The sequence below is a fragment of the Enterococcus sp. AZ163 genome, assembly GCF_050498925.1.
Taxonomy (GTDB): Bacteria; Bacillota; Bacilli; order Lactobacillales; family Enterococcaceae; genus Enterococcus_A; species Enterococcus_A ferrettii.
This window is the reverse complement of sequence record NZ_JBIPAO010000001.1, coordinates 2,125,001-2,182,671: the sequence shown is the minus strand read 5'-3', so window position 1 is coordinate 2,182,671 and position 57,671 is coordinate 2,125,001. Positions and strand designations below refer to the sequence as shown.

Annotated in this window: 54 protein-coding genes, 1 tRNA gene and 1 other annotated feature (1 of these 56 cut by a window edge); of the genes, 17 read left to right on the top strand and 38 right to left on the bottom strand. The window is 38.5% G+C overall.

Annotation, left to right across the window (positions count from 1 at the left end; genetic code table 11):
- From IGI46_RS10310 to IGI46_RS10300, 3 genes are all read right to left on the bottom strand, one after another.
- Positions 1-18 carry the 5' end (the start) of a DarT ssDNA thymidine ADP-ribosyltransferase family protein gene (locus IGI46_RS10310; RefSeq protein WP_207702258.1) on the bottom strand. It extends 990 nt beyond the left edge of the window, so only the first 18 of its 1,008 coding nucleotides appear in the window; the start codon lies at positions 16-18; the stop codon falls past the left edge of the window.
- The gene (locus tag IGI46_RS10305; RefSeq protein ID WP_207702257.1) at positions 5-937 is read right to left on the bottom strand and encodes a macro domain-containing protein; all 933 of its coding nucleotides are present in this window, start codon (positions 935-937) and stop codon (positions 5-7) included. The genes IGI46_RS10310 and IGI46_RS10305 overlap by 14 nt, the downstream gene beginning before the upstream one ends.
- Positions 938-1,222: 285 nt before the next feature.
- Positions 1,223-1,293 (bottom strand) — tRNA-Gly (locus tag IGI46_RS10300).
- Positions 1,294-1,492: 199 nt separating this feature from the next.
- Between IGI46_RS10300 and IGI46_RS10295 the strand changes: the two genes are divergently transcribed.
- Positions 1,493-1,750, top strand: coding sequence for a thioredoxin family protein (locus IGI46_RS10295; protein ID WP_347298907.1), 258 nt, complete (start codon positions 1,493-1,495; stop codon positions 1,748-1,750).
- A 192-nt stretch (positions 1,751-1,942) separates the two neighbouring features.
- On the opposite strand, the gene IGI46_RS10290 is transcribed toward IGI46_RS10295, so the two are convergent.
- Both IGI46_RS10290 and IGI46_RS10285 read right to left on the bottom strand, forming a co-directional pair.
- The gene (locus IGI46_RS10290) at positions 1,943-3,208 is read right to left on the bottom strand and encodes a DUF4352 domain-containing protein (protein WP_207702256.1); all 1,266 of its coding nucleotides are present in this window, start codon (positions 3,206-3,208) and stop codon (positions 1,943-1,945) included.
- A 789-nt stretch (positions 3,209-3,997) separates the two neighbouring features.
- Positions 3,998-4,639, bottom strand: coding sequence for a redox-sensing transcriptional repressor Rex (locus tag IGI46_RS10285; RefSeq protein WP_207702255.1), 642 nt, complete (start codon positions 4,637-4,639; stop codon positions 3,998-4,000).
- A 198-nt stretch (positions 4,640-4,837) separates the two neighbouring features.
- On the opposite strand from IGI46_RS10285, the gene IGI46_RS10280 reads away from it, so the two are divergent.
- Complete coding sequence (locus IGI46_RS10280; protein WP_207702254.1) at positions 4,838-6,772, top strand: ABC-F family ATP-binding cassette domain-containing protein; 1,935 nt, start codon at positions 4,838-4,840, stop codon at positions 6,770-6,772.
- Between the two features lie 56 nt (positions 6,773-6,828).
- Entirely contained in the window at positions 6,829-7,491 is a 663-nt protein-coding gene (locus IGI46_RS10275; RefSeq protein WP_207702253.1) for a C39 family peptidase, read from the top strand.
- 228 nt (positions 7,492-7,719) lie between these two features.
- On the opposite strand, the gene IGI46_RS10270 is transcribed toward IGI46_RS10275, so the two are convergent.
- Complete coding sequence (locus tag IGI46_RS10270; RefSeq protein ID WP_207702252.1) at positions 7,720-9,675, bottom strand: heavy metal translocating P-type ATPase; 1,956 nt, start codon at positions 9,673-9,675, stop codon at positions 7,720-7,722.
- Positions 9,676-10,013: 338 nt separating this feature from the next.
- Here IGI46_RS10270 and IGI46_RS10265 point away from each other — a divergent pair, with 338 nt between their 5' ends.
- Positions 10,014-11,363, top strand: coding sequence for an FAD-binding oxidoreductase (locus tag IGI46_RS10265; protein ID WP_207702251.1), 1,350 nt, complete (start codon positions 10,014-10,016; stop codon positions 11,361-11,363).
- Positions 11,364-11,522: 159 nt separating this feature from the next.
- Here the strand turns inward: IGI46_RS10265 and IGI46_RS10260 are convergent, their stop codons facing one another.
- From IGI46_RS10260 to IGI46_RS10250, 3 genes are all read right to left on the bottom strand, one after another.
- On the bottom strand, positions 11,523-12,836 hold the full coding sequence (locus IGI46_RS10260; protein ID WP_429973385.1) for an alpha-glucosidase/alpha-galactosidase: 1,314 nt from the start codon (positions 12,834-12,836) through the stop codon (positions 11,523-11,525).
- Between the two features lie 98 nt (positions 12,837-12,934).
- A complete protein-coding gene (locus IGI46_RS10255) occupies positions 12,935-13,759 on the bottom strand; it encodes an AraC family transcriptional regulator (protein ID WP_207702249.1) in 825 nt (274 codons plus the stop codon).
- A gap of 293 nt (positions 13,760-14,052) precedes the next feature.
- Positions 14,053-15,039: a YhdH/YhfP family quinone oxidoreductase gene (locus tag IGI46_RS10250; RefSeq protein WP_207702248.1), complete on the bottom strand. Its 987-nt coding sequence runs from the start codon at positions 15,037-15,039 to the stop codon at positions 14,053-14,055.
- A gap of 105 nt (positions 15,040-15,144) precedes the next feature.
- On the opposite strand from IGI46_RS10250, the gene IGI46_RS10245 reads away from it, so the two are divergent.
- On the top strand, positions 15,145-15,573 hold the full coding sequence (locus tag IGI46_RS10245) for a MarR family winged helix-turn-helix transcriptional regulator (protein ID WP_207702247.1): 429 nt from the start codon (positions 15,145-15,147) through the stop codon (positions 15,571-15,573).
- A 235-nt stretch (positions 15,574-15,808) separates the two neighbouring features.
- Here the strand turns inward: IGI46_RS10245 and IGI46_RS10240 are convergent, their stop codons facing one another.
- From IGI46_RS10240 to IGI46_RS10195, 10 genes are all read right to left on the bottom strand, one after another.
- Positions 15,809-16,639: an HAD family hydrolase gene (locus IGI46_RS10240; RefSeq protein WP_207702246.1), complete on the bottom strand. Its 831-nt coding sequence runs from the start codon at positions 16,637-16,639 to the stop codon at positions 15,809-15,811.
- A 17-nt stretch (positions 16,640-16,656) separates the two neighbouring features.
- Positions 16,657-17,403, bottom strand: coding sequence for a DeoR/GlpR family DNA-binding transcription regulator (locus IGI46_RS10235; protein WP_207702245.1), 747 nt, complete (start codon positions 17,401-17,403; stop codon positions 16,657-16,659).
- 137 nt (positions 17,404-17,540) lie between these two features.
- Positions 17,541-18,317 carry an HAD family hydrolase gene (locus tag IGI46_RS10230; RefSeq protein ID WP_207702244.1) on the bottom strand — a complete coding sequence of 259 codons (777 nt, stop codon included), beginning with the start codon at positions 18,315-18,317 and terminating at the stop codon, positions 17,541-17,543.
- A gap of 223 nt (positions 18,318-18,540) precedes the next feature.
- The gene (locus IGI46_RS10225; RefSeq protein WP_207702243.1) at positions 18,541-19,407 is read right to left on the bottom strand and encodes a helix-turn-helix domain-containing protein; all 867 of its coding nucleotides are present in this window, start codon (positions 19,405-19,407) and stop codon (positions 18,541-18,543) included.
- Between the two features lie 305 nt (positions 19,408-19,712).
- Complete coding sequence (locus tag IGI46_RS10220; protein WP_207702242.1) at positions 19,713-20,819, bottom strand: 5-methyltetrahydropteroyltriglutamate--homocysteine S-methyltransferase; 1,107 nt, start codon at positions 20,817-20,819, stop codon at positions 19,713-19,715.
- 140 nt (positions 20,820-20,959) lie between these two features.
- Positions 20,960-21,200: a binding site (T-box leader), on the bottom strand.
- Positions 21,201-21,476: 276 nt separating this feature from the next.
- Entirely contained in the window at positions 21,477-22,301 is an 825-nt protein-coding gene (locus tag IGI46_RS10215; protein WP_242704368.1) for a carbohydrate ABC transporter permease, read from the bottom strand.
- Positions 22,302-22,323: 22 nt separating this feature from the next.
- Positions 22,324-23,238: a carbohydrate ABC transporter permease gene (locus tag IGI46_RS10210; protein WP_207702240.1), complete on the bottom strand. Its 915-nt coding sequence runs from the start codon at positions 23,236-23,238 to the stop codon at positions 22,324-22,326.
- 22 nt (positions 23,239-23,260) lie between these two features.
- Complete coding sequence (locus IGI46_RS10205; RefSeq protein ID WP_429973384.1) at positions 23,261-24,535, bottom strand: ABC transporter substrate-binding protein; 1,275 nt, start codon at positions 24,533-24,535, stop codon at positions 23,261-23,263.
- A gap of 165 nt (positions 24,536-24,700) precedes the next feature.
- Positions 24,701-26,809 (bottom strand): glycoside hydrolase family 36 protein, encoded by a 2,109-nt coding sequence (locus IGI46_RS10200; RefSeq protein WP_429973383.1) that lies wholly within the window; start codon positions 26,807-26,809, stop codon positions 24,701-24,703.
- 42 nt (positions 26,810-26,851) lie between these two features.
- Positions 26,852-28,252, bottom strand: coding sequence for a glycoside-pentoside-hexuronide (GPH):cation symporter (locus IGI46_RS10195; RefSeq protein ID WP_207702237.1), 1,401 nt, complete (start codon positions 28,250-28,252; stop codon positions 26,852-26,854).
- A 220-nt stretch (positions 28,253-28,472) separates the two neighbouring features.
- On the opposite strand from IGI46_RS10195, the gene IGI46_RS10190 reads away from it, so the two are divergent.
- Positions 28,473-29,624, top strand: coding sequence for an ROK family transcriptional regulator (locus IGI46_RS10190; protein ID WP_207702236.1), 1,152 nt, complete (start codon positions 28,473-28,475; stop codon positions 29,622-29,624).
- A gap of 298 nt (positions 29,625-29,922) precedes the next feature.
- Here IGI46_RS10190 and IGI46_RS10185 read toward each other — a convergent pair whose 3' ends face one another.
- The 5 genes from IGI46_RS10185 to IGI46_RS10165 all read right to left on the bottom strand — a co-directional run bounded on the left by IGI46_RS10185 (position 29,923) and on the right by IGI46_RS10165 (position 34,351).
- Complete coding sequence (locus IGI46_RS10185; protein WP_207702235.1) at positions 29,923-30,993, bottom strand: ABC transporter substrate-binding protein; 1,071 nt, start codon at positions 30,991-30,993, stop codon at positions 29,923-29,925.
- Positions 30,990-31,835 carry an ABC transporter permease gene (locus IGI46_RS10180; RefSeq protein WP_207702234.1) on the bottom strand — a complete coding sequence of 282 codons (846 nt, stop codon included), beginning with the start codon at positions 31,833-31,835 and terminating at the stop codon, positions 30,990-30,992. Before IGI46_RS10180 ends, IGI46_RS10185 begins: the two co-directional genes overlap by 4 nt.
- Positions 31,835-32,641: an ABC transporter permease gene (locus IGI46_RS10175; protein ID WP_207702233.1), complete on the bottom strand. Its 807-nt coding sequence runs from the start codon at positions 32,639-32,641 to the stop codon at positions 31,835-31,837. Before IGI46_RS10175 ends, IGI46_RS10180 begins: the two co-directional genes overlap by 1 nt.
- A gap of 12 nt (positions 32,642-32,653) precedes the next feature.
- On the bottom strand, positions 32,654-33,739 hold the full coding sequence (locus IGI46_RS10170; RefSeq protein WP_207702232.1) for an ABC transporter ATP-binding protein: 1,086 nt from the start codon (positions 33,737-33,739) through the stop codon (positions 32,654-32,656).
- A gap of 69 nt (positions 33,740-33,808) precedes the next feature.
- Positions 33,809-34,351 (bottom strand): helix-turn-helix domain-containing protein, encoded by a 543-nt coding sequence (locus tag IGI46_RS10165; RefSeq protein WP_207702231.1) that lies wholly within the window; start codon positions 34,349-34,351, stop codon positions 33,809-33,811.
- A gap of 215 nt (positions 34,352-34,566) precedes the next feature.
- Here IGI46_RS10165 and IGI46_RS10160 point away from each other — a divergent pair, with 215 nt between their 5' ends.
- Genes IGI46_RS10160 through IGI46_RS10145 form a run of 4 tightly spaced genes read left to right on the top strand, consistent with a single transcriptional unit; the run spans position 34,567 to position 37,457 of the window.
- Positions 34,567-35,562 carry a YhdH/YhfP family quinone oxidoreductase gene (locus IGI46_RS10160; protein WP_207702230.1) on the top strand — a complete coding sequence of 332 codons (996 nt, stop codon included), beginning with the start codon at positions 34,567-34,569 and terminating at the stop codon, positions 35,560-35,562.
- Positions 35,559-36,281 carry a phosphopantothenate--cysteine ligase gene (locus IGI46_RS10155; RefSeq protein WP_429963143.1) on the top strand — a complete coding sequence of 241 codons (723 nt, stop codon included), beginning with the start codon at positions 35,559-35,561 and terminating at the stop codon, positions 36,279-36,281. Before IGI46_RS10160 ends, IGI46_RS10155 begins: the two co-directional genes overlap by 4 nt.
- On the top strand, positions 36,281-36,823 hold the full coding sequence (coaC, locus tag IGI46_RS10150; protein ID WP_207702228.1) for a phosphopantothenoylcysteine decarboxylase: 543 nt from the start codon (positions 36,281-36,283) through the stop codon (positions 36,821-36,823). The genes IGI46_RS10155 and coaC overlap by 1 nt, the downstream gene beginning before the upstream one ends.
- Before the next feature lie 43 nt (positions 36,824-36,866).
- Positions 36,867-37,457, top strand: a complete 591-nt coding sequence (locus IGI46_RS10145; RefSeq protein WP_242704371.1) for an ECF transporter S component — start codon at positions 36,867-36,869, stop codon at positions 37,455-37,457.
- 39 nt (positions 37,458-37,496) lie between these two features.
- Here the strand turns inward: IGI46_RS10145 and murB are convergent, their stop codons facing one another.
- Complete coding sequence (murB, locus tag IGI46_RS10140; protein ID WP_242704370.1) at positions 37,497-38,375, bottom strand: UDP-N-acetylmuramate dehydrogenase; 879 nt, start codon at positions 38,373-38,375, stop codon at positions 37,497-37,499.
- 93 nt (positions 38,376-38,468) lie between these two features.
- On the bottom strand, positions 38,469-39,383 hold the full coding sequence (locus IGI46_RS10135; RefSeq protein WP_207702225.1) for a Gfo/Idh/MocA family protein: 915 nt from the start codon (positions 39,381-39,383) through the stop codon (positions 38,469-38,471).
- Between the two features lie 131 nt (positions 39,384-39,514).
- Between IGI46_RS10135 and IGI46_RS10130 the strand changes: the two genes are divergently transcribed.
- Complete coding sequence (locus IGI46_RS10130; protein ID WP_207702224.1) at positions 39,515-40,270, top strand: exodeoxyribonuclease III; 756 nt, start codon at positions 39,515-39,517, stop codon at positions 40,268-40,270.
- Between the two features lie 75 nt (positions 40,271-40,345).
- Positions 40,346-40,879 carry a 3'-5' exonuclease gene (locus IGI46_RS10125; protein ID WP_207702223.1) on the top strand — a complete coding sequence of 178 codons (534 nt, stop codon included), beginning with the start codon at positions 40,346-40,348 and terminating at the stop codon, positions 40,877-40,879.
- Positions 40,880-40,946: 67 nt separating this feature from the next.
- Here the strand turns inward: IGI46_RS10125 and IGI46_RS10120 are convergent, their stop codons facing one another.
- The 10 genes from IGI46_RS10120 to IGI46_RS10075 form a co-directional block, all read right to left on the bottom strand.
- Complete coding sequence (locus tag IGI46_RS10120) at positions 40,947-41,471, bottom strand: GNAT family N-acetyltransferase (RefSeq protein ID WP_207702222.1); 525 nt, start codon at positions 41,469-41,471, stop codon at positions 40,947-40,949.
- Positions 41,464-41,937 (bottom strand): tRNA (adenosine(37)-N6)-threonylcarbamoyltransferase complex ATPase subunit type 1 TsaE, encoded by a 474-nt coding sequence (gene tsaE / locus IGI46_RS10115; RefSeq protein WP_207702221.1) that lies wholly within the window; start codon positions 41,935-41,937, stop codon positions 41,464-41,466. The genes IGI46_RS10120 and tsaE overlap by 8 nt, the downstream gene beginning before the upstream one ends.
- 117 nt (positions 41,938-42,054) lie before the next feature.
- Positions 42,055-42,810 carry a MurR/RpiR family transcriptional regulator gene (locus IGI46_RS10110; RefSeq protein ID WP_207702220.1) on the bottom strand — a complete coding sequence of 252 codons (756 nt, stop codon included), beginning with the start codon at positions 42,808-42,810 and terminating at the stop codon, positions 42,055-42,057.
- A 79-nt stretch (positions 42,811-42,889) separates the two neighbouring features.
- On the bottom strand, positions 42,890-44,566 hold the full coding sequence (locus IGI46_RS10105) for a glycoside hydrolase family 13 protein (RefSeq protein ID WP_207702219.1): 1,677 nt from the start codon (positions 44,564-44,566) through the stop codon (positions 42,890-42,892).
- Entirely contained in the window at positions 44,566-44,985 is a 420-nt protein-coding gene (locus tag IGI46_RS10100; protein WP_429963142.1) for a PTS sugar transporter subunit IIA, read from the bottom strand. Before IGI46_RS10100 ends, IGI46_RS10105 begins: the two co-directional genes overlap by 1 nt.
- Before the next feature lie 52 nt (positions 44,986-45,037).
- Entirely contained in the window at positions 45,038-45,847 is an 810-nt protein-coding gene (locus tag IGI46_RS10095) for a PTS system mannose/fructose/sorbose family transporter subunit IID (RefSeq protein WP_207702217.1), read from the bottom strand.
- Positions 45,840-46,640: a PTS mannose/fructose/sorbose/N-acetylgalactosamine transporter subunit IIC gene (locus tag IGI46_RS10090; protein WP_207702216.1), complete on the bottom strand. Its 801-nt coding sequence runs from the start codon at positions 46,638-46,640 to the stop codon at positions 45,840-45,842. Before IGI46_RS10090 ends, IGI46_RS10095 begins: the two co-directional genes overlap by 8 nt.
- A gap of 15 nt (positions 46,641-46,655) precedes the next feature.
- Positions 46,656-47,132, bottom strand: a complete 477-nt coding sequence (locus IGI46_RS10085; protein ID WP_429963141.1) for a PTS system mannose/fructose/N-acetylgalactosamine-transporter subunit IIB — start codon at positions 47,130-47,132, stop codon at positions 46,656-46,658.
- A 580-nt stretch (positions 47,133-47,712) separates the two neighbouring features.
- Complete coding sequence (gene pta / locus IGI46_RS10080; protein WP_207702214.1) at positions 47,713-48,693, bottom strand: phosphate acetyltransferase; 981 nt, start codon at positions 48,691-48,693, stop codon at positions 47,713-47,715.
- Between the two features lie 155 nt (positions 48,694-48,848).
- A complete protein-coding gene (locus tag IGI46_RS10075) occupies positions 48,849-49,529 on the bottom strand; it encodes a uracil-DNA glycosylase (RefSeq protein ID WP_429963140.1) in 681 nt (226 codons plus the stop codon).
- A 111-nt stretch (positions 49,530-49,640) separates the two neighbouring features.
- On the opposite strand from IGI46_RS10075, the gene IGI46_RS10070 reads away from it, so the two are divergent.
- Positions 49,641-50,501: a Cof-type HAD-IIB family hydrolase gene (locus tag IGI46_RS10070; protein WP_429963139.1), complete on the top strand. Its 861-nt coding sequence runs from the start codon at positions 49,641-49,643 to the stop codon at positions 50,499-50,501.
- Positions 50,502-50,526: 25 nt separating this feature from the next.
- A complete protein-coding gene (locus IGI46_RS10065) occupies positions 50,527-51,057 on the top strand; it encodes an LURP-one-related/scramblase family protein (RefSeq protein ID WP_207702211.1) in 531 nt (176 codons plus the stop codon).
- Here the strand turns inward: IGI46_RS10065 and IGI46_RS10060 are convergent.
- Positions 51,047-51,640 (bottom strand): N-acetyltransferase family protein, encoded by a 594-nt coding sequence (locus tag IGI46_RS10060; RefSeq protein ID WP_429963138.1) that lies wholly within the window; start codon positions 51,638-51,640, stop codon positions 51,047-51,049. The genes IGI46_RS10065 and IGI46_RS10060 overlap by 11 nt on opposite strands.
- A 127-nt stretch (positions 51,641-51,767) precedes the next feature.
- Between IGI46_RS10060 and IGI46_RS10055 the strand changes: the two genes are divergently transcribed.
- Positions 51,768-52,841, top strand: a complete 1,074-nt coding sequence (locus IGI46_RS10055) for an endonuclease/exonuclease/phosphatase family protein (protein WP_429973382.1) — start codon at positions 51,768-51,770, stop codon at positions 52,839-52,841.
- Positions 52,842-52,898: 57 nt separating this feature from the next.
- On the opposite strand, the gene IGI46_RS10050 is transcribed toward IGI46_RS10055, so the two are convergent.
- The gene (locus IGI46_RS10050; protein WP_429973381.1) at positions 52,899-55,319 is read right to left on the bottom strand and encodes a hydroxymethylglutaryl-CoA reductase, degradative; all 2,421 of its coding nucleotides are present in this window, start codon (positions 55,317-55,319) and stop codon (positions 52,899-52,901) included.
- A 246-nt stretch (positions 55,320-55,565) separates the two neighbouring features.
- On the opposite strand from IGI46_RS10050, the gene IGI46_RS10045 reads away from it, so the two are divergent.
- Both IGI46_RS10045 and nrdI read left to right on the top strand, forming a co-directional pair.
- Positions 55,566-56,720, top strand: a complete 1,155-nt coding sequence (locus IGI46_RS10045) for a hydroxymethylglutaryl-CoA synthase (RefSeq protein WP_429963135.1) — start codon at positions 55,566-55,568, stop codon at positions 56,718-56,720.
- A gap of 491 nt (positions 56,721-57,211) precedes the next feature.
- The gene (gene nrdI / locus IGI46_RS10040; protein WP_429973380.1) at positions 57,212-57,658 is read left to right on the top strand and encodes a class Ib ribonucleoside-diphosphate reductase assembly flavoprotein NrdI; all 447 of its coding nucleotides are present in this window, start codon (positions 57,212-57,214) and stop codon (positions 57,656-57,658) included.
- Positions 57,659-57,671: the final 13 nt, after the last annotated feature.

The window sequence follows — 57,671 nt, the reverse complement described above, 5'->3', positions numbered from 1 at the left end:
TTCCCTAGTGAAGTTCATTATTTACCAACTCCTCTTGGAGAGAATTAGAAGCTAATTCTATTCTATTATGAGTCAATAGTCTTTCAAGATAATTAGAATTTTCTTCTTTTGTATAAATAACGGAAACATACGGAAGTAAATCAAGAATTGCAATTACTTCTCTTGACATATTTTCTCGCTCTTCAGATATCTCACCCTCTAAAACAAATCCATTATCTCTTAATAAACTCCAAATATTGAAAAGTTCCTCAAAATAGATTGCATGATAGTTTTCAGAGTTTGAATAGCGTAAGACTATAGCTACTGAGTCACTTTCATCTGTGTTTAACAGAATAGATAATTCGACTTTTTCATCATTCAAGAATATGTTGTTAATTTCAAAATTTATGATTCGCTCTAGATCTTCTTGAACTTCAGCAAAGCTTAAAAGTTTAGGATTACTATTCAACCATTCTTTTATTTTCTTCTGATCTTCATACTCCGGTTTATTACTTTTATTACTATACAAATGAATAAAAACATCTATGGGCAAGTCTTCCAAATATTTCTCCATCAAGGGTTTTACTTGCTGTTCCCAGTTCAACCCTCCGTTCCCAACTCCAAGCTGTGGGAAAGAGATTGATTTGATTCCCTTTTCTTTATAGGTATCAACAAATTTTTTTAAACCAGATTCTATATATTCCAACCTTGATGGATTTCTCCAGTGTTTCTTTGTAGGAAAATTTAATACCCATTTATTTGGTGTTTTGTACAACCACAACTTTCCAACTTCTAATGCACCGATTTCACAATAGCGTTGATATTCTTTAAACATTTCAGGATAGTATTTTTTAAAGTCTTTGGCTATCCCTTTGCCCATTACACCAACTGTATTTACCGTATTCACAATAACCTGAGCAGGACTTTCAAAAATATTTTGTTCAACATAGCGTATCATTGAATTCCCCTCCTTTGAATTAATCTTTAAGATTTCTATTATGTGATCTATAGAAAGTACGGTCTACCGTGATAGTAGTATATCAGAAAAAACTATAGTATCACTAAAAATCCGAATAATATTTTAGCGAAATCTTAAGTTGCTCTATATTCTAATATACGCAAAACAAAAAAATTTTACTTGCAAATATAAAAATTCTGAAGATGTTTAGATTTTTACTAAATGTACATTAAAAAAGACCAGCATCCATTACAAATAAGCTGGTCTAAAACTCTAATCTGACTAAGCGGGTGACGAGAATCGAACTCGCGACGGAAGCTTGGGAAGCTTCTGTTTTACCACTAAACTACACCCGCGTAACACTAAGAAGTATAACGCTGATTATTTAATCAAGCAAGTAAAACTATTACTGGAAACAGAACCGTTGACTTATCAGTGATTTTTTCTTACCTTTGAATAAAAGAGGTGATTGACATGGACACTCTTAAAACAGTTCTCAAAGCAATTGAAATGGAAACCAATGCCGTGGTATTCATCTCTACTAAAGATTGAGGAATCTGTCGGGTAGACGAACCTCGCGTGCGAGGAACTGCAGAGAAATACCAAATTCCATATTACCATTTAGATCTTACAGAAGAGCCTGAATTAGCGAGTTACTTTGAGGTATTGACTGTACCAGCGGTTATTGTTTATCACCATGGGCAAGAGGCACTGCGGCAGGCACGCTTCATTGGGCATCGCCAGATTAAGGAGCTACTGGAAAAATTACCGTTGGATGATGGTCCGACTGATTATGATCGGATTTTTGATTAACACGCTGCGGCGTGTTTTTTCTTGAAGGACTCTCAATTAGCGATAATTATTTAACTAAGTGAATCCGGTCATTTATAAAATTCTTCTCTTTTTCAGTTCAGAGAGGAGCGAATGCAAAAAAAATAAGCAAGTCAAAAGACTCACTTATTTCAGACTGAAGAATCAGCAAACCTCATTTAGACGAAATGATGATTATTGATTAGAAAATTCAAACGATAAATCTCCAATAGTAGTTAGGCGCTTAAACTCACTATTATAAATACTAACATCCAACAGATAGTCTTGATCCTTATAAAGCTTATCGTAAGAGTCTTTATCAAGTACAAAAACTAAATACTTAGTTGCAGTACTCCCCTTTTCAACATTGCCTGCGTCCGCATCAACTTCCAACATATTTTCACTCATCATTTTGACACTATCCCCTATTGTCAGTGTAGCAGAGGTCCCGTCAACATTTAATGATTCGTCTCCCTCATTTTGCACATTGACTTTAACTGTCATAAGGACAACGCCAGATTCAAACTTACTAAATCTTGACGCTTGATCTTCATTTGGCACAAATGAAGAAATTTGATAGCCTTCTGCAGTAACATTTACATCTTCAAACTTTTCTGTTTGATTTAGTTCCTTTTCAACAAGCATCGTTTTTGTTCCCATATTGTCCTTCGTTGCCTTATCTTCATAGAACTTAGAGCTTTCATTCTTCGTTACTTCACCATCACCAGACAAAGCGATGATCTCTTTTTTAGGTTCGACAATCGCATCATCCTTACTAAAGCTATCCGCTTGGTTATAGAGTCCTGAGAGCTCAAACTCTGCTGTGCCAGCTGCTGCGATTTTTTCCATTGCAGCAGGTTTGATTGCTAAAGCCACATATCCTGAAAGTTCTTCATTCGGCTTAATTTCATTTTTCTTTTCAACCAGTTCACTAACTAAATCGTCTTCCAAAAGACTTTTATTGCGACTCACTGCAGCATCGTAACCAACAACATTCATTGTGAAACCTGGACCGGCAAAAATACTTTTATCACTCGTATTTTTGTAAGTGGCTGAAACTAAAAGTATGCCTCCTTCTTTGTTTTGGTCACCAAAAGGAATCCGTAAATCCCGAGAAAAATTTTCTGCCTTGATATATTGATAGCCATTTATAGTAAAACTGGCTTGATCGTTCCCATTGACAATAGGCTCAGTATTTTCGAAAATTGTCGTCAGCTTTTCAGCCTCCATATTTTCTTTCAATAACTCATGTGCTGCATCCCAGTCAATTTTACTTGCCTTATTTTTTTCTTCTTTTTTACTACTGCTAGTTTTAGTGGTGCTTTTACTGTCTTCCAGTGTAGAACTGCTAGCAGACTCTTTTGCTTTACTCGTTTCAGTAGTTCCCGTTTCTTGTTTACTGCAGCCACTGATTCCCAATAAAGCAGTTGCTGCCAAAGAAATTATTAACTTTCTTTTCATCTTACTCCTTCTTTCCATTAAAACATTTTATTAACACGCCCCATTATACCAAATTTTGTTTGTTAAAAACTACTCCTTTTTAATAATCAAAATCAAAAGTGGATTTTTTTGTTCTTGAAGTGCTCGTCCAACCCCTTGATAGGCAGAATCAACAAACCATTCACTCCTTGAATTAAGGATTGTGGTCGTGCGTTCTAACTATCGCTCTTCAGATAGTTTTAAAGCTTTGATTGGTGAACGCTTGGCGCGAGGCAATTGATAGTTTTCATGAGGATTATTTTGCAGCAGCCTGTATTTTACTACTTCTTTTAACTATTGATTTACCAAACGAAAAAGGATTTGAATTGTACTAGTAACTAAGTAGTTGAAGTTAGAAAAAACTATGCCTAGTATATTAATTAATGATTTGAGCAATCAAATCGTCAGAAAAATAGAACAAAACAAAAACCGTTAAGCCTTATATTCTGCTTAACAGTTTTTCTATGCGACTTTTTATGATCATGGTGTTCTCATTAGTTTTAGGTGTTCTGTATCGATTTTTAAACAAGGCATTTGACTATACCGTCACCACGGACAGTAGACGCGGTTTATTGAGCATCACCAGATCAAAGACCATACTTCAACTGATTCTGATCGAATTCTTGATTAATGCGCTCCAACATTTTTTCTTAAAGGATTCTCAATTAGCAACATTTATTAAGCTAATTGATTCATAAAGTTTGTGAAACTGTTCCTTTTAGACAGCTCAGAGGTACACGAAAGCAAAGAAAAATAAGCAAGTCAGCAGACTTACTTATTATCCTCGTAATTATGATGTAAGAAATAAATCAAGGTTTGCAGCTCGTTGGTTAAATCAACACTTTGAATAATGACATTATCAGGTGCAGACAAACGGGCAGCGGTGAAGTTCAAAATGCCTTTAATTCCAGCATCTACTAATTTATCCACTACCGGTTGTGCTTCCTGTGCCGGAATAGTTAAAATAGCAATTTCAATATGCTGCAATTTGATTTGTTCTACCATACTATCCATTGGATAAACTGGAATTCCATCTACGATGCGACCGACAATATCTTCTTTGATATCAAAGGCACAGCTGACACGAATACTATTGCTTTGGTGGAATTTGAATTTCAACAAAGCACTTCCTAAATTACCGACTCCGACTAATGCAACATTTGTTAATTGATCGTCGTTAAGGATTCTTCCGAAGAAGTGCATTAGATCTTCCACATCGTATCCATACCCACGTTTCCCTAATTCTCCAAAATATGAAAAGTCGCGGCGAATAGTTGCGCTATCGACTTGAATTGCTTCACTTAATTCTGTTGAGGAAACCTTCGTTTTTCCAGCAGTATTTAGAATACGCAGATAACGATAGTATAAGGGCAATCGTTTAACCGTCGCTTTTGGTATTGCTTGTTCTTTCACAATATCTCCCCTTTACATTAAACTTATTACTCTTTCCAGACCCTATCATATCAATAATTCATAAGTAATTGCAACGTCTCTGCTCAAATAATTGTGAAATAATCACGAATCTTTAAGAAAGGGGCTGCAAGCCTCACCAGAACGGTAAAAATATGGTAGACTAAAAGCACTCGAAGAATAAAAAATAAGGAAGATTTTATGCTATTATTACAAGCTAATCAAATCGCTCGCTATTTTGGTGCTGAGACGTTATTTGAAAATATTCACCTGGAGATTGATAGCCGCGCCCGCATTGGTTTAGTCGGACGTAACGGTGCTGGAAAATCAACATTATTGAAAATTATTGCCGGAATTGATTCACCTGACGCTGGCCAAATTACCAAAAATAAGCAGGCTACTTTAGGCTACCTGGCACAGGATACCGGCCTAGCCTCTTGTGAAACTGTTTGGAATGAAATGTTAAAAGCCTTTGACTCGGTCATTGCGATGGAAAATCGGATGCGGGAAGTAGAAAAGGCCATCAGCCAAGCTAGTGAATCGGACAACAACTACGATTCTTTAATGAAAGAATACGATCAGCTGCAGCATGACTTTAACGATTCTAACGGCTATGGCTACGAAAATGAGATTCGCAGCGTTCTTCACGGATTTAAATTTGATGAGAGCTTTTACGATAAGCCGATTGATACGTTATCCGGGGGTCAAAAAACCCGTCTTGCCTTGGCTCGGATGTTGCTGGTTCGACCAGACATTTTGATTCTGGATGAGCCCACCAACCACTTAGACATTGAGACCTTGGCATGGCTGGAAGATTATTTGCAGGGCTATACTGGTGCATTATTAATCGTTTCTCATGACCGATATTTCTTAGATCGAGTGGTTAACGAGACTTACGAGATTTCTCGCAGAAAGATGACCTATTACAAGGGAAACTACTCCCATTACCTTGATCAGAAGGCAGCTCAGTTGGCGAGCGACTGGAAGGCTTATGAAAAACAACAAGCTGAGATTGATAAGCTAGAAGATTTCGTGGCACGCAACTTGGTACGGGCCTCTACCACTAAACGGGCGCAAAGCCGTCGGAAAACCTTAGAAAAAATGGATCGTTTGGATCGTCCGGATGGCAAGGAAAAATCTGCACGCTTTATGTTTGCGATTGAGAAAGCTTCAGGTAATGTGGTTTTACAGTTGGAGGATGCTGCCATCGGTTATGATACTGCTCTTTCTGAGCCAGTGAATTTAGATGTTCGCCGCCAAGATGCCATTGCACTAGTTGGACCAAATGGAATCGGTAAGTCTACCTTGTTGAAATCCCTAATTGGTCAAATTCCTTTTATTAAAGGTGAAGCTCATTTTGGAACCAATGTCTCTATCGGTTATTATGACCAGACCCAGGCAGAGCTGAGTGGGAATAAAACCATTTTGGCTGAGCTATGGGATGAACATCCAACCACACCGGAGAAAGATATTCGTACCGTGTTAGGTGGTTTCTTGTTCAGTGGTGAGGATGTTGAAAAGACAATTCCTTTGTTAAGTGGTGGCGAAAAAGCCCGCGTTGCTTTGGCCAAGCTGTCGATGGATCGAGAAAACTTTTTGATACTGGATGAGCCAACGAACCACCTGGACATTGATAACAAAGAAGTTTTAGAAAATGCCTTGATTGATTATGAAGGTACTCTGCTTTTTGTTTCCCATGACCGCTACTTTATTAACCGGATTGCCACCAAGGTCATCGAATTGTCGCCAGAAGGCAGCAAACTTTACTTGGGCGATTATGATTATTATTTGGAGAAGAAACGGGAAGAAGAGGAAATTGCTGAGCTGTTAGCAGAGGAAACTGCAGAAGCTGCTCCACCTCCTAAAAATAAATTTTATCAGGATAAAGAAACCCAGAAGCTGGTTCGCAGTCTCCGGCGAAAGGTTGAAGCTGTAGAGGAAAACTTAGCTGCTTTGGATACCACGATTGCTCAGCTGGAGCAAGCTATGGTACAGCCAGATATATTAAATGATCATGTTCGCCTAATGGAGCTGACCCAAGAATTGGAACAACACAAGGCTGTTCAGGAGGAACAGATGGCTGCCTGGGAGGAATTGAGTTTGGAGTTAGAGGAAATGGACGAAGCTACATCTTAAGTCGGATGACACCTTTGGCCTGTTAGGGTTTAATAGGGTTAACGGAGGTGTACCTCGTGAAGAAAAAGAAGAGTGTGCTCCCTGTCTTATTGGGGAGCTTTTTAATTATTGCCAGTGCCTGCATTTTCGCTATAAGAGTACTGAGCGAACCCACGACAACGGTTTCGCCTGCCTTTGCCGATGACGCCAATCGTCATTTGAGTGAACGAGGGCAGGATATGACTCTGATGCTGCAGACTGACCCACAGTGGGCGGCAACTCCATATGGCAGTGGATCGGACCGAAATGATCTAGCCACCAACGGCTGCGCGATTACCTCGTTAGCGATGGTCTTGTCCTATTACCAAAAACGTGTGGTGACTCCCACCGAAATTCTCAGCTGGTCGCAGGACCGCTACTATGTCAGCGGACAAGGAACAGCCTGGTCGATTTTTTCAGACTTTGCTGCAAACTTTCAGCTGTCTTATGAAGAACTAGGCTTGGATGCCGGGCGAATTCAACAGCGGCTGCAGCAAAATCAACCGGTTATCATTTCAGTTAATCCCGGTGAATTTACTGGTGTCGGTCATATTATGGTCATCAAAAAAGATGCCGCTAGTGATCAAATTATTGTCTTTGATCCTAACGACACACCTGAAAAGCACCACTATCAAAACAGCTATGAACTAGATTATATTTTGAGTCAGAGTGCCAATGCTTGGGCCTTTGCTCCGCTATAAGAAAGGTTTTTCAGACAGGACTAGCTTGAGGAGCCAAATAAAAAACCTCTCACATTTTTTGTGGGAGGTTTTTTGAAAGGGGAAAAAGATTTGATCTAGGGATATCTATACTATAGCCTGCAGTCATGAACAATTATTGACCATTCTCAGAGATTTTGTGAGATATTTTTAAAGAAAGTTTGAAGATGCGATCTTTTCTGATCCTTAACTGGTCAAGAATTTTGGCCTCTACAAATATTTCTTCGGTGTCCTCAACATTCTCAGTGCATTCAGAATAACCGCAATTGTACTTCCCTCATGCAGAATAACACCTATCGTGATATCCATTTTTCCTAAGAAATTTAAGGTCACTAGAAATAGAACAACAAACATAGAAAACAAAATATTCTGCCAAGTGATACGGGTCATTTTTTTGCTTAATTGATGCGCATAGACCAGCTTCGACAAATCATTTTTCATCAAGACCAGATCCGCCACGTCCATTGCCACATCGGTCCCATCTCCCATTGCAACACCGACGTCAGCGGTAACTAGTGCAGGAGCATCGTTAATTCCATCCCCTAACATTCCAGTTGAGCCGTATTTTTGCTGCTGCTCTTGCACGATGCTCGCTTTGTCTTCTGGCATTACGTTAGCAATAACCTCGTCCACACCAATTTGCTTCCCAACTGCTTCACCAGTTAATTTTGCATCACCGGTAATCATGGTAGTATGCAGTCCCGCTTCCTTAAAATAAGCGATAGCGTTTTTGGCATATTGGTTAGGAACATCCATCAAAGCGATAAACCCAATTACTTCTTCGTCCTTAGCGACAAAGACTACCGTTTTTCCTTCGGCTGATAATTCTTGTGCCTGCGTTTTGTAGACAAATGAAGCATTCGCAAAGGATGATGGTTTGCCGATTCGATAGCTGTGGTTGTGGTATTCAGCCGACAAACCACGTCCTACTTCATTTTCGATGGTTACTGCTACCTCTTGGCGATCAGTAAATTTGTTAATGATCGCTGCAGCCAAAGGATGATTGGATTGTTTTTCCATAGCTACAACTAAATCGATTATTTCGTCTTCATTCAAATCATTTGCAATAGCATAATCCGTGACAACAGGTTTGCCGTTAGTTAAGGTTCCAGTTTTATCAAAAGAAATGGCCTTCAGCTCTTGCAATTTGGAAAGGTATGCCCCACCTTTAACTAATACACCTTTTTTCGAAAGGTTCGAAATTGTCGCTAAAGTAGTCGGTACGGCACTGGCTGCTAATGCACAAGGTGACACTGAGATTAGGTATACCATGCTACGATAGAGACTCATCTGCCAAGTCCAGCCAAACACATACGGACCTGCCAACAGCACCAATGGAAAAAGAAGTAAAACAATCGTTACATACTTAGGTTCTAGACGTTGGATCAAAGTAGCTGTCTTGGTTAAACTCTTTTGTGATTGATTAACCATCTGCAAAATCTTCGCAAAAACCGTCTCTGAGCTATCCTTAGTTACTTCCATTGTAAAAGTTCCTGAACCATTCATCGTACTACCATAAACTTCGTCGCCAACAGTTTTCTCTTTAGGCATGCTTTCACCATTAATTGAAGCTTCATCGATCGCTGTGGTTCCGCTAAGAATAATTCCGTCAGTAGGCACTTGCGCCCCATTCAATACTTGCAGCGTATCCCCTATTTTTACTTGATCTACTGGAACTACTTTGGCAGAACCATCCGCATAAAGAATTCGAGCTTCCGTTGGGTTCATATTAAGTAGATTCGTAATTTCCCGTTTACTCTTACCATCTACGTATTCTTCCAAGAAATGAGCCCCAGCGAAAATAACAATCAGCATCGCTGCCTCCTCAAAATTCCCAATCGCGATGGCCCCAACTGTCGCCAATGCCATTAAGAAATGAACATTCGGCTGAAACTTTTTGGCAGCCGCTGAATTTCGAATAGTGTCCCCAACACCCTCTAAAATAATATGATAACCAGCGGTGACCACAGCAATCAAGAAAGCTATATTAGCAAATTGTTCATTGCTTCCTTCTAATACAAATCCTCCAATAAATGCAGCTACACCAACAAAAAACATAATAATGGCAAACTTCCCACCATGGCTGTGCTCATGTTCATGATTATGCTCGTGGTTGTGGTCATGATCTTTTTCATGATTGTGGTGGTTAATTGTGGCTTTATCCATTTTTAACACCCTTTCTGACATGCGTTTACATGAATAGTAATTCATATGTTAATCACATTATACATGAACAAACAATCATATGTCAACAGCTTCAATTGTTTTATTTCCGAAAAAATAGACGCGGTTACTTCAGGGTCTTCTGATTACTCTTTTAACAAAAAAGGTTGCTAATTTTCGCAGCAAAATAAGAAATAATTCAGCTATCTATTACTTTCCTCCTCGTCTTAGAGTAACTTGTCATTTCTTTCCATAATGAAGCGATTATTTTTTACAATTTGGTCTATCCATGAGATAATCCTTTGATTAAGCAACAAATACAGCGAGATGGAGGGTTTAATATGGAAAAAGCTCTACCAGAACTACCAGCTTCTCTGAAAAATGTTGCAGTATTCCCTGAAGACAGTCGTTATGACAAAGTACGGTCAAATGATTATAAAGTTGGTCATCCGAAAGTGGTGATCTTGGCAGAAACAGAAGAACAAGTAATTGACGCAGTGAACTATGCAGCGAAAATTAATCAGGAACAACAGATGAATTTCCCCCTTTCTATAAAAAGTGGCGGGCATGGATTGTCCGCCACATCAGTGAACGACGAAGGAATGGTTTTAGATCTTTCGCAGATGAATCAAATTACTATCATTGATGAGGAAAAGAGGCTAGTCAAAATACAGGCAGGTGCTCTTTGGGGAGATGTCGCTCAAAAGCTGACTCCTCACCACCTAGTCATTTCCAGCGGCGATCATGGCGATACTGGTGTAGGTGGATTGGCTGTATCTGGTGGAATGGGCATCCTTTTGCGTTCCTTTGGGCTCACAATTGATAAAGTGGCTGGTGCCACAATAATTACAGCTGATGGGAAAAAACATTGGGTAGATAACGAGAACGAACCTGAGCTTTTTTGGGGCATCCGAGGCGGTGGTGGACAATTAGGTGTCGTCACCGAGTTTTTATTCCATGCAGATAAAGCGGTCCCAACAGATTCTGGTTTCTCTGTTCCGATTGTCGTGCAAACAGTTGATTACTCTATCGATCATTTGCCAGCATTTATTGAAGCCTGGCATCAATGGTTCGATACTTCCTCGACAAAATTAACCAGTATTTTACTGTTGAATGCTGGTGATGATGACACGATCGTTGCTCAGGGAAGAAATTTTTGGTATGGAGATGACTCTTCTCAATCTAGAGAGGTTTTTGAAAAAGCCAATAAGCTGGGTGAAGTGTTGGAGGAAAACCAAAAATCTATGGAATACTCAGATTTTGTTCGAGCTCAGCATACCCCTCTTGAAGGAAAGAATACTGCCTACGGAAGAAATATTTTGGTCAAGCATATTTCTGAAAATGTTGCGAAAGAAATTCAATATTTACTTGATAAACCCTTTGTCTATGGCGTGGAGCTTCGTTCTCTTGGTGGTGCTGTTAATCAGCCAACCTCTTATTTTAACGCCTGGTCCTACCGTCAAGAAGAGATTATGATTGCCTATTGGTTTGATAAGAATTATGCCGAAGAAGCTAATAATCTATTTCAACCGTTCCTTCAATTTGGTACAGGGATATACGGTGCTTATTCTAGTGATGAAAGCTCAACAGAGACTCATCATGTTTGGAAGGGTGAAGCTGCTGAAAAGTTAAGGGCTTTGAATAAAAGATATGATCCTAATCAACTATTTACTCAGAATCGAAAGCTGTAGAATCCAATTTGATCGTAATGTACGAACCTAAGGAAATTCCTTGGGTTCTTTTTGTCCTCTAGCATAAAAGACCTAGCAGCTGCTAAGTCCATTACAATGCCTATATTTAACCCTAAAATAAGAGACTGGGCACTATGCCCAGTCTCTTAGTCTTTCTGATTAATCTTTGTATTTTGGCAAATAATCGCCATGAGCTTCAATCAAATCATCCACCAGATTTTTGATATCTTCCAAGGATAGTTCAGAAGCCAAATGTGGATCAAGGTAAGCCGCCTGATAGATTTTTGATTTATCTAAGGTTAAGGCCGCTTCTACCGTTAACTCTTGCACGTTAATATTCGTTCGGTTCAATGCTGCCAACTGAGTTGGCAAGTCACCAACATAGGTAGGCTGCACGCCGTTTTTATCTACTAAGCAAGGTACCTCAACACAGGCATCCGCTGGTAAATTAGTGATAAGCCCTTTGTTCAGTACATTACCAGCAATAACCGATGGTGTTCCAGTGACGATAGAGTCCATAATATAAGACGCATATTCTCGACTTCTCGTATGTGTCAGATCGCCATTGTTTACGATATCCTCACGCATAGTTTCCCAATCAGCAATCTGCTGTTCGCAACGGCGCAGGTATTCATCCAGCGGAATCGCCAGCTCTTCGATTAGTTCTGGGTATTTAGACTTGATGAAATACGGATGGTACTCTGCATTGTGCTCGCTGGATTCAGTTATATAGTAGCCAAAGCGTTTCATTAATTCAAACCGGACTGAATCGGAATGAGGGTTCGCTTTTTCAGCAGCCAATTTACGAATAGTTGGATAGAAATCTTCTCCATTGTGTGTGATCTCCAACAGAAACGCCATATGGTTGATTCCAGCAATTTTCCATTGAAATTCATTTAAATCATATTGGTCAGTAATTCCTAAATGTTCAAACAGCTCTGGTACACAGACTTGAACGCTGTGGCACAAACCAACTGCTTTAATCTTCGTTTCCTTCAAAATCCCCATCGTCAGCATCGCCATTGGATTCGTATAATTCAGTAACCAAGCATCTGGACACAGCTCTTCCATTTCTTTAGCAAACTCAAGCATGACCGGTAAAGTCCGCAAGGTTCTGAAGATTCCACCGATTCCCATGGTATCTCCAATCGTTTGCTGAAGGCCATATTTTTGAGGAATCTCAAAGTCGATCACCGTTGAAGGTTTGTAGCCTCCCACCTGGATGGCATTAATTACAAAGTCCGCATCTTTTAGTGCTTCTCTGCGATCCTGATAAGAAACAATATCCGCTCGGTTGTCGTTGGCATTCTTGTTAATATTTTTAAGCATTAGTTCTGACTCATTTAGTCGTTTTTCATTAATATCATAAAGTGCAATGTGGGCATCTGACAAACTTGGTGTCAGCATAGCATCTCCTAAAACATTTTTCGTAAAAATTGTACTGCCTGCTCCGATAAAAGTAATTTTGACCATTTTGTTCGCTCCTTCGTTTATTGATACTCTTAGTATAAAAGAACAGGAGCTAAATGAAAGCGCCCTATTTCGGGAATAGGGTACATTTTCTTAGGTATCTATTTACGGTACTCTGAAGGAGATACCTGGAATTTCTGTTTAAAGGCTCGGGTAAAGGAGTGTCTGTTTTGGTACCCGACAGCTTGGGAAATCTCTTCAATGCTTGCATCTGTGGTCATTAGCAGCATGCTCGCCTTGTTCATGCGGTAGCTTTTTAAGTATTCCATTGCCGTTAACTGCAGCTCACTTTTGATAACCTGACTAAAGTAAGTAGGGTGCAGATACATGGATTTGGCAATCTCTTCAATCGTAAGATTTTCTCGGTAATAATTATTTTTAACATATAGAGCAAACAGCTCACTATACCTTTTTTCCAAAGTTCCGGCATGAGTAGCCTCATAGTCTGTGTCGCCTTTAAAAGAAGCAAAAATTTCTAAAAACTTAGCTTGATTAAACAGCTTTTGATTGTAGCGTGAAAAATCCAATTCCATGAAACCTTCAATTTTCTTTTGAATTTCTGTTGTTGCTGTAGCACTCCCTGTGTAATGATTGGGTTGCCAGCCATGAGCTTCCAAAATCTTTTCTACTTCACTTCCCCCAAATCCGAACCAATAGTATTCCCATGGGTCTACCAGATCGGCTTGGTAATCGATCAATTCGTTGGGGCGAATCAAGAAAAAATCCCCTTGGCCTAAATGATAAGTTTTTTGATCAACCTTATAACTGCCCTTCCCCCTCACGACAAAGTGAATCAGGTAGTTTTCCCGCAAGGATGGACCGAAGCGATGACCTCTGCTGCATACCTCATGACCGACATTGAAGCAAAAGAGGTCGGAGAAGCAATCTTCCTTAAAATAAATATCCTTAAAAGATTCTGAACTCATGTTTTGCCTCCAGTGGTTGTTATTGCTTACTGATTAATCCTTCTTACTGCATATTTCTGTCTAAAATTCACTAATACCAACAAACTACTAAGATGGTGATGATTCATCATTACAGACGATCAGCTGATCATCAGCCTTTCTAGCAGTTTCCTTTTTTACCTTAGTGAGTATTTCTTTTATAGTATTCATCTATTATATCAGTCACTTAGTCCCTAAACAAAAGCAGGAACAGTTTAACTACCGTCTGAAAAAAATAAAGAGCGACCAGTTGCAGTCGCTCACATTTTCGTTGATTAAATTTTTACAATACTTCTGCCTAAATGATTCCCCTGCTTCAACGCGTCAATCGTGTCAGACAGATTATCCAAATCAGTCTCTTGAAAAACTGCTTGATCAGCAATATTCCAGACAGACGCCATTTTGTTCCACATTTCAATTCGCTTTTCTCCAGAAATATTGACAGAATCAATCCCTAAAAGTTTCACTCCTCTTAAAATGAAAGGTAATACCGTTGTTGTCAGCTTAATCCCTCCAGCATTTCCGCAGAGTGACATTGCACCATCATAATAAATGTATGGAATCAACTTCGAAGCAACCTCTCCACCCACAGTATCTAACACAAAATGATACTGTTGTTTCTTTACAGGCCGCGGACTATCATCAATACTTTCGGATAAGATGACCTCAGAGGCTCCCAGCTTTTTAGCTACCTCGATCTGTCTTTCTTTTCTAACCAACGCAATAACATTTTTATATCCTGCTTTGACCAGCATTTGAAGGGCTAAACTTCCCACACCACCTGTTGAACCAGTGACTACTATCTTTTGCTCCAATGCGGAATTCATTCCATTGCTTTCCAATGCAGCAATAGATAAAGCTGCCGTCAAGCCAGCTGTTCCGAAGATCATAGCCTCTTTTAGATTTAATCCTTTAGGCAAGGGAATAACCCATTCGCTAGGCACTCTGGCATACTGAGAAAAGCCGCCGGTATGTGTCATTCCCATTTCAAAGCCGGTAACTAATACCTCTTCCCCCTCTGAAAAACGAGTACCCTTCGCTTCCACCACTGTACCACTTAAATCAATGCCTGGAATCATTGGATAGTTGCGAATGACTCCACCTTTTGCTTGAACCGCCAGCATATCCTTGTAGTTAACGGAAGAATAGTTTACTTGAATGAGTACTTCTCCTGAAGATAAATCATCCAGAGTTACTTTTTCAACGCCAAAGCCTATACCTTGTTCTGTTTCATTTACGACTAATGCTTCAAATTTTTCCATTTCAATTTCACTTCCTAAACAAAATAGTTTTGTTACAAAAATATTTTCATTTAAAACTTATCATGCTAGTATGGTCTTGTCAATAAAAATCGAAGGAGCGCGTCAATGAAAATCGAAGAATGCATTAATTTCTTACTTAGTGTGAGTCAACACAAAGTATTCAAACATTATAGTCAGCTTTTAGAGGAACAAGGGGTTACTCCAGCTCAAGCTGGTATCCTAAGCTGCCTTTGGAATAAAGGACAACTCACGCCCAAAAAAATTGCCGAAGCTTTGCATTTAGAAGCTCCGACCATTTCTGGAATTCTTGATAAAATGCAAAAATTGGAATTAATTGAAAGAGAAGTTGATCCGAATAATCGACGAGTCGTGCTGGTCTCTACTACAAAGAAAGCTGACAACATGCAATCAGCTATTGAAAGTGTCACCCAAAGACTGAATGATGACGTACTTTCTGCCTTTTCTGATGAAGAGTCCCAACTATTAAAAAAGTTGCTGGAGAAGCTCATCTCTGTGGAACTGACGTCTTCTTAATTACCGGGTTGCTTCGTAGAAAAAAAATATCGGAAAAGAAGCCGCCTTCTTTTCTCCGATATAGTAAATTTTCGCGTGATTTTGTTTAGAAGTTCTATTGATAGTCCACTCAGCTTTGTCAGCAAGTTCATTTGAACTGATTTCATTTTTCTTAACGTTGCCATTAACTATGAAGAAAACGTGTTACCATAGCTCTGGCTTTATTTTTTCGTAACTAATCACAGGTGTAGATTTCTCATCCAATCACGTATTTTTTGATTGCGTCAGAAGCCCCATTGTGATTATTTGTCGTCGTTTCAACCTTTGCACTGTTTTTGACTTTTTCAGGTGCATTTCCCATTGCTACCCCTAGTCCAGCCAATAACAGCATTGGGATATCGTTATAATTGTCACCAATTGCCATTGTATTTTCTAAGGAAATTTGAAAGTAATTTGCTACTTCAATTAACGCTAATTCCTTTGATACTGCCTGGTGAGTAACCTCCAAATAGTTCTCTTTTGATAGATAAAAAGCACTTTCCTCCAGGTCAATTTCTTGGCAAAATTGCTGCAGTCGTTGAACATCTTTCGTTTCTCCTATCAACAAAAATTTGTGTATAGGTGTCTCTTTGTCATCAATCAGCTGTTTGAAACTCTTTTGAATCGGCTCTTCACCCGTTATGTCTGCTTCACTTCTTGACCATTTATCCAATGTCTCAACATACCAATTCTGATTGGAATATAAGCTGATAGATATTTGTGGAAAATTTTGCTTCACCGCTTTTACTAATCGGTGTACGTCCCGCTTATCTAAGCTATGTGTGAAAATTGGTACATAGCCTTTTTCGGGTTCATTTTTCATAATCAATGCGCCATTATAGCTGGCGATTGGATCGTCTGTTATCCCTAGCTGCTGAGCAAGTGGGATAATTCCTTTTGGAGATCGGGCAGAAGCTAGTACAAAGGGAATTCCTTCCTTCTTCAATTCACTGACCTGTCGCCTTAAATCACTGTCTATCTGATGATTGCTATTCAGAATTGTGCCATCAATATCACTGATAACTAGCTTGATTTTCTTACGATTCATTTTGTTCGCCTCCCGTTTTATACGATTATTTTCGACTGTTTTTTGAATAATGCTAACTGTTTTTCATCAGGCATTTTATCGGTAATAAAGTAATCAAAATCTTTTACTTTACCAATGGCATAGGTGGAAATCTGTTCAAATTTAGCTTGTTCTGCCAATAGAATCTTTGTTTCAGCATGTGGAAATACCTTCCTTTTCACCTGTGCATCCTCTTCATCTTCAAAGCGAACGTATCCATCCTTTAACCCGGCTGCTCCTATAAAAATGGCATCAAAATAGATATTTTCTAAAACACTTATTTCAGCTAAAGAATGAAAAAAACGATGCTTAGGAAAAAATTTTCCACCTAAAAGATGACAAGTGACTCTCGGATTAGTGCTTAAACTATTTGTAACATCGAGTGAATGCGTATAAATCACTACTTCTTTTTCAATTCGTTCAGCTAAATTCGAAGTAATACTAGAAACATCTAGAAAATACGTTCCACCTGTTTTGATCAATGCAGCGGCCTTTTTAGCGATGGCCTTTTTTTCTGGTCCAGATTCCTTAAGTCTTATACTTAGAGGAGAAATCTCATTTTCTTGGGTAGTCGACATAATGCCGCCATGGGTCCGCAATGCTTTCCCTTCACTCGCTAAGATACTGAAATCTCTGCGAATAGTATCTCTTGAAACGCCGAAATGAGTCATCATTTCTTTCGCAGATAAAGATTCCTTTTCCTTCAACAGCTGTTGAATTTCGCGTAACCGCTTTTCTTGATACATCTCCTCACCTCATTTATAGTTTAACACACAATAAGTGTTTATAATGTTTTGTATGTATTTATAAGTGATTTAATTGCCAAAAAAAAGGTAAGCCCTATTGACTTACCTAGCTGTCCATTCTGTTTCAATCAATCCATTTATCCAATCCATCCGAACCTCTTGCAGGCGTTGAATATTCCATCCTCCACATTGGCCTGAGTGACATAATCTGCCTTCTCCTTCAGCTCAGCCGTCGCATTGCCCATAGCAATATTAGTCCATTGAGGGTGGAACATTACTAAATCATTGGTATCATCACCAAAAACAACCACATCTTCGATATTCCCATTTATCTTCCTCATCATGTCAATAATTCCAGTGTATTTGTCATCATACTGGAACATCAAGTACTCAGGAACAAAGCGCAGATTGCCTAGGCTATCCTTTAAAGTCAATTTCTCTTCTTCCTCTTTAGGAATTGAAAGATAGATTTTATAAATCGTATCTAAGCTGTTGAAATTCAACTCCGGATCAATTACATACTCTGTTGGTTCTTGACGTTCTCCAACCTGCTCAACAAACCGGTTATCTTTAGCCCACACCTTAATAGAATCATCCAGCATCAGCAGCACACCATACCCTAATTCATCTGCCTGATTAACAATTGCTCGTGCTTTTTCTGTATCTAAGGGACGGTTATGCAACAATTCATGCTCATAAACCAATGCACCTCCACCCGCACAGACCATATTCTGCAGTTCCATTTCCTTCATAAAAGTGATTGCTTTATAATGAGCTCGTCCAGTAGCTATTGCGACAAAATGACCATTTTCCTGCAGCTGCTTTAGTGCTTCTGCCGCACTAGGAACTACTTGGTTAGTTTGTCGATCGGTTAATGTTCCATCAATATCGAAAAAAAAGTATTTCTTATTCAAAAAAATCCTCCTTCTGTGCTGTTTATTCAGCAACACTGCATCCCCGCTATTATAGCACGAAAGAGAGAGCAGATTCTCCGCCTCTTAACAGAATAGACAAGGAATTTCTATTGGTATCCAAAGTTCCTGTCGTTGTTTCAAATAAAAAAAGCTGAGAAAAAATAAACTCTTTTTCTCAGCCCCATTTTCAAAGGAACAACAGCTTTAGCTAAACGCTCAAGAATCAGACCACAAGCTTCTGGCGAACACTGATCCAGATTTCAGATACCTCTTGCGCATGTTCCAAGCCATCTCCTGGAAAAACCTCAAGCTGATAGTCATTATTCGGTTCATAATCCGAGGTGGGAAAAAACTCTGAATATATTTTTCTGAAAATTTCTTCATTAGCCTCACTCTCGCTTAAATCTACACACCGAAATATTATCCAGTCAGCAGCTGGAATTTCACGTAAAAGGTACCCATCGGGAATATGCTTTCCTTCATATGGCGTCCCTATATAATATAAATAACGGAAGCCGTCAAAAGAAGAACCATCTGCTAATCCTATAATGGGCCTTTCACTTATCGCAGAATATTCTTTGAGCTTGCTTATAGTACCATCACTATAGCTTTTATCCCAGAATTCAGAAACCTGAACATTGTCAGCTTTTTGATACTCAGCCCTAGAAAGAAGACAAAATGCTGGCTTCTTTTCAATTCGATAGTCCATTATGCTTCCGCCTTCCAATATTACCTTGATGTATAATTTGGAAAATGCTCTGAGATTGGCTCCCGGTTTACGTGCAGCGGAGGGGGTAATTCCATGAAATTGCTTGAAAGCGCGAGAAAAGCTCTCTGGTGTATCATATCCGTATTTCAAAGCCATATCGATAACTTTACATGCATCCGTTTGTAATTCATTTGCTGCTAACGTAAGCCGACGGTAGCGAATATATTCAGAAATAGTATGACCACTTAAAATATGGAATACTCGTTGAAAGTGAAAGGCAGAAGAGTTTGCAACCTTTGAAAGTTCAATTATGTCCATATCGTCTAAGAGATTCTGTTCGATGTAGTCAATCGTTCGCTGTATCCTAGTAATCCAATCCATCATCTCAACTCCTCGTAAATCAAGTATAAGTGACGAATTAGGAGAATTCACGACATTTTATGCTTTTTACTGTTCGTTTTTAAACACCCAATAATTAGAAATGGATCCAGCTGGAATTCTTGCACGCTCCACAAAGGAAAATTCAAAAAAATATAGATGAATAAATGCCGGATATATCAAATGAACACTTAAAAATTACTCGCTTATTTTTCTTCATTAAAAAGCCGTTAAAATCTAAAAAAGATTTTAACAGCTTTTTTGTTTTATTGAAGAGTCCTTTGATTCAGCCTCTTATTTGCCTTTATTTATGCATCTTCCCAAACTTCTTTAGCTACTTCAATCACTAAAGCAAGCTTCGCCCATTGATCTTCTTCTGTCACTTTATTCCCTTCATGAGTCGACGAAAAACCACATTGAGGACTTAAACACAACTGATTAAGAGGCACATACTGAGTGGCTTCTTTAATTCGCAGCTTTAGTTGTTCTTTGTCCTCTAGCTTTGGCGTTTTTGTTGTAATTAACCCCAGCACCAAATACTGTTCTCCAATATTTGCCATCGGCTCAAAGCTGCCAGAACGTTCATCATCGAATTCTAAAAAGAATCCATTAAATTGAGAAATGCCTAATAAACGCTTAGCAATTTTATCGTAGGATCCATTGTATAACCAGTGAGATTGAAAGTTTCCTTTACAAAAGTGGAAGGTCACTGCTAAATCCTCAGGTTTTTTGGAAAGAACGGCTTCCGTAATATCACCAAATTTTTGAATTAATTCATCTGGATCGTATCCATTTTGAGTGATCATTCCTCTGAATCGCTCATCAAATAATCCACCCCAACTAGTATCGTCCAATTGCAAATAACGACATCCTGCATCATAGAATGCTTGAATTGCTTCTTGATACGTATGAATCAAATCTTTCTCAAATTCTTCAACCGTTTGATAGACAGGGTTCTCATTGTATTGCTTAGATAGAATGAATGAATCCAAGAAAATCATATTTGGTCCAGGAATTGTTTGCTTAGCAATTGCTTCTCCTGCATGAACATTTGTAAATTTGAAATGCTCCAAAAATGGGTGGTTCTTGTCAAACGATAATTTATCACTCACGTAGGTTCCCTGGGCTTCAGTTGTCACACCAAAAGCCGTCGTTGTAAAATCATAAACAGTAATGCCGTTCAAACCGGCAATAAAATCAAGATGCCACCAACGACGACGAAACTCTCCATCAGTTACTGCTTTTAATCCAACCTTTTTTTGCTTTTCAATCACTTTAATAATTTCAGTGTCTTCTACCTGAGTAAGCTCTGCCTTTGTGATTTCCCCATTTTTAAATTTCTCTCTCGCTTCTTTTAACGCCTTCGGTCGAAGCAAACTTCCTACTTGATCAAATCGAAACGGTATTTTTGCCATTTTTTGTAACACTCCCTTTTTTGTTTTTTGTGATTATTGACGTTGTCGCTAATTTTTGAGTGGCGAACTACTTGCATCCTTAAACCTTGTCAACCTACGAAAATCAGGAATGACAAAAGCCCTTAGACATCTTAAAGACATCTAAGGGCAAATTAGCTGCGTTACCACCTTATATTGCAGTGCTTTCGCAAGTCACTGCCTCGATCAGTACCCAATTTATGGAGACTGCTTGCCTTTTAACGGGGCATCCCGTACCTTCTTACTTATCAGAAGATCCACTCAAAAGCCATTTTCAAATTAAATTCTTTACGTCTCTTTTCAGCAGCCGAGACTCTCTGTTGCAAAAGGATTTAACTTTACTTTCTTTTTCATCGTGTTTATTTATTTTTTAATACCATAGCAAATACTTCTCATGATTGTCAATTATTATTTTAAAAGAAGCTCTTTTCTTTTGCTTAAAATCCTTCTGCTATCTAAAAAAAGGGAACAACTACTAACACTATTCCTAACAGATCTAGCATAAAATTCCTCGTATTATTAGCTTTCCTACATCTTTTTGCATCCGTTTGTTTAAATGCTTTTAAGAAGTATCTCAGCAATATTTGCACCTCTTATTAAAATTATAATATCCAGCAATTCTAACTCCATATCCGTGTCCTATCCTTTTACTGAACCACTTGCCAAACCTGCAATAAAATATCTTTGTAAAAATAGAAATAAAACAGTTACTGGAATTAATGCAATTACAGAAGCTGCCATAAGCGCTCCCCAATCGACAGTATTAGTTCCTTTAAACAGCATTATTGCTGGAGTCAATGTACGATATTGTTCCCTTGAGATAAAAATATACCCAAACATAAACTCGTTCCATGCATTAATAAACGCGTATAACCCGGTTGAGATAATTGTTGGGAGTGAGATTGGTAAAATTATCTTAAACAAAATTTGAATTCTGTTATAGCCATCTATTTCTGCTGCTTCTTCTAATGCTTTTGGTACTGAATCAAAAAAACTACTCATCATAAACGTACACATTGGAATAACGAATGTCGTGTATGCTAGTATCAACGAGATATAAGAATCTAATACTCTTAAATTGCGCATGATAATATACAATGGTACTAACAATAAAACTCCTGGAATCATTTGTGACAAGAGCATAAACAAATTAGCAAATTTCACAATTCTCAGTCTAAAAAATCTACTAAAAACATAACCTGCACATATAGAAATCACTAAAGAAATTAGACAAGAAATGGTTGACACAATTAAACTATTTTTTATATATGTTACAAATCCCGCATCAAAAAGTACTCTTTGAAAATTTTCAAATGTTGGGCTTTTTATAATAAAAGTGGGCACTGTCGCTCGAATTTCGTTAATCGGCTTTAATGATGAAATTAGCATCCACAAGAACGGGAACAAGCAATAAATTGAAAGTAGTATCGCTAATAGATATATACCTACTTTGCTTTTTTTCATAATCATTCTCCTAACTAATGATTTAGGCATTGTCGTCGCTTTTATTTTTGATTTTTAAATATATGACAAAACATATCGTCATTGAAATCATCAATAATGTGGACAATGCGGACGCTGCACCAACATCAAATTTTTGCATAGAATATCTATATATCAGAAGTGGGAGAGTTTGTGTAGCATAATTTGGTCCCCCTTGTGTCATCACCCAAATAAAGTCAAAATTGATTGCCGTCCAAATTAAATGCATAAAAATGATTATTATCGAAGTAGATTTTAGTTGTGGCAGTGTCACATGAAGAAACTGCCTCACCTTTCCTCCTCCATCAATTGAAACTGCTTCATAGAGTGACTCTGGGATTGTTTGAAGCGCCGCGAGAAATGAGATAGTAAAATATGGAAAGGATCTCCAAATGTTCACAAATATTACGGTACCCAAAGCATATTTGGGGTCTCCTAAAAAATTTATTGGTGATTCGATAATTCCTATCTTACTTAGAGCATAATTAACGATTCCGTAATCAGGATTCAACATCCAACTCCAAGTCATACCTGCAACAATAATGGGTACTAACCAAGGAATAAACGTGGCTATTCTAAAAAAAGTACGTCCATAAAATTTTTTATTAAGAAGTATTGCACTACCTAATCCAATAATATATTCCCCGCAAACTGAAGCAATAGTCCATATACAGGTATTTATTAATGCGGGTAAAAACCTTTCATCTCTCATAACTTTAGAAAAATTATCAAAATAGGCGAAACCTGATATTTCATCATTTATTAAGTGTACATTGAAAAAAGAATCATAAATTACTTTTCCTAGTGGGTATCCAATTAATACAAAAAGAAAGAGTAAGGCTGGGAGTAACATCAACAACGAAAATCTGAACTCTTGTTTTGAATTTTTCTTACTATCTAATTTTTTTTTCGTCTCCATAAAATATAATTCTCCTTACCTATTAGTCGCCATACTCTCCATTCTCTTTTAATGACTGATTGATTTCGTGTGATAACCATCTTACAACTTCTTTAGAACTCATATCTTCCTGCAACGCTTTTGCTAAAGCATCAATCATATTTTGCGATATATTACTTAACGTGACAGGTGGAAATGAAATACTATTATCCATCAGTTTTTTATACTCTGTATCCCATTTAGTATCTGTAAACACATCATTTCTTGGCGAACGATCTTGAAATGCTTGAGATTGATAGCTTTTTGACGCGAGTACTTTTGCTAATTCAATTGCTCCCTTCCTGTTTTTTGCTCCTTTTAAAACTAATAATGGTTTAGCTTCAAGATAGGTTGCATTCTTCCCTTTTTCTGGGCGAGGAATTGGTTGAATACTCACATCTTGCATTTCTTTTGTGTTTGATTTTTCTCTTTCCTGTAACCAATTTCCAGTTACATAAGAGCTGCTGATTCCAGTTGCAAAGTTCTCATCCGTTTCTTCCCAGCCCCAATTTGCCGAATGTGGACTTACAATACCTTTACGAACCAATTGTTTATAAAATTCAAATACTTTTATTGCTTTATTAGTATCATCATCACTTTCCAACCAAGTATTTTTGAACTTTCCATCACCTTGATCTTCTGCAATTTCCAATCCATATTGTGCGAAATACACAATCATTTCTTGCGGACAACGTACGCCCTTTCCAGCAATAGAATATGGATACTTTCCAGATTCATTTTTGAAATCCGACATCTTCAATAGATCTTCCCATGTTTCAGGAATCTGGTAGCTACCGTCCTCAAACGCTTTATCATGTACTAAATAAGCCCTTACTGTTGCCTCATAGGGGATTCCTACAACTTTATCACCTACTGTCATAGCGTCAACAACGGATTGAGCAAAATATTTCTTTTCAGACCAGTTATCAAATTCGCCTGTAATATCATCAAGAATATTCATGCTGTTAAATTCACCCACGAACTCTGGCAATCCCCAAACAAGGTCAGGAACATTTCTTCCAGCTGCACTTGCTAAAATTTTGTCGTGCATCATATCATAAGTAAAATTTGTATGATTAACTACATAGCCTGTTTCCTTTTCAAATTCTTTAATAAACTTCTTTGTGATTTTTTCGGTTGGCTGCCCTTCAGTATAAGCTGTCCACATTTCAATAGTCTTTTTATCTTTCGAAGTATCGTTGGAAAAAGAACATGAGGAACAAAAAAATAGAAATGTGCCTAATAGCATGCTTAGTAAGAATTTTTTTTTCTTGTTCATAAGAAATCCTCCTGATTCCTAATACTAAAAACGACATTACAAAATAGAACTATTTCTTTAAATCTGAAAGGCATTCAAATCCTAAAAGAAAAATTCTAATTTGTAATGTCATAAACAATAGCATTATGGTGTCCGACTCAAAACATAAATTGATGCTAGTTCGACCTATTTATTAACCTTATAAAGCCTAGCCATTTTGTCATTTGAAAATAGAACATTCAATTTATGTTTTGAAAATTCAAAATCAGAATTATCATCGTTTTCAGGATATGGGTACAATACTTCAACTGAAGAAATTTCATCTTCAAAATCAATCGTAAATTGATTACTCAAACTTTCAGTTCTCCATACACCTAAATAATAGGATTCATCAGTCTCTAAGGCAAAAGTGAACCATGGATCATCTAGTTTAGGTATTCCTGTCAACCATCTTGGCAATGCTTTGGGTATCACATTCCGAATATCTTTGTATACATCCAATCCTTGTTTAACTAATTCTAATCGTTTTGGACTCAACTCAGCCAAATGCCCGCTTTGATGAATTCTAAACAGCATCGCGTTCACCATGTTAAAGATAACTTCTTCACTGTCACCTTCAGAAAGCGGATAAGACCAAATTGCAGCTTGTTCTGGTGTTACACCACTGCTTGAAATGGCGGCGATTGCACCATTTCTTAAATAATCAGTCTGATCAGTCACAGACTGAATGCTGTGTCTAGATAACATCATGTAATCATGACGCATACCACCACTTCCGCAGTTCTCAATAATCAAGTCAGGATATTTTTCAAACACTTTATCTAACCATTTAATATATGCACGATTATGTTGAAGCAAACCATCACTTGGACTGTCCGCGTTTAAATCAGTTCCAATTCCTGCTGTGATATTGTAGTCCATTTTTATATATCCAACTTTATAATCACTAATTAATCGATCAATTACTGAGCTTGCGTACTCTCTTACTTTCGGATTTCTAAAATCCAAATGATAACGACTATGGTCCTTTACTCTAATACCATGTCGACAGATAAACCAATCATCAGGTAGTGAATTCGCAAGATCACTATTGATTCCCATTACTTCGATTTCTAACCATAACCCTGGAACCATTCCTTTATCCCTAATATATTGGATCACTTCTTCAATTCCTCCGGGAAAACGTTCTTTAGAAGGCAACCATTCTCCAACATTGTCCCACCAAAAACCGTCTGAATACCATCCACAATCTATTACATAATATTCACAACCAACTTCAGCAGCTTTATCAATCAATGGTTTCTCTACTTCTGTTGTAGGATCACCCATCAGACAATTCATGTAATCATTGAAAATGATTGCACACTTTTCATTATCCTCATTTGGACGTCGAATAGCTCTTCGATAACTCGTTAACTCTTTCATAGCCTCATTAAAATCTCCAATAACTGATCCGTAAGCTACTGTTGCTGTTTCAAACGAATCGCCATTATCTAACGATTTCCACCAGTGATTTGTAGGTTCTGTTGGACCAAAACCTCTAAACTGTAAAGTATTTCCATTCCCACAATCGCCTAATTCCCAGTACCACTCGCCATTATTTTCAATTTGCCAAAAGCTAACCATATTCGTAAATGGATTATGGATAACCGCTTGAGGACTGTATTGAGAACATGAGAACGAACAATTACTCAAAGCGGAAATAACTTTTGTGGAATTTTGAATATGTTCTCCATCAAGACGATACTCTAACCCAAATTCTTTTAAAGTTCCCTTTTCCCATTGAAGCTCACCTTGCCATGAATTATGTGGTAAAAATAGAATATTGTCAGTATAAGGTTGAAACACTTCGCCATGATTAAGATTGTTGATGTTGATCGAACTAATGTACTCTACACCAATTTTATTCCCAATATTTTCTAGTTTTGTTTTCCATTTAAATACATTCGTGCCTATAACATTACTGATTGTAGTAACCGTTTTTAAATGAGTTTTTCCATCATTATACACTTGAGTAACAAAAATTAAATTTTCCTTCCGCTCAATAGATTCAAATTCCAAAGCAGCTCCAATTTCACTATTGCCGATTCTGTTCCCTTTGTGTTCAGGTTGATTGTAACCCGTGATTTGAACTTCAACAATGTTCCCCATTTCAGTTACTACAGGATCAAGTTTTGATATTTCTGGGTTTTCTTTCGCGGAAAAATTAACCAATCGCAACTTGTTTTCGCTAGTTAAGACAAACATAATATTAGTATCTTCAAAAATAAAAGTGTATGTTTTTTCGATATTCATAACTATCCTCCATTAAAGTGTTATAGTATTAATTTTGAGAAACTATGCTTCTTTAGAATTAGATTTTCTACTTTGTAAATCAGCAATTATTGATGGGTATAATTTATCAAGCTTGTAAATTCCTAGTACCAATAGGCTTACAACTCCGGCAATAGCTGGCATTCCAATAAACAAGAACTTAATTGCTGAAACTGCAGAATCTGGTTGAATATCACTAAATCCTAATGCCCCATTATATTTACTAGCACTTAATACCCCGCCAATTATTGCTGTTACAACTCCAGCACCAACTGTTCCTGTAAATCCTTGCATACTGAATGTTAGTCCCTCAAAACGCGTATGAGAAGTCCATTCTCCGTATTCAACAGTATCACCAAGCATCGCGTAATATACTGCAATTTGACAGCCGTAGCCAATACCACGTAGTATGGAAGTTAAAATTAACATAGTTGTGTTCTCAGTAAATGGTAATAAAATTGCATAACTTGCTAGGATAATTACCCAACCTAACAAGGTAGTATAGCGTTTTCCTAATCTTTTTACGATAAATGGCATGATGAAGAACGAAGCAATACAAGGAATAATGTAAGCAGAGTTCATAATTCCAATCATGTCACTTCTGTGTAGAACAGCTTTACAATAATAAGTATTTACTGTACTGATGGCTTGAAAGAAAACATTGGTTGTAATTCCCAATACAACAACAAAATACCAATATTTATTCTTTAGGATAGATTTAATCCCATCCATCAAATTAACTTTCTCTTGCTTTTCTTCTTCCGTCTGTACAACCCGCTCTTTAGTTCCTAAGAAACAAAGGAAGAATAGTAATCCTGCGATAGCTCCAAATATAGCATAAACTATTCCCCAAGCTGCTCTTTCTCCAAACCTATTTCCGAAAAAGCCAACCAATGGTAAGGTGCATGCTGTAATAATTAAACTAGCTATCTGTGCGAATAATTGTCTAAAAATATTCAACAGAGTTCTTTGATATTGATCTTGAGTCATTAATGTACTCAATGCTCCATACGGTAAATTTATAAATGCGTAAACTGTCATCAATATATTATAGCTAACAAAAATATAAACAATTCTAGCTTTCTCCGAAAAATCCGGTACTGCAAATAATGCAAAAATCGCGATTGCAAATGGAATTGCTAAATTAAGCATCCATGGTCTAGCTTTTCCGTATTTTGATTTAGTCTTGTCAACTAGACCACCAACGATTAAATATACAATTGCATTTATCACTCGAGAAATTAAAAATATAGTCCCAATTACTGCCGCATTTACCTGAACAATATCTGTGTAATAATACATAATAAAAGCACCCATAGACGCCCACACTACATTACTGGCTGCATCACCAAAACCATAAGCAACCTTTTCTTTAAAATCGAGATTTTCCCCAATCATTTTTACTTTCTTTTCCGAGATTTCCACACTAATTCCACCTTTCGTTCCATAAAAACCTTTTCATTTGTAACAACTAAGTAATGATTGATCTCCCTTCTTGATATTTGAATAAACCAGTATTTATGATAAAATAAAATCAATCCAGTTAGTTAATATACTTTACTAACTATAGTCGTATAGTAATCCACCAAGTTTAGTTTGTCAAGCGCTTTCTAAAAGTTTATACTAATTATTCGAGGTGTTGAAAATGCATAAAACTAATTTAGACATAAAAGAAAATAATGAAGCTGTAATTATCAAAGCTATTATAGAATCAAAATCGATTTCTAGAGCACAACTTTCTGTATTAACTGGACTTACTAAACCATCAGTCACTACAATTACTAAACGACTTTTGGATTCTTCGTTAATTGAGGAACACGAAATTGGTACCCCTAGTTCTCTTGGAGGACGCAAGCCCATCATGCTAAAATTCAATCCGAAATCTGCTCTTAGTATTGGTATTAATATTAGAGAGGATGGATTCGACGGAACTCTTAACTTTCTTGATGGCGCTGTTATTGATCATTTTAGCAAAAATAAAATTACTATTTCTGAAGAGAACACATTACAAGAACTTGTCGCAATGCTAAATATGTTCTTCTTGAATCTACCAAGTACTCCACACGGTGTAATCGGAATTACTATCAGTATTCATGGAACAGTAGAAAATAATAAAATAATTTTTGTACCACATTATAGTCTGGATTCCATTGATCTTGTTGAGGAAATTTCTAAAATTTTTATGGTTCCAGTTTATCTAGAAAATGGCGCGAATCTTGCTGCCTTGGCTGAATATGCTTTCTCCACAAAATATGACAATTTGATCAGCTTAAATGTTTATGGAGGTATCGGTGCAGGAATTATAGAGAAAGGTGAATTATTGATCGGCCACAACGGACAAGGTGGAGAAGTTGGACATACAACACTGTACCCTAATGGGAAGCTCTGTCCTTGTGGAAACCATGGATGTTTAGAACAATACGCAGCTAATGATATTGTTATTAGTACGATAGAAAAAAAACTACAACGAAAGTCTATTTCACTTTCGGAAGTGAAAGATTTATACTACCAGAATAATCAAATCGTGGTAAATAGTATTAATGAAATGGCTTATCATTTAAGTATCGGTGTACAATCCTTGGTTGCTATTATTGCTCCAGATATCATTTTCTTAAATAATCCTCTCAGCAAAGAAATACCTGAGATTTTAAAGATTTTAAATGATCATCTATCTAGTCGATTTTCAAAAGACACAACAGTTTTAAATAGCCCTTTAGGATATAATGCTATTCAATTAGGCACTACAATAAATAACACACAAAGATTTCTTAATGTAAAGAATCTTAAGTTTATTTAATACTGAAGTATATTATTTTCACTAGTAGTGCAAAGATCAAAAACCACCAAAATCCTTAGCTATCTAGACAAAAAAAGACCTTTCCATGAATAAATATAGTTCAAAAAACGTCACTTCAGGAATAGATTTCTTCCATCAATTTTAATGAATTGCCAGAAGAAATCAAAAAAAGAGCACATTCATTATTTGAATGTACTCTCCTTTAAGTGATATTCAATTTTTAGCTAATAGCAGTTAAAATGGTAACTTTTCTTACTTTGTATCAATGATTTTAAGCCATTTTTACTGAGTTTTGCCATTATTTCCGATACATCTTAAATTCTAAATACAAATCATTATAGATCTGCAAGTATTCTGGTCCTAAATCTTTATATACCTCTAAATGACTGATGGTTTCATCATCAGGATAGAATTGCTTGTCCTCGGAAATTTCTTTAGGCAGCATGCCCATAGCTACTTTGTTCGGTGTTGAATAGCCGATGTATTCTGCATTTGCTTTAGCATTTTCTGGGCGCAGCATGAAATTGATGAAGTCATAGGCTCCCTGTTGATTCTTCGATGTTTTGGGAATGACAATATTATCAAACCAAAGATTCGATCCTTCAGGTGGAATGATATAATGCAAATGCTCATTTTGCCCCATCATATCGGCAGCTTCTCCCGAAAAAGTTACCGCGACGGCACTCTCTTCATTGGCCATATACATTTTAATTTCATCAGCAACAATCGCTTTAACATTTGGTGTAAGCTGGTTCAGCTTATTAGTTGCTTGCTGCAGCTGTTCCATATTTTTACTATTGATAGAGTAGCCAAAGGTAGTCAAAGACAAACCCATAACTTCTCGGGCCCCGTCAATCAGCATGATATTGTTTTGCAGCTCGGGGCGCCACAAATCTTCCCAATGCTTAATTTTATCCCCATCAATAAACTTATCATTGTAAACAATACCCAACGTTCCCCAGAAATAGGGGATCGAATACTGGTTATTCTTGTCAAAATCCAAGTCTAAAAATCGGGGATCAATGTTTTCCAGCCCTTTAATCTTACTGTGATCCAATGGCAGCAGCAGCTTTTCTTTTTTCATCTTTTGAATCATGTATTCACTAGGAATCGTGATATCGTAGGAAGTACCACCTTGTTTAATCTTGGCTTCCATCGCTTCATTAGAGTCAAAGGTTTCGTAATTTACTTTATAGCCATACTCCTTTTCGAACTGTTTTAACAAATCAGGGTCAATATAATCCCCCCAATTATAAATATTCAGCACATTGGAGCTAGCGTTGCTGGCCCGATTTAAGCGAAAATCGAAGAAGGTCAGCAGTAAAATAATGGCAATAACGCCGATAAAGAGTGATTGCAGCTTTCTCATTTCAGTACTGCCACCTCCTCAAATTCTCGTTTACGTTTTTTGCCTTTCTTAGTGTTGTCGCGGCTGATAAAGTAATAGCCAATCACTAAGATTAACGAGAAGATAAAGACTAAGGTCGATAACGCATTAATTTCTAGGCTAATTCCCTGACGTGCACGAGAATAAATTTCCACAGATAAAGTAGAAAATCCATTACCGGTAACGAAAAAGGTAACAGCAAAGTCATCCAACGAATAAGTAAAAGCCATAAAGTAGCCGGCAATAATACCCGGTGTCAAGAAAGGCAGCACGATATTACTGAGTACTTGCAGATTGTTCGCGCCTAAGTCACGGGCCGCGTCAATCATTGAATCATTCATTTCCTGAAGCTTTGGCAGCACCATCAATACAACAATCGGAATACTGAAGGCAACGTGAGACAACAACACACTGATAAAGCCTAACTGAAAGCTGCGAAGATACCCTCCCAGCATAGTAAATAAAATCAAAAAGCTGGCCCCGATGATAACATCGGGAGAAACCATCAAGATATTATTTAAGCCCATCAGCGCATTCCTTGAACCACGTTTACGCGTATAGTAAATTGACATGGCGCCAAAGGTTCCAATCGCTGTCGCAATTAAAGCAGAAAGAAATGCCAAAACAAATGTTTGCAGCACAATACTAATTAAACGTGTATCGGAAAATAAAGTTTCATAATGTTCCCAAGTAAATCCAGTAAAGCTGGTCATAGTTCCACCAGCGTTAAAGGAATAAAAAATCAAATAGAAAATTGGCACATAGAGCAAGACGAACACCAAAACTAAATAGAGGTTCGACCATGAGAAACGTCTTTTTTTCATCAGGCACGCCCTCCTTTTCTGCGTTCACCCGTTAGCATCATGACAATAAACATTGCAAAAATCAAAATCACACCGATCGTTGATCCCATCCCCCAGTTTTGTGTAACCAGAAAGTGTTCTTCAATCGCCGTCCCCAGTGTAATTACTCGATTTCCTCCAATCAAACGTGTCAACATGAATAAGGAAAGAGAAGGAATAAAGACTGCTTGTACGCCACTTTTTACTCCGTTCATTGACAAAGGCAGAATTACCCGGCGGAAAGTCTCCACACTATTAGCACCCAAATCACGACTAGCACTAATCAAGGAAGGATTAATCTCCTCCAGCGCATTAAAAATGGGCATAATCATAAAAGGCAGCTCTATATAAGCCGCTACAAACATAAAGCTGAAATCAGTAAACAACAACTGTTTAGGCCCAATTCCAATAAAGGATAGAAATTCATTGATTGATCCATTCGTACTGAAAATACCAATAAAGGCATAGGCCTTCAGCAATAGATTAATCCATGTAGGCAAAACCACCAACAGCAGCAGCAATTGACGATGCTTCAGCTTAGAGAGGAAATAAGCAGTCGGATAACTAATCAGCAATGTCATTAAAGTAATCAAAAAAGCAAATAAAACAGAATTTAAAGTCATACCTAAATAAGTTTTTGAAGTTAAATAAGTATGGTAATTGCTTAAAGTAAAATTGCCATCCATATCAAAAAAAGATTGATAAATAATTAGAATCACTGGTGCAATAACAAAAAACAGCAACCAAAAATAGTAAGGGATCGAGTAAATTCGCCGCATGCTTCTCATAAATAGTCCCCCCTACTCTTCATAGCTTTCTAAACGAGCATCAAATTCTTCTTCCGTTTCATTAAAACGCATAACATGAATATCTTCTGGTTCGAAAGCTAGGCCGACTTTAGTACCCTCTTTGGCTTTACGGGTAGAGTGTACCGTCCATTCATTGCCATCTTGGTCAATACCGACAATTTCGTAGTGAACGCCACGGAAGAGTTGAGTATTGACTGTTACTACCAGCTTCCCTTTTTCTGGTGAAGTGATGTTTAAATCTTCAGGACGTAAAACCACTTCCACTGGCTCATTAGGACGCATACCGCTATCAACACATTCAAATTCTTTGCCAACGAATTTTACCAAGTTGTCCTCAATCATTTCACCTGAAACAATATTACTTTCTCCCACAAAATCAGCTACAAAGTGATTAATCGGCTCATCATAAATATCCACTGGGGTACCGCTTTGAACAATTTCCCCTTTGTTCATCACAAAGATTTCATCGCTCATTGCTAAGGCCTCTTCTTGGTCATGCGTAACAAATATAAAGGTAATACCCAATCGTTTTTGTAACTCACGCAATTCATATTGCATATCCGTTCGCAACTTCAAATCCAAAGCGGACAACGGCTCATCCAATAAAAGGATTTTCGGCTCATTGACAATCGCGCGTGCAATCGCCACCCGTTGACGCTGGCCCCCAGACATTTCTGTAATTTCGCGGTTTTCATATCCCGGCAGTTGAACTACTCGTAAGGCGTCTTTGACTTTCTTTTCAATTTCACTTTTTGGCAGCTTCTTGATCTTCAGACCAAAGGCAACATTGTCAAAAACGTTCATATGAGGAAACAACGCATAATCCTGAAATACAGTATTCACCTGACGTTTGTTGGCTGGCACATCGTTCATTCGTTTACCTTCTAAATAAATGTCTCCTGCAGTTGCATCGGTAAACCCAGCAATGATGCGCAAAATAGTGGTTTTTCCGCAACCAGAAGGACCTAATAAGGTATAAAAGCGTCCCTCTTCTATATCAAAACTAACATTTTTCAATACTGTTTCATCATCGTATTCTTTTACGATATCGTTAAAAGAAATAATTATGTTTGCCATGACTCGCTCCTTTTCATCAACGAAGGGCTTCCTGAAAAAACTTCTGCTCTTCGCCTTTTATTAGTTAATTTATAAATACGACTCTGTCGCTACGATTAATACTTTAGTTGGTTTGTTGCCATGGTTTTGCAACCGATGCGGTTTGCTGGCCTCATAATAAATACTTTCACCGGCATGGGCGACAAAATAGTCGTCGCCAAACTGCAGCCCTATCGTTCCTTCTAAAATATAAATAAAGGTTTCTGATAAGGACGGAGAGAATTGCTTGTATTGACCGGCCTTCTCCAAAGTCAGCAAGATCGGTTCCATTTCTTTCTCATTAGACTCCGGGATCAGCCACTTAATGTGATACCCGTTGGTTTCGTCACTGTATGAAGTGGTGTCTTCTTCTTTATAAAGAATCTTTTGTTCACCGATTTTTTGACTGAAAAATTGTTCCGGTGTAACTCCTAAAACTGCTAAAATATCAAAAAAAGTTTCCATTGAGGGCGAGCTTAGGTTCCGCTCCAGCTGAGATATGTATCCCTTGGACAAATCTGTCCGTTCCCCCAGCTCTTCTTGCGTTAAATTCTTTTGAATCCGTAAATTCTTCAGCTTCTCGCCTATTTCCATTAAGCCTCGCCCCCTTGTTTGGTAAAAGTAAACTTCTTGTTTAATAGCACCACTATAGTATACGAACTTTTTGATAAAAAGCAAGACAGAGCAAAGGTTTTCTTAGAATTCTCTAACCTGAATAATTTGTTGAAAAAAGAACATAGAAAGTTGCTTTTTCCGTGGTTTCCGCTAAGATGGAAGTAACAAACTTTTCTTAGTAAAGGAGTAATTACATGACCATTTATCGGCGGTTACGGGTAATAAAAGAGGAAACCATTACGACTGAAATTGAGAATTTTGAAGCCCCTGAGTTGCAGCCTGGTGAAGTATTGATTGCTGTCAGCTACTCAGGTATCAATTACAAAGATGCTCTTGCTACACAACCTAATACTGGAGTATTGAGAAGCTATCCTTTAACACCTGGAATCGATATGGCAGGTACTATTGCTGCTACCAACGATGACCGTTTCACTGTGGGTGATGAAGTTTTAGCAACCAGCTATGGCATTGGCGTTAGTCAAAATGGTGGGTTGAGTGAAGTGCAAGTTGTTCCTGCAGATTGGGTCGTGAAGCTGCCACAAGGACTCACTACAAAGCAAGCCATGACCTATGGAACTGCTGGATTCACTGCTGCCCTTGCAATTGATTCACTGGTACAGCAAGGTTTAACTAAAAAGAGCCGAGTACTGGTAACTGGTGCAACAGGTGGTGTGGGCGGCTTTGCCCTGCAATTTTTACAAACAATCGGTTGTCAGGAAATTGTTGCTCTATCTAGAAAAACGGATCAAAAGGATTACTTGACTCAGCTGGGAGCTACGACTGTAATAACCCCAGATGAATTCTTCCCAGAAAACAATAAACCTTTGAATAAACAGGTAATTGATTATGTAGTGGATACGGTTGGTGGCGAACAATTAGGCAAATTAATTCCTTTTGTTAATTATGGCGGCAGTATGGCGCTTTGCGGAAATGCAGGTGGACTGAAGCTAACGATGACTGTGCTGCCGTTTATCTTACGAGGAGTCAATCTATTAGGAATTGATTCAGTCGAAACACCCATGAAAAAAAGGGCAGCGATTTGGCAGAAAATGTCGAATGAATGGCGAGTACCTGATAGCATTAAAGTCCAAGAAATATCTTTAGAGCAAGTTCCAGAAACTGCCAAATCCATTTTAACTGGTAAACACATTGGCCGCACTTTAGTCCGTCCCGGGGAGTTAAAATCATGAGAATTCTAATTACAGCTGGCGGCACTACAGAGAAAATTGATGATGTGCGTGCGATAACGAACCATTCCAGTGGTCGCCTAGGAAAAACTATTGCTGAAGCTTTTTTGTCTGAGAATGCAACAATTGACTATATTACAACAAAACAGGCAGTTAAGCCCGACGATCAACGAGTAGCTCTCCACTTAGTTGAATCCACCAGTGAGCTCGCGGATAAATTGAATGAATTAATGACTGTCAACTGCTATACTGCAGTGATTCATAGTATGGCTGTGAGTGATTTTACGCCAGAAAGTTCCGTTACGATGGAAGATTTGCAGCAAACCATTGCCACTCATCCTGCTGATTTAGCCGCCTCTTTAAAGGCTAAAGATCAAGAGCGCACAGAGAAAAAGATTTCTTCCGACACCGATCATTTAGTGATCGTTCTGAAAAAGAACCCTAAGGTCATCCAGCAAATTAAAGAGCTGCAGCCAGAAACGATTCTAGTTGGCTTCAAGCTGTTAGTCGATGTCCCTATGATTCACTTGCTGGATGTTGCGAAAAAGAGCCTAGAGAAGAATCAAGCTGATTTCATTTTAGCGAACGACTTAGCGGAAATTAGTGGTGAGACCCATCATGGTTATCTAATCAATCAGCAGCATAAAGTAAAAGAAGCTCATACCAAGTCGGATATCGCTCAATTGATTAAGGAAGCAGTTTTAGAAAGGAAGAACGCGTAATGAAAACTATTCTTTTAGGAGTCAGCGGCAGTATTTCAGCCTACAAAGCAGCCGATCTGACCAATCAACTGACAAAACTTGGCTACCAAGTAGATGTAGTTATGACCCAAAGCAGTCAAGAATTTATCACGCCATTGACTATCCAGTCTCTTTCTCACCGTTTGGTTCACACGGACGTCATGGCTGAACCTGACCCAGCTAAAATTAACCATATTGAGTTAGCGAAGCGGGCTGACTTATTTTTAGTCGCTCCTGCTTCAGCCAACATCATTGGCAAACTGGCAAATGGCCTTGCGGATGATTTATTATCTACCGTAGCTTTAGCATTACTGCCAGAAACTAAAAAAATTATTGCTCCAGCAATGAATACCTATATGTATCAAAATCCGATCGTTCAAAGAAACTTAACCACTTTGCAAGAAGTCGGTTATGAAGAAATCCAACCCCGGGAAGCATTGCTGGCCTGCGGCGATTATGGCCGTGGTGCGTTAGCCAATGTTTCAGAAATCGTTGATCGAGTGATGAATTTGTTGAAGGAGTAGCACGGTGAAAAATATAAATATTAAAAGTTTTACTTTAACCGCTATGTTTTTAGCGATTATGATTATTTTGGCGATCACCCCGTTAGGTTTTATACCAATCGGGCCGATCAATGCCACTACTATGCATATTCCAGTCATTATTGCGTCAATTATTTTGGGTCCAAAAATTGGTGCTGGATTAGGCGGGATTTTTGGAATTCTTAGTCTAGCTCGTTCAACTATCGTTATTACTCCAATGTCCTTTGTTTTCTCACCTTTTATTGCGAATCCGCTAACAGGTCAGGGAGACTGGCGGGCTGTAATTGTAGCCATCGTTCCACGTATATTAATCGGCATTGTTCCCTATTTCGTTTACATTGGAATTAATCGTTTAATGAAAACAAAAGCACAACCGGTGAGTTTGTTCGTCGCTGGCCTAATGGGGTCCATGACCAACACCATCTTGGTAATGAACCTGATTTTCTTCTTTTTCAAAGACAGCTATGCAAACGTTGCTCAAGTCGCAGCAGATGCTGTTTATGGTGTCATTTTAGGAATTATTTTTGGCAGCGGACTCGTCGAAGCAATTGTGGCCGGAATTGCTACAGCAGCTGTTTGTGCGGTTCTTTTAAAACTAATGAAACAACCTAAATAAGAGGGTAGAGCCAGGCTCTACCCTCTTTTAACGCCCTTCTTATTGAGGATCTTCTCCAATAATTCGAACTTCAGTTTCTAATGTTACTTCGAACTTTTCTTTAATCACTTGCTGAATATGAGCAATCAATTCAATATAATCCGTTGCCGTCGCCTGATCAACATTTACAATAAACCCGGCATGCTTCATTGAAATTTGAGCCCCGCCCCATTTTAATCCTTGCAAACCGGCATCTTGAATCAGCTTACCGGTAAAATGACCTGCTGGGCGCTTAAATACACTCCCACAAGACGGATATTCCAGCGGTTGTTTTAATTGACGAAGCTCTGTCAATTCAGTCATACGTTTTTGGATACTATCATAATCTCCATGAGTCAGCTTAAACCGAGCATTTAAAACGATAGCGGGTTGGTCTTGGATCGCTGAATGACGGTAGCTAAAGTCCATCTGCTCTGATTTCCAAGTTTCAAAAGTTCCATCTGCCAGCAACACATCGACTGATTCGAAAACATCCTGCAGCTGTCCATCATAAGCGCCTGCATTCATAAAGACTGCTCCACCAATACTGCCAGGAATTCCGCAAGCAAATTCAAAGCCTGTTAACGAATGCTCTAGGGCAACATAGGTGGTATCAATCAGCTTAGCTCCTGCTTCAGCAGTGATTGTATCTCCTTCCACAGCAACCTTTGTCATGTCAGTAAGCATCATGACTACTCCTCGAATTCCGCCATCCTTCACAATTAGATTGCTGGCGTTTCCTAAAACCAACCAAGGGATTCGATTTTCACGGCAATAATCAACTAATTGTTTAATCTCTTTTTTATTTTTCGGAAATGCTAACACATCAGCTGGCCCACCAGTTTTAGTATACGTATAATCCATCAAAGGTTTATTTAGTAAAATGGTCATTGCAGGCATTGCCTCTACTAATTTTTTTCTATCCACATCATTTGTTCCTTTCTTGTGACATCCTTGTTATTTTAGCATGCAGATAACAATCTTACCAGCCCATTATAGTTGATGACGGATATGTCGATTAATCATCTCTTGGCACAAGCGATGACTTAACAATACATGTTCCTGTTTCAGGTCGACAGACTTATCCCCTTTTAATGCTGATAAGAATGCCAGTACCATTTGCTCAAAGCCGCGTTTCTCTAGAGCAGACGTCCAGTCACCAAAACGTTGCGTCGATTCTGTCGTATCTTCTCGAATAGTTAACTCGCTTAATTGATCCAGCACTAAGGTTTTGTCTGGACTGGTTACTTGATATTGCTCTGCTTTAGCACCACTTTTTAGATCCATGGTTAAATAAGCTTCTGTTGTGGCATTAGTCAACAACATTCGAGCATAGGTCATCTTACCAGCTTCTTCGTAAATTTTGGTATGAATTTCACCTACATTTCCGTTTAGTAAATAAACACCTGTATCTACTAAATGAATAAACAAATCGTAAATGCCATAACCTATATCTAAAGGATGTTCTACCTCATTTTTTTCTAGTCGAATCGTTCGTTTATCTGCCAAACCATGTAACTGTTCCACCATCGGCGCAAATCGTCGATTAAAGCCCACCATAAAAAGCAGCTTTTTTTCCTCGGCTAACGCCATCAAATGTTTCACTTCTTCGTAGTTTTCACTGACTGGTTTATCAATAAAAACGGCTACATTTTCTTCTAAACATCGCTTTGCTAATGCGTAATGGGCACTGGTAGCCGCATGAATAAAGCATGCATCAAGTTTTTTAGCGAGCAATTCATCTACATTAGGCACTGTTTCTTGAAAGCGATATTTTTGTGAAACTTTTTTCCGCACCTCTTCCCGCCTTGTGGAAAAGATGAACGTTGCCTGATCACTCAGCTTGGCATAAGTAGGAAGATAGGCTTTCTGAGCAATGTCTCCTAAACCAATTATACCGATTCTCATATCACTGCCTCCTCGTCGATTTTTCGTGCATCTTTATTTTACCATTGGAAAGAGGATTCACAACCATTGCTTCTTTTATAATTGTTTCCCATCGGCTTTTTCGTTAGAATAAGGGAAAGGGAGGAATCATCTTGAAACTGATCTCATGGAATGTTAACGGACTGCGGGCCGTAATGAAAAAGAACTTTATGGATGTATTCAACGAATTAGATGCTGATTTTTTCTGTTTGCAGGAAACTAAGCTGCAGGAAGGGCAAATTGAAATGGATCTGCCTGGGTATTATCAATACTGGAATTATGCTGAGAAAAAGGGTTATTCTGGCACAGCCATTTTTACTAAACACGAACCGATAGCGGTCACTTATGGTATGAATCAAGAGGTCCACGATAATGAAGGACGACTGATTACATTAGAGTATGCGGATTATTATGTTATCACCTGCTATACTCCTAATTCCCAAAACGAATTGAAACGATTGGATTACCGGATGGAGTGGGAAGAAAGCTTCCTAGCTTATTTAAATGAACTAAAAACTAAAAAAGCAGTCATTTTCTGTGGTGATCTAAACGTTGCCCATCAAAATATCGACTTGAAAAATTGGAAAACGAATCAAAAAAATGCCGGCTTCACACCACAAGAACGAGAAAAGTTTACAAATCTGCTAGAAAATGGCTATATTGATACTTTCCGATACTTCTATCCAGAATTAACTGGTGTCTATTCTTGGTGGAGCTATCGTTTTAATGCTCGCAAGAATAATGCCGGGTGGCGGATTGACTATTTTGTTGTTTCTGATGATTTGAAAGAAAAGTTAACCGATGCCAAAATTTGGACTGAAATTACTGGCAGTGACCACTGTCCCGTAGAATTAGATATCAGCCTTTAAGATTTTTTTGAAAAAATGCACGCCTGCTACTCAATTGCTGCCTTTTGTGGTACAACTGAGTGGGAGGTTTTTTTGATGAACTTTATCGCAATGGATTTTGAGACTGCTAACTACCAAACTCATAGTGCCTGTTCGTTGGCATTGGTTATGGTAAAAAATAGTCAGATTATCGGAGAATATTATTCGTTGATTCAACCGGAAACGGATTTTTTCTGGAAAAACATTCAAATCCACGGCATTCATCCCGAAGACGTAGCTGAGGCACCTAAGTTTCCAGCGGTCTGGGACGAAATTCAGAAATACTATCAAGAAAATCGATTAATTGTCGCTCACAATGCCGGCTTTGACACCAAGGTCTTAGCAGGCTGCTTGGATTATTATCAAATTCCTCAGCCAAATTATTTATCTTTGTGTACCGTACAAACAAGTCGTAAGCTGTTCCCTGAGATGCACAACCATCGCTTGAATACGGTCTGCAGCGAATTATCGATTCCTTTGGAAAACCATCATGACGCTTTAGAAGACAGTCGTGCCTGTGCAAAAATTCTCCTTTACCAAGAAGAACACTTTGGTACTGATCCCCTGAAAAAATTAGTCAAAGCTTTATAATATATGACATACGAAAAAACCGAACAACTAGCAAATTTGCTTCTTGTTCGGTTTTTTATTTTTAAGTCTAGTCAATCAACAAGCTCATTAAATAAACATCCAGAAATTCTCCATGGTTACTACGAGCACCGCGAATCATCGTTGCTTCCTGTTGAAAGCCGAATTTCTGATACAATTGAACCGCTCGTGCATTTTGGGTCTGAACCGTTAACTCGAGCCTTCTAATGACTTGGCTCTCTTGCGCCCAATAAAGAATTTCTTCCATCAGCAATGAACCCAATCCAAGTCCCCAAAATTCCTTCAAAATACTAATCCCAATTTCACCGATGTGAGCTACCCGGTATTCAGCCGAAGCCTTCACTGAAGCATTACCCACCAGCTGATCATCCACAAAAACTACCAACAGCAAATTATTGGGGCTTTCATATAAGCTTTCCAAATGCACCGCCAGCATTTCTGGTGTCAAAGCCATCCCGGTTTCATCCATTACTAGGTATTCGGTTTCTTGAGCTACCTGCTGACTCAGCTGCAGCAAAGCTTCTGCATCATCAGGAATTGCTTCCCGAATCACAACATCCAAGGCTTCACTCATTTTCTTGCTCCCACACTTCCTGAATCCGTTCTTTTAATGCACTTCCCTGTTCACCATGTGCTATCAGTTCTGCTTTTCGTCTTTGATCATTCTCAATATCTTTATGTAACAGCAGCTCCAAAAAGTCTTCTGGCTGATAGTCTCCCAACTGGCGGCCCCACTCAATGACTGAAAGACCCTCACCTTCAAAATATTCATCTAAGCCTAAGTCATCAGCACCACTATCAATACGATAAACGTCCATATGGTATAACGGAATTTTCCCCTGTTGATATTCACGAATAATCGTATAGGTAGGGCTCTTAATCATTTGGACAATGGCCAATCCTTTAGCAATCCCTTTAGTTAAGGTGGTCTTCCCTGCGCCAAGATCCCCCGTTAAAATTAAATTATCCCCCGGCTCAGCAACTTCACCAATTATGATGCCTAAGCGTTCAGTTGCTTGTGTATCCTTTAAAATAATCACTCTGCGTAGCTCCTTTTTCCAATGATCTCTACCAGACAGTATACCGATTTACGGCAGGAAAGTAAAAAGAGAAACGGTGAGAATCCATTCTCCTTACTTCAGATCGAATTTGCTGTCTTACTCATCGAAAAGAACAAATTCCCGATATTTACGAGCTAAAATAGTCAAAATGATATTTAAACCCACCATCGAATTGCCACCACCAACTACTGGACTTGGTAAGTCCGAGGTTTCATAATATAGCTGAAAATCAGCTGCCTCACTAAGAAAGCTTTTACCAAACGAAGTGATGCTGCAAATTGGAACTTTGTTTAATTCCAAATTTCGAATGGTATCCTTAATCGCTGGTGTTTCCCCACTTAGCGATGTCACAATCACCAAATCTTCTTTAGTTAACGTGTGACTAATCATTTCGAAATTAGTTTCACCGGAAATTAAAAAGTTGGGTCGATTAGATAAAAATAGATCGTTGGCAAAATCTTTAGTGTAATTATTTTGAGTAAAACCTGTAGCATAGAGATGCAGTTGGTTTGCTTGTTTAATTTTATCCAACAGTGGTTGAAAATTGGTTTGTTCAGCATATTGAAATGTCTGCTCAACCTCTTTCTTCAAAGCAGCAACTAAATCGGTTGGCGCAATGGCTTTTTCTGAAAGAGACTGTTCAATGGCATATTTCATGTCAGAAAAGCCTCGGAAGCCTAATTTTTTGGCTAATCGCAGAACAGAGCTCTTAGAAGACAATAGCTTATCACCCAACTCGATAATCGAAAGCTTGATCACCTCCTGTCGATGGTTGCGAATATAATAAATCATTTCCTGTTCATTTTCAGATAAAGACTCGTAATTCACTTTAATATGCTGGTCAAAATTCATCAGTACACAGGCTCCTCTCTTCCTTATACTAGGAAAAAACCTGCGAGAAATCAAGTAGATCCTCGCAGGCTTCTAAGAATTAGTGTAAGTGATAAACGATTGCTTCATACGGTCGCAATGGCATTGTAGCAATCGGCTTGGCAGCGGTCTCTGTATAATTACTTAACAGTAAACTTGCTTCTTTTTTTAATAAATCTTGTGGCACACTGACATTTACCTTATCCTTACTGAAGGAACAAATAACTAATAACGTCTCATCTTGATACGTTCGCAGATAGCTATAAACAGCTGAATCCTCTTCATTGATCAAATGGTACTCTCCTAGTTGAATAATCGGATAGTCTTTCCGCAACGCAATCAATTTTTGGTAATAATAAAAAGTTGAATCAGGATCTGCTAGTGCAGCCTCTACATTAATCCAACGATTATCTGGTGAGTAAGCAATCCATGGCTTTGCCTCGGAAAAGCCGCTATTATCCTCACCGTTCCAAGGCATGGGTGTACGAGCATTATCACGAGATTTTAAATACACGGCTCTTTTTATATCTTCTGGTTTTTCTCCCGCTTCAGTCATTTCATGATAAAAATACTTCGTTTCAATATCTTGATAGTCCGTAATATCTGTGAAAGGTACATTCTTCATCCCCAATTCTTCCCCTTGAAAAATAAACGGTGTACCCTTCATCATATGCAAGAGAGTTGCCAGCATTTTGGCAGAGACTTCACGGTACTCTCCATCATCACCGAATCGAGTTACTGCACGAGGCTGATCATGATTGCTCCAATAGAGAGAATTCCACCCCCGGGCCAATTTATTCTGCCATTCGGTTAATGTGTTGCGCAAATCACTAAGCTTAAATCGAATATCTGAGAATTTGCCATATTTACCATAATCTAGGTGCATATGATCAAAGTGAAAAAGCATATTTAATTCTTTTCGCTCAGGAAAAGTATACAGCTGAGCTTGAGTGCTGTTGGTATTAGGTGTTTCCCCCACTGTCATCACATCGTAATGACGAAGAACTTCCTGGTTCATTTCTTGAAGAAATTCATGAACACGAGGACCATTTGAAGCTCCGGCATAATAAGATTTCGTGTAAGCCAAGGTATCCGGTGCTTCAGGGTAGTTAGGATCTTTACTAATTAAGCTGATGACATCCATCCGAAAACCATCAATTCCCAAATCAAACCATTTACGCATCATTTGGTAGATTTCTTGACGAAGAGCCTCATTCTCCCAATTCAAATCGGGTTGTTCCTTTGCGAAACAATGCAAATAATATTGATTGCGACTTTCAACATATTCCCAAGCAGGGCCGCCAAAGGTTGATCCCCAGTTGTTTGGCGCAGATCCATCCGGCTTTGGATCCTTCCAAATATAGTAATCAGCATATGGATTTTCTCGATCCTTTTTAGAAGCTGTAAACCATTTATGCAGATCGCTTGTATGATTGACAACTAAGTCTAAAATAATCCGAATATTTAATTGATGAGCTTTTGTCAATAATGCTTGAAAATCTTCCATGGTCCCATATTGAGGCAAAATTTTCTCATAGTCAGCAATATCATAGCCATTATCTATTAACGGTGAATCAAAAATGGGATTCAGCCAAATAACATCGATACCTAGTTTAGCTAGATAAGGTAATTTTTCAATGATCCCTTGAAAATCGCCAATGCCATCATTGTTGCTATCCTTAAAGCTTTGAGGATACACTTGGTAAACGACACTATTTTTCCACCATTCGGCTGTCATTATTCATCCTCCTCATCAAGGGTTTGTTGAGCTAAATAGTCATTCACATATACAATCTGCTGCTGTCCTTCCTGAATAGCCAGTCGCAGTTGTTCAGGTTCAATAGCCGCATCGCCTAATGGCAGCAAGCACGACATGATTACAGGTAGATTCATCCCGGCAATTAAATGAACATTGGGATAGGTCAAATATTTAGTAAAGTTTTGATTAACTGAACCACCTAATAAATCTGTGAAAATAATTGCTTCATCTTTTTCCGTTATATCTGCTAAAGCTGCCTCAATTTCTTCGTTCACAGGCATATTGGTGGTGTATGCGGCAATGGCTGTAATGTCCCCAACAGTTGGTATGATATATTCTAAGGTATCTTTCATGCCAATCGCTAAATTGTGATGGCTGGCTAAAATAATTTTTCGCATAAGCTGCTCCTTTTTTATCAGACTGAATATAGGCACTATCCAGTTCTTTTTATTAAACGGTCAACACACCAAAGAACGACAGGACTAACGCTAAGAGAATTACACCGAAAATAATTTGGATAACACTCATTTTTTTAGCTGCAATTAACTTGTAAACGGCTAATGTCAGTAATGCTGGAAGCAGTGCCGGCATGATACTGTCTAAAATTTGCGTTTGGATAGGTAATTTAACCTTTCCAGATTGAAATACTAAGCCAACATTGATCTTAACAACAGAAGGAATCAACGCCCCAACTACCGTCAAACCCATGATAGAAGCTGCCTCAGTAAAAACAGAAATTTTTGCACCTAAAACCGTTACTAGCTTAATTCCTGACGTATAACCAATTGAAAATAATTTGAATCGGAAAAATAGAAAGAAAATATTCAGTACTAGCCAGATAATGGCTCCTGTAGGATTTCCTTCAAGTCCCATATACGCAGCAATCGATCCCATAATGGTCGGATACAGCACCCAGACCAATGTATCACCTACCCCAGCTAAGGGTCCCATCATACCGGTCTTGAAGTTTTGTACCGCTTCTAAAGAATTTACTCCGTCCTTTTCTTCCATTGCTAAGCTGGCACCTAACAATAGATTTGCCATCCAAGTTGTCGTATTGAAATATTTGAATTGATTATTTAAAGAAGCTAGATAATCCTCATCGTTGGGATGTATCTTACGCAACGCTTTTTCTAGTCCATATACTACTGCTGGTCCCTGCTGATTTTCATAGTTGAAAATATTACAGGCCATAAACATATAACGGAACGCCGCTTGATTAATATCTTTTTTGGTCAATTTCGTTTCGGGATTATTCATCAAAGTCATCTCCTTCATCCACAATGCCTGTTTCTGTTGGTGCTTCTGGTGTGCTCTTTTTCATTTCAGTCGTAAAGAAGTAATAAGCTAAGGCAAAGCCAACAATTGAAACACCTAGTATTGGCAAATTGAGATAGGCCGCCAAGACAAAACCGATTAAAAGCATAGTCAAATATTTTTTAACTGGCATTACTTGCAGTAATAAAGCAATCCCGACTACCGGCAACATACTTCCAGCGATGGATAATCCATCAGTAAACCATTTCGGTACAAAATTCAAAATCAAATTAACAATCCGATCACCGAAAATCACGCACAAAGCCGTTGGTATTGCTGTGGACAAACCAAAAATGGCTGGTCCGATCCATAAAATACGATTCATCTTTTTGAAATTCATCTTATTTGCTGCATTTTGAGCAGCATGGGTTACATAAGTGTTCAAAATTTTTGCCAATACATCTAGCTGAATTCCCAACATTCCAACTGGCACACCGACTGCTAAAGCAACCGCTTTGGCTTCTTCAATGTTATTAGTTGTACGAATGGCCACATAGATACCAACTAAAGCAGCCAATCCCCAGTTCGGTACGGAAGAACCACCGATGTTAGCTACTCCTAACGCCATCAGCTGGAAGGTTCCGCCAATGACCATTGCTGTTGTCATGTCTCCCATAATAATTCCAGCAAAAAGTGCGACCATAATCGGAAACCAGGTTGTTACAACTAAACCCTGCTGATCCCAAACCATCCAAACGGATAGTGCAATGATTAATATTCCTTGAATAATTTCCATGAGATTGCCACCTTACTATTTAATGTATGTTGCTAAACTTTCTTCTTGATCGCCTGGGACAAAGTGAAAGGTTACAGGAATGCCCATTGCTTCCAGCTTTTTCAAGTCGTCTATTTCTTTTTGATCAACTGAAACCATTTTTTTAACTGTTTCTTTGCCTTCACCATCAAACATGATGCCAATGTTAACCTTTGGTATTTTGACACCGCCTTCAACTAAGCGAATAAGTGTTTCTGGTTCACGCACAATCATAAAAACATTGTGACTATCGTATTTGCCATTGTTGAAATTAGTAATTGCTGTGTCAACATCAATAATTGACATTCCTGTTCCCGCTGGCTTACTCATCCGCATAGCTGCTTTTTGAACTTCATCTTTGCTGACTTCATCATCCACTACCATTAAACGTTTGGCTTTCGTTGCTCCTGCCCATTGTGTTACGACGATTCCATGAATTAATCGTTGATCGATTCTTGCTAATACTAATCCCATATTATGTATCTCCCTTTTCTTGAAATTTGCCTATTATTATTTAAGCAACTTTCTTTTTTGTGATCGTTTACAAGTTGTAGTATAGGATCAAAAAGTATCTGAAACAATAGTTTGCTGCCTTTCTGGGAAAGGACTATTTTTCTTGGTATAAGTGTCATCATCGCGGGAAATTTCCCTAAAACCAGCACCTAATTTATTTATGCACAACTTTTCAATTTTTCAGTTGCTTAAATAAGAATCTTATATCGATCAAAGTGATCTCAATCTTTGCATTTTTCAACACCTCTCATTTGAAAGGTGCCCTTTCATTCAAATACAAAAATCACCGAAAAATACTTTTTCCGGTGATTATCATATATTGTATGTTTAATTAACTACTAGTTCCAAATTATGCTTCCTAAGTATTCTCACAATATTTTAGATGCCTTTTACCTGAATAATAAACCAAGATATACTAGTCAACGCAGCTTCACTATCACTGCTTAACAGACACCAACAGACTTAGGCAAACATTTCTTAAATCAGTAAACTGCATCAAAAAAGGCTGCCAAATGACACTTTAGCAGCCGGTAAATTTATCCTATTTCATTAATGTTTGAGCCGCGGTAATGATTGACAGCTTATAAACATCTTCTTCATTTGCTCCACGAGAAAGGTCAGAAACTGGTTTGTTTAAGCCCTGCAGGATTGGACCAATTGCCTCAAAGTTTCCTAAGCGCTGCGCAATTTTGTAGCCAATATTTCCAGATTGTAATTCTGGAAAGACGAATACAGTAGCCTGACCAGCAACATTTGAATCCGGTGCCTTTAATTGAGCAACACTTGATACGTATGAAGCATCAAATTGCAACTCACCATCAATAACAAAGTCTGGTGCCAATTCTTGCGCAATCTTAGTTGCTTCAACCACTTTATCTACTTCTGGAGCTTTAGCCGAACCCTTAGTAGAGAAGCTCATCATAGCAACTTTTGGTTCGATATCAAATAGTTCAGCTGTTCTAGCAGATTCTACAGCAATTTCAGCTAATTCTTGTGCATTAGGATTTACGTTAATGGCACAATCTGAGAACAAATATTTTTCTTGGTCCCTACCACGCAGCATAATCATTGCTCCGCTGGTACGGCTAACACCTGGACGAGTTTTAATGATTTGCAAAGCCGGACGGACAGTATCTCCGGTTGAGTGAATCGCACCAGAAACCATTCCTTCAGTAATACCCATATACGTTAGCATTGTGCCAAAGTAATTTTCATCTTTAAGGATTTTTTCAGCATCTTCTTTTGATACTTTTCCTTTACGACGTTCGACGAAAGCCTCAACCATTTCATCCCAGCGATCAAAAGATGCAGGATCAATCACTTCAAAATTATCTGCTTGCAATCCACGAGCCATTGCTGCTTTTGCAATTTCATCACGATTACCAACTAATACCGGTTCCAACAACTCTTCTGCTTTCAAACGAGCTGCTGCGCCTAAGATACGGGCATCTGTAGCCTCAGGAAAAACAATTTTAATCTGACGACGAACAATCTTAAATTTTAAGCTATCAAATAGTTCCACTTATAAAACCCTCCACATATTATTTACTTTCACATGATACACTACTTTTCAAAAAAAATACAGAAAAATTTTGCTGTATTACCAAAAAAACTTAGGAAACACTAAGAAAAAGCTGTTTTACTCTATTTGTATCTGTAACAGCAACCGTTGTCATACTACACTGTTTCAGGAAGCTGCCAGTTGATTGGTTCTTCACCCCAACCGATCAGTAATTCATTGGTTTGAGAAAAAGGCTTAGAACCTAAAAATCCCCGACTGGCAGATAATGGTGATGGATGTACCGACTTGATAATGGCATGTCGGCTAGTATCAATCATTGCACTTTTTTCCTGAGCCGGTTTCCCCCACAAAATAAATACAATCGGTTCTTCACGTTCATTCAGTTTTTTAATGACGGCATCTGTCAGCTGCTCCCAGCCCTTTCCTCGATGAGAATAGGCTTGTCCTTCTCTAACAGTTAAAACGGTATTCAACAGCAGGACTCCTTGTTTAGCCCAGCTGACCAAATTTCCATGATTAACGGGTGGAATTCCTAAATCACTTTGCATCTCTTTATAAATATTACGTAAAGAAGGCGGAATAGCTACTCCAGGTTGCACTGAGAACGACAGTCCATGTGCCTGATTGATACCATGATAAGGATCCTGACCCAAAATGACAACCTTGACTGATTCATAAGGAGTTAATTCCAAGGCCTCAAAAATGTGAAACATATCTGGGTGAATCTTTTGTGAACGATATTCTTCTTTTAAAAATTCGCGTAATTCCAAATAATAAGGTTTCTGAAATTCTTCCTCCAATACGTCCTGCCAAGAATTGTGAATGATTTTTTTCATACGATTCCCTTCTTCCTACAAAATTCTGTTAAAGATATTAATTCAGATGGTTATCCTCTCTTGGAATATGTTACACTAACTACGTATGATAAGAAAGTCAGGTGAATAATTTTGATCAAATTGATTGCTTCTGATATGGATGGTACTTTATTGAATAACCACATGGAGGTACCTGAAGAAAACGTCAAAGCCATCTCCAAAGCCCAAAAAGCCGGAGTAGAATTTATTGCTGCTACTGGACGCGGGATTGGTCACGCACTTGCTTCATTAGACGAAGCCAACATCCATGTTCCTATGATTCTATTAAATGGCGCCTTAGTGCTGGACGCCAATCGAGACGTTTTATTTTCGGTACCGATTCCTCGCGAAAAAGCTTTTCAAATCATGGATATGCTTGAAGAAGCTGGAATCTATTTTGAAATTTTTACAGCTAAGCACGTATATTCCGAAAATAAAGTTTATCGGATTGATTTCTTTTCTAGTCATTTAGCAGAAATGGCGCCAGAGCTTTCACCAAAAATGGCGATTGCAGCTACCGCTGAGCGTTTAACCATTTTACCGATTACGTACGTTAAAGACATGCGTCAAACGGTGATTGACAATAACGAGGAAATCTTGAAGGTTATTGCCTTTGACAAAAATGGTCCGATTAAGCTGCAAGCAATGACAGAGAAATTGAGCACATTAGGTGAGCTTGCAATTGCGGCCTCTGAAGCCAGCAATATTGAGATTAATCATGAAAATGCCCAAAAAGGCATCGCACTTGCTCAATACGCTGAATCAAAAGGGATCACTGCTGATGAAGTAATGTCGATTGGTGATAACTTCAATGATATCAGTATGTTAAAATATGCCGGCACCAGCTTTGCAATGGGCAATGCTGAACCAGCAGTTAAATCCTATGCCAAATTCGTAACTGACACAAATGTAGAAAACGGTGTCGCAAAAGCAATTGAACAGGTCCTTGAGTGAACAATTACCAAAAGTGGTGAAAAAAATGACGGAATACCTTATTCAAGAAAAACATCTAAGTTCAGCGACACGTACCATCGTCAAAGATATAGATGGCAAAGCAGTCTACTTGATGGTTGGTCAATGGGGGCGAAAGGGCAATGTCCTTTCCCTCTATGCGATGAACGGACAGATGGTTGCATATATTAAACAAGCCAGCGTGGTTTTTGGTCGTAAATTTGAAATCTACCAAAATTTTACCAAGGTTGGTACCTTACATAAAATTTTCAATTGGCCAGGAGATTTTTACTACATCAAGCAGTTGAACTGGGCTGTTTATGGGAATATTTACAACCATCATTACGCAATCAATCATTTCAACCGTCGCATTATGACCATGAATAAAGCCAGCTTCTTAACTGGTGATTATTATGTATTAGACATCAACCACCCTAAAAATGCGCCTGTCGCTATTTGTGTGGCAGCCATTATGGACTACTGGTTATACAACCGCAGTAAATCTAATGCAAAAGAAAGAGCAGCTTCAAAAACTGCTCTTTGCTCGATTAACAGCTGACCTTTTCACGGACAGCTGTTTTTATTTTGCGTTGCATATGATCGTATAGATGACCGCTGATGGTATGTTGTCCCACCTCTTCAAATCCTTCTCGCAGATACAATTTCTTTGCACCAGGATTCAAGCGATCTACACTTAAACCGACAATCTCTTCGTCATCTCGAATGGCGATTAGATCCACAGCCTCTAATAAGCTTGAACCAATTCCTTGTCCACGAAAAGCTTCATCCACCGCAATTGAATCTAAGTACCATTCATTGGGGAAGGCTTCCGAATCAATAAACATCTCAATGTCCTCCGGCAATCCTTTAGAGACAAGATATTTTTTTAATGGTCGATCAATTATTGGTTCGTCCTTTGCCGGATAGCCAAAAGCAGCTCCTGCAATTTTTCCATCCACCTCCGCTACCAATCCTCGCTGATAACCAAAGCGATAGGTTGGATCGTCGTAGGCCGTGATGATTGCTTCTTTCGTTGCTGCTTCACCGAAGTCTTCGACAAATGGCAGCTCCATGTCCTTTAAAATAACCAGGATTAATTCAGCAATAGCAGGTCCATCTTGTTTTTCGGCAAATCTTATCATAGTAAAACTCCTTTTTTATAACATTGTTGCTTTATTATTGTATCATGACTTGAATAGAAACAAAAGATAGACACCCTTTTTCTAATAAAGCAATTTCTGTTATGATAGTAGTAAGGAGGAGAAATTTATGGCAAAAAAAATTAGTAAAGTGCTGCTGGCACTTTTGTTCCTTATACTTTTAGTTTTAGGCGCTTATGTTGGTTATCTGTATATAGCCTATGATCGTTTACCAGATAAACAAAAGCTGACTATCGAACAGGAATCTGATGCCCACTTGAAGGCTGACATTTCTTATCGTGCGATGACTTACAACATCGGATATGGTTCCTATCCATCCAGCTACAGCTTCTTTATGGACGGAGGCAAAAAGTCTAGAGCCGATAGTAAAGCAAGTGTTGAGAAGAATTTACGTGGTGTGGTAGAAACTACTGAAAAAATCGATCCTTCATTAGCTTTTTATCAAGAAGTTGATGAGGACGGTGATCGTTCTCATCATGTGAATGAAGTGAATTGGCTTAGAAACTATTTATTAGGTTACAACAGTCTTTACGGTCAAAATTACGATTCACCTTACCTGTTTTATCCATTTAATCAGCCCATCGGTAAAGCTAAATCAGGCTTAATTACCATGAGTAAAGCCGAAATGACTGATGCCGAGCGTTATTCTTTACCGATCGAAACCAACTATAACAAGTTTTTAGATTTAGATCGGGCCTTCACCACCACCAAAATCCCGGTAGAAGGCAGCAACGACTTGATCGCCATCAATGTCCATCTGTCAGCTTATACAAAAGACAAATCTGTTCAAGAAGCTCAACTAAGCAAACTCTTCAATTACATGGAGGACCATTACAAGAAAGGGAACTATGTCATTGTAGGCGGTGATTTTAACCACGATGTCTTAGGCAATAGTCCTGAGGTTTTTGGTACTAGTAAAAAGCGTGAAAGCTGGAATCAACCCTTTCCTAAAGAAGATTTGCCGAAAGGCTTTGAAATACCTGTCGATGGTCTAGCAAAGGCTAAGATTCCTTCTTCACGTAAACTAGACGCACCTTATGATAAGGAGACTGCGAAAGTAACCCTGATTGATGGATTTATCGTTTCTGATAATGTTTCGGTTGAAAAAGTTCAAGTAGAAGATAATGAATTCAAGTATTCCGATCACCAACCGGTATATTTAGACTTCAAATTAAAAAAATAAAAAGTTCTGAAGCTGCTCAAAATGAACGAGGCAGTCTTCAGAACTTTTTTATTAGATTTAAGTTGCACGTAGCTGTGTCAGAATTTTTTCAGCGGCTGCCAGATTCATTTGAGGTGCTTGTCTTAATAATTGGACAACCTGGGGAATTTCATTTTCCTGGGCTCCAGCAGTTATTGCCAAAGAACGACTCTGTAAAGCCATGTGTCCCTTTTGAATCCCTTCGGATACCAATGCCTTCAAAGCTGCAAAATTTTGGGCCAAACCTACAGCCGCAATAATTTCAGATAAAGTCACCGCCGAATCGGCACCTAATAACTTAAGATTCAGCTGTGCTTTAGGTAATACCTTGGTTGCACCACCGACAGTTCCAATCGCCATTGGCAAAACCAAACGACCAATCAACTGATCGTCTTCAATAGCCCAATCGGTTAATCCTTGATAACTGCCAGTTCTCGCCGCATAGGCATGAACTGCTGCCGAAACAGCACGGGTATCATTACCTGTTGCTAAAACAACAGCTTCTACCCCATTCATGATTCCTTTATTGTGAGTAGCTGCTCGATAAGGATCTAATTTCGCGTAGGTTGCTGCCGATGCGAGATTTTCAGCTATCTCCTGTCCGATTGAAGCAATTGGCAGTCGGCAGACAGCTTCCACTAAGGAATGGGTTGCATAATTACTTAAAATACTAAATAGTACATTTACTCCAGGAATTTCATTACGAATCTCCTGAGCAACACCCTCAAGTATGGTATTTAGTATATTCGCACCCATAGCGTCCTTAACATCAACAATTAAATCAATCGAAACATAACCCTGTTCAGGAAAAGAACGGAATTGAATGTCCTTCAAACCACCGCCTCTTTGATAAATAGAAGGGTAAACCTGTTGAGCTACTTCAAAAATCCGTGCTTCCTTCTCTCTCAACCATTGTTGAAAATAATGGGGATCGCTAACCTCCTGTAACACAATTTGTCCTACCATGGCCCGTTCCAATACATGCGCTTCAATCCCGCCAAATTCGCCAATAATTTTAGCCGCATTACTGGCTGCAGCAATAACTGAGGGTTCTTCTGTAGCCATTGGAATATCTTTTACTTGTCCGTTAATAACAAAATTGCGAGCTAACCCCAGAGGAATTGCTACCTCACTGATTTGGTTCTCAATTAGATTGTTGGCAATTTTTTCCGGCAGTACAGTATCTTCTGATAGCTGAGCAGCTTCTTCTGCTGTTATTTTTTCTTCCGCAGCTAACTGAGCTAAACGTTCCGCTCTAGTCAGCTGATAAAACTTTTTTTTTTGCGCTGCAGCCTCATCATTTTTACGGATCATTAATGCCAAGCCGATGCCGCCGCCAACGCAGAGACTAGCAATCCCACGCACTTTATCCTCTTGAATTAATTCATGCAGCAGGGTAGTAACGATACGAGCACCGCTGGCTCCAATTGGATGTCCCAAGGCAATCCCGCCGCCTCGAATGTTCAATTTCTCCTCCGACAGCTGCAATTCCTTTTGAACTGCTACAGAAGCTGCCGCAAAGGCTTCATTAATTTCAAATAAATCAATAGCCTCTTGGGTCATGTTTTGCTTTTCTAGTAATTTTTCAATCGCTGAAACAGGAGCAACTCCCATGATATTTGGGTCAATTCCCACTTCACTGTAGCCTTCAATTGTGGCTAGATAAGGTAAATTATTCATTTCGGCATAGGATTTTGAAGCCAAAACCAGTGCTGACGCTCCGTCGTTCAAGGTTGAAGCATTTCCCGCCGTTACAACTCCATCTTCTTTAAAAGCTGCCTTCAAGCTGGCAATTTTTTCTAAAGTTGTCTCTTCCCTAATGCCTTCATCAATACTAAATACAGTTCCATCAGCTAAAGTAACTGGAACTATCTCCATTTCAAAGTCCCCATTACTACGCGCTTTACCTGCCTTCTGCTGAGAAGCATAAGCAAAATCATCCTGATCCTGGCGCGAAACTTGATACACCTCTGAAACCTTCTCTGCAGTCAACCCCATGTGTCGACCACTAAAGGCATCTGTCAGACCATCGTAAATCATGCTGGAGAAAGGCTCTTGCCAATCATTATCGATGAAATCGTACTTGGTTAGCTTCGGTGCCTGTGACATGTTTTCAGTTCCACCGGCAACTACAACCTCTGCTTCCCCTAATTGAATTTGCTGCATTGCTAAAATAATTGCTTTGATTCCCGAACCGCAAACTTCATTAATCGTGGTTGCTGGTACTTCATAAGGAACCCCCGCCTTAACAGCCGATTGACGTGCGACATTTTGACCATTGCCTGCCTGCAATACATTTCCTAAAAAGACTTGACCAACAGCAGCTTCAGAAACCCGTGCGCGTTTGATTGCTTCCTTGATCGCAGCAGCGCCTAAATCAACAGCAGATGTTGCTGACAGGCTTCCTTTATACTTTCCGATCGGTGTTCGAACAGCGCTTAAAATCACTATTTCTTTCAAGGTGCACCTCCAAAAAAAGTTTTATCTATATAAAATTGTTATGCCAAAAGTTTTAGCTTCTCTGACTTTACCGTATCCATGTGAGCTTTTCAAGGCAGCGATGTATTTCTTAAAAATAGTTGAAAGATTGTCAGACCTCTATTTATGAATCAGAATTCCATATTTTTTAACTTTTCTTAAGAATGAATCTGCCCAACTTCTAGCATTTCTATGATATATTACAAAGGGAAGAAAAGGAGGGGCAACATGAAAATAGGGATTGATAAAATCAGTTTTCACGTACCAAATGATTATCTTGACATGACGGATTTAGCTGTCGCAAGAAACACTGATCCAAATAAGTTTCATATTGGGTTAGGACAAGACAAAATGGCGGTTATTCCAAAAACACAGGATATCGTTACTCTCGGTGCTGCTGCTGCAGAAAAAATAGTATCCGAGGAAGACAAACAAGTCATTGATCTGGTAATTGTTGGGACGGAATCAAGCAACGATTTCTCAAAATCTGCTGCCGTTATTATTCACGGCCTACTAGGTATACAACCGTTCGCCCGTTCTTATGAAGTAAAACATGCCTGTTATGCTGGAACTGCCGCCTTACAACAGGCAAGGGATTATGTCGCAGCTCATCCAACACGAAAAGCGCTCGTAATCGCTGCTGACATCGCAAAATATGGTCTAAATACAGGTGGCGAGCCAACCCAAGGATGCGGTGCAGTAGCCATGTTGGTATCTGCAGATCCAAAAATTCTTGCAATTAACGATGATAGTGTCTTTTATTCGGAAGATGTCTATGACTTTTGGCGTCCATCCAATCACGAATACCCATTAGTTGATGGACATTTATCAAATGAAATTTACATTAACTCGTTTGTACGTGTTTGGGAACAAAGCTTAAAAGCGAATCAAACGACTTCAGAAAATTATGCCGCCGTTACATTCCATTTGCCTTATACTAAAATGGGACGTAAAGCCTTAAGAGCTGTTTTTCCTAGTATGCCTGAAGAGGAACAGGCCCGCTTAGAAGCCCGCTATGACGAAGCTGTGGTGTACAGTCGAGAAGTCGGCAACCTTTATACCGGCTCGTTATATTTAGGATTAATTTCTCTGCTCGACAACAGCCAATCTTTAAATGCAGGTGATCGCATCGGCATGTTTAGTTACGGATCTGGTGCCGTCAGCGAATTTTTCTCTTTAGAATTAATGCCTGAGTACAAAGAACGTTTGACAGCAGAAGCTAACCAATCGTTATTAAACGCTCGGACACAATTATCAATTGAAGCTTATGAAGCAATGTTTGAAGACAAATTACCGTTAGGCGATGATGAACATGACTTCAATGATAAAACATCCTTTGCCATTAACAAGCTTAAGGGTGGTATTCGCTATTACAATCATTAAGCAAAAGAGATCTCAAAATTGAGATCTCTTTTGCTATTCAAATAAAAAAGAGAAGCAACTGAGAGCTTCCCTAAAAATAGACAAAAAAAAGAAAGTCTAACAAGTTTAATGGATGTGCTTTTTCTTTTCATTCCTTAGTCATTCTGGAATATTTGCACTCTTTTTGACTTAGTTTATTTCACTAAATACAACCATTAAATTGAGGAAATATTTTACGTTCCTCTACTTGCTAGACTCGATACATTTGGTAAGGAGTGAACAAAAATCCCTACTTCCTTTCTGCCATTGGCATTTCATTTGAACTGAGTCAACTTCACTCATTCCATGCTGCAATAAATTACAACTGAGGGATTACTTCCCCTTACATTTATTTTATATCATATTTCGATATTTTTTGCAACCGTTTACATTCTTTTTTGATTTTTTCTATTGCAGCTTGATCTGATAGTTTCTTTATTCGTGCTATAATAATTTTCTAGGAGGAATGGTTAATGAAACTTTTATATATCTCAATTTCTGGTAATACAAAGTCGTTTGTAGAACGTATCGCAGCTTTTTCACAAGAACAACATAAACTAGACACCACACTTCCCGTTTTTGACATTCAGGAGATTTCTGAGAATTCTCCATTCGAAGTCGAAGAAAATCCTTTTGTTACCTTTGTACCCACCTATCTGGAAGGTGGAAACGGTGTAGACAATGGCGACACGGAAATTTTAACCGAGGTAATGCGCGAGTACTTAGAATACAGTGAAAATTATAAACGTTGCTTAGGAGTAATCGGTAGTGGTAACAAGAATTTTAACTACCAATATTGTTTAACTGCTAAACAATATAGTGAAGCTTTTTGCTTTCCATTATTAGCTGATTTTGAACTGCGCGGTACTGACGTGGATCTTAAACGTATTTATGCCGTCTTAAGTGGATTGTCCGCTTAATCATTTTCACATA

Bases quoted from the DNA above. Each gene is read 5' to 3' on its own strand.
- IGI46_RS10305 (WP_207702257.1), bottom strand. From the start codon at position 937: ATGATACGCTATGTTGAACAAAATATTTTTGAAAGTCCTGCTCAGGTT.
- IGI46_RS10290 (WP_207702256.1), bottom strand. From the start codon at position 3,208: ATGAAAAGAAAGTTAATAATTTCTTTGGCAGCAACTGCTTTATTGGGA.
- IGI46_RS10280 (WP_207702254.1), top strand. From the start codon at position 4,838: ATGCTATTATTACAAGCTAATCAAATCGCTCGCTATTTTGGTGCTGAG.
- IGI46_RS10270 (WP_207702252.1), bottom strand. From the start codon at position 9,675: ATGGATAAAGCCACAATTAACCACCACAATCATGAAAAAGATCATGAC.
- IGI46_RS10265 (WP_207702251.1), top strand. From the start codon at position 10,014: ATGGAAAAAGCTCTACCAGAACTACCAGCTTCTCTGAAAAATGTTGCA.
- IGI46_RS10260 (WP_429973385.1), bottom strand. From the start codon at position 12,836: ATGGTCAAAATTACTTTTATCGGAGCAGGCAGTACAATTTTTACGAAA.
- IGI46_RS10255 (WP_207702249.1), bottom strand. From the start codon at position 13,759: ATGAGTTCAGAATCTTTTAAGGATATTTATTTTAAGGAAGATTGCTTC.
- IGI46_RS10250 (WP_207702248.1), bottom strand. From the start codon at position 15,039: ATGGAAAAATTTGAAGCATTAGTCGTAAATGAAACAGAACAAGGTATA.
- IGI46_RS10245 (WP_207702247.1), top strand. From the start codon at position 15,145: ATGAAAATCGAAGAATGCATTAATTTCTTACTTAGTGTGAGTCAACAC.
- IGI46_RS10240 (WP_207702246.1), bottom strand. From the start codon at position 16,639: ATGAATCGTAAGAAAATCAAGCTAGTTATCAGTGATATTGATGGCACA.
- IGI46_RS10235 (WP_207702245.1), bottom strand. From the start codon at position 17,403: ATGTATCAAGAAAAGCGGTTACGCGAAATTCAACAGCTGTTGAAGGAA.
- IGI46_RS10225 (WP_207702243.1), bottom strand. From the start codon at position 19,407: ATGGATTGGATTACTAGGATACAGCGAACGATTGACTACATCGAACAG.
- IGI46_RS10220 (WP_207702242.1), bottom strand. From the start codon at position 20,819: ATGGCAAAAATACCGTTTCGATTTGATCAAGTAGGAAGTTTGCTTCGA.
- IGI46_RS10215 (WP_242704368.1), bottom strand. From the start codon at position 22,301: ATGAAAAAAAGCAAAGTAGGTATATATCTATTAGCGATACTACTTTCA.
- IGI46_RS10210 (WP_207702240.1), bottom strand. From the start codon at position 23,238: ATGGAGACGAAAAAAAAATTAGATAGTAAGAAAAATTCAAAACAAGAG.
- IGI46_RS10205 (WP_429973384.1), bottom strand. From the start codon at position 24,535: ATGAACAAGAAAAAAAAATTCTTACTAAGCATGCTATTAGGCACATTT.
- IGI46_RS10200 (WP_429973383.1), bottom strand. From the start codon at position 26,809: ATGAATATCGAAAAAACATACACTTTTATTTTTGAAGATACTAATATT.
- IGI46_RS10190 (WP_207702236.1), top strand. From the start codon at position 28,473: ATGCATAAAACTAATTTAGACATAAAAGAAAATAATGAAGCTGTAATT.
- IGI46_RS10185 (WP_207702235.1), bottom strand. From the start codon at position 30,993: ATGAGAAAGCTGCAATCACTCTTTATCGGCGTTATTGCCATTATTTTA.
- IGI46_RS10180 (WP_207702234.1), bottom strand. From the start codon at position 31,835: ATGAAAAAAAGACGTTTCTCATGGTCGAACCTCTATTTAGTTTTGGTG.
- IGI46_RS10175 (WP_207702233.1), bottom strand. From the start codon at position 32,641: ATGAGAAGCATGCGGCGAATTTACTCGATCCCTTACTATTTTTGGTTG.
- IGI46_RS10170 (WP_207702232.1), bottom strand. From the start codon at position 33,739: ATGGCAAACATAATTATTTCTTTTAACGATATCGTAAAAGAATACGAT.
- IGI46_RS10165 (WP_207702231.1), bottom strand. From the start codon at position 34,351: ATGGAAATAGGCGAGAAGCTGAAGAATTTACGGATTCAAAAGAATTTA.
- IGI46_RS10160 (WP_207702230.1), top strand. From the start codon at position 34,567: ATGACCATTTATCGGCGGTTACGGGTAATAAAAGAGGAAACCATTACG.
- IGI46_RS10155 (WP_429963143.1), top strand. From the start codon at position 35,559: ATGAGAATTCTAATTACAGCTGGCGGCACTACAGAGAAAATTGATGAT.
- coaC (WP_207702228.1), top strand. From the start codon at position 36,281: ATGAAAACTATTCTTTTAGGAGTCAGCGGCAGTATTTCAGCCTACAAA.
- IGI46_RS10145 (WP_242704371.1), top strand. From the start codon at position 36,867: ATGTTTTTAGCGATTATGATTATTTTGGCGATCACCCCGTTAGGTTTT.
- murB (WP_242704370.1), bottom strand. From the start codon at position 38,375: ATGCCTGCAATGACCATTTTACTAAATAAACCTTTGATGGATTATACG.
- IGI46_RS10135 (WP_207702225.1), bottom strand. From the start codon at position 39,383: ATGAGAATCGGTATAATTGGTTTAGGAGACATTGCTCAGAAAGCCTAT.
- IGI46_RS10125 (WP_207702223.1), top strand. From the start codon at position 40,346: ATGAACTTTATCGCAATGGATTTTGAGACTGCTAACTACCAAACTCAT.
- IGI46_RS10120 (WP_207702222.1), bottom strand. From the start codon at position 41,471: ATGAGTGAAGCCTTGGATGTTGTGATTCGGGAAGCAATTCCTGATGAT.
- IGI46_RS10110 (WP_207702220.1), bottom strand. From the start codon at position 42,810: ATGAATTTTGACCAGCATATTAAAGTGAATTACGAGTCTTTATCTGAA.
- IGI46_RS10105 (WP_207702219.1), bottom strand. From the start codon at position 44,566: ATGACAGCCGAATGGTGGAAAAATAGTGTCGTTTACCAAGTGTATCCT.
- IGI46_RS10100 (WP_429963142.1), bottom strand. From the start codon at position 44,985: ATGCGAAAAATTATTTTAGCCAGCCATCACAATTTAGCGATTGGCATG.
- IGI46_RS10095 (WP_207702217.1), bottom strand. From the start codon at position 45,847: ATGAATAATCCCGAAACGAAATTGACCAAAAAAGATATTAATCAAGCG.
- IGI46_RS10090 (WP_207702216.1), bottom strand. From the start codon at position 46,640: ATGGAAATTATTCAAGGAATATTAATCATTGCACTATCCGTTTGGATG.
- IGI46_RS10085 (WP_429963141.1), bottom strand. From the start codon at position 47,132: ATGGGATTAGTATTAGCAAGAATCGATCAACGATTAATTCATGGAATC.
- IGI46_RS10075 (WP_429963140.1), bottom strand. From the start codon at position 49,529: ATGAAAAAAATCATTCACAATTCTTGGCAGGACGTATTGGAGGAAGAA.
- IGI46_RS10065 (WP_207702211.1), top strand. From the start codon at position 50,527: ATGACGGAATACCTTATTCAAGAAAAACATCTAAGTTCAGCGACACGT.
- IGI46_RS10060 (WP_429963138.1), bottom strand. From the start codon at position 51,640: ATGATAAGATTTGCCGAAAAACAAGATGGACCTGCTATTGCTGAATTA.
- IGI46_RS10055 (WP_429973382.1), top strand. From the start codon at position 51,768: ATGGCAAAAAAAATTAGTAAAGTGCTGCTGGCACTTTTGTTCCTTATA.
- IGI46_RS10045 (WP_429963135.1), top strand. From the start codon at position 55,566: ATGAAAATAGGGATTGATAAAATCAGTTTTCACGTACCAAATGATTAT.
- nrdI (WP_429973380.1), top strand. From the start codon at position 57,212: ATGAAACTTTTATATATCTCAATTTCTGGTAATACAAAGTCGTTTGTA.